General features: G+C 50.7%; 74 protein-coding genes (1 of these 74 cut by a window edge). 70 read left to right on the forward strand and 4 right to left on the reverse strand.

Annotation, left to right across the window (positions count from 1 at the left end):
- Window positions 1-436: 436 nt before the first annotated feature.
- The 4 genes from NFS18_RS08990 (at window position 437) to NFS18_RS09005 (ending at window position 3,575) form a co-directional block, all read left to right on the forward strand.
- Entirely contained in the window at window positions 437-1,075 is a 639-nt protein-coding gene (locus tag NFS18_RS08990) for a TetR/AcrR family transcriptional regulator (protein ID WP_251389724.1), read from the forward strand.
- Window positions 1,076-1,094: 19 nt separating this feature from the next.
- Window positions 1,095-2,228 carry a macrolide family glycosyltransferase gene (locus tag NFS18_RS08995; protein ID WP_251389725.1) on the forward strand — a complete coding sequence of 378 codons (1,134 nt, stop codon included), beginning with the start codon at window positions 1,095-1,097 and terminating at the stop codon, window positions 2,226-2,228.
- Between the two features lie 360 nt (window positions 2,229-2,588).
- Window positions 2,589-3,407, forward strand: a complete 819-nt coding sequence (locus NFS18_RS09000) for a helix-turn-helix domain-containing protein (protein ID WP_251389726.1) — start codon at window positions 2,589-2,591, stop codon at window positions 3,405-3,407.
- Window positions 3,408-3,425: 18 nt separating this feature from the next.
- Window positions 3,426-3,575, forward strand: coding sequence for a hypothetical protein (locus NFS18_RS09005; protein WP_251389727.1), 150 nt, complete (start codon window positions 3,426-3,428; stop codon window positions 3,573-3,575).
- A gap of 79 nt (window positions 3,576-3,654) precedes the next feature.
- On the opposite strand, the gene NFS18_RS09010 is transcribed toward NFS18_RS09005, so the two are convergent.
- Window positions 3,655-4,284: a CPBP family intramembrane glutamic endopeptidase gene (locus NFS18_RS09010; protein WP_251389728.1), complete on the reverse strand. Its 630-nt coding sequence runs from the start codon at window positions 4,282-4,284 to the stop codon at window positions 3,655-3,657.
- Between the two features lie 196 nt (window positions 4,285-4,480).
- Between NFS18_RS09010 and NFS18_RS09015 the strand changes: the two genes are divergently transcribed.
- From NFS18_RS09015 to NFS18_RS09045, 7 genes are read left to right on the forward strand one after another with little or no spacing between them, the layout of a single operon-like run.
- Window positions 4,481-5,341: an ABC transporter ATP-binding protein gene (locus NFS18_RS09015; protein WP_251389729.1), complete on the forward strand. Its 861-nt coding sequence runs from the start codon at window positions 4,481-4,483 to the stop codon at window positions 5,339-5,341.
- Entirely contained in the window at window positions 5,334-6,113 is a 780-nt protein-coding gene (locus tag NFS18_RS09020; protein WP_251389730.1) for an ABC transporter permease, read from the forward strand. Before NFS18_RS09015 ends, NFS18_RS09020 begins: the two co-directional genes overlap by 8 nt.
- 14 nt (window positions 6,114-6,127) lie before the next feature.
- Complete coding sequence (locus NFS18_RS09025; protein WP_251389731.1) at window positions 6,128-6,529, forward strand: hypothetical protein; 402 nt, start codon at window positions 6,128-6,130, stop codon at window positions 6,527-6,529.
- Window positions 6,530-6,539: 10 nt separating this feature from the next.
- Window positions 6,540-7,082 (forward strand): RNA polymerase sigma factor, encoded by a 543-nt coding sequence (locus NFS18_RS09030; protein WP_251389732.1) that lies wholly within the window; start codon window positions 6,540-6,542, stop codon window positions 7,080-7,082.
- A complete protein-coding gene (locus NFS18_RS09035) occupies window positions 7,082-7,351 on the forward strand; it encodes a hypothetical protein (RefSeq protein WP_251389733.1) in 270 nt (89 codons plus the stop codon). The genes NFS18_RS09030 and NFS18_RS09035 overlap by 1 nt, the downstream gene beginning before the upstream one ends.
- A gap of 4 nt (window positions 7,352-7,355) precedes the next feature.
- Window positions 7,356-7,919, forward strand: coding sequence for a YIP1 family protein (locus tag NFS18_RS09040; protein ID WP_251389734.1), 564 nt, complete (start codon window positions 7,356-7,358; stop codon window positions 7,917-7,919).
- A gap of 18 nt (window positions 7,920-7,937) precedes the next feature.
- Complete coding sequence (locus NFS18_RS09045; protein ID WP_251389735.1) at window positions 7,938-8,126, forward strand: cysteine-rich KTR domain-containing protein; 189 nt, start codon at window positions 7,938-7,940, stop codon at window positions 8,124-8,126.
- Between the two features lie 188 nt (window positions 8,127-8,314).
- On the opposite strand, the gene NFS18_RS09050 is transcribed toward NFS18_RS09045, so the two are convergent.
- Window positions 8,315-8,680 carry a helix-turn-helix transcriptional regulator gene (locus NFS18_RS09050; protein WP_251389736.1) on the reverse strand — a complete coding sequence of 122 codons (366 nt, stop codon included), beginning with the start codon at window positions 8,678-8,680 and terminating at the stop codon, window positions 8,315-8,317.
- Window positions 8,681-9,233: 553 nt separating this feature from the next.
- On the opposite strand from NFS18_RS09050, the gene NFS18_RS09055 reads away from it, so the two are divergent.
- From NFS18_RS09055 to NFS18_RS09160, 22 genes are all read left to right on the forward strand, one after another.
- Window positions 9,234-9,461 carry a sigma-70 RNA polymerase sigma factor region 4 domain-containing protein gene (locus NFS18_RS09055; RefSeq protein WP_251389737.1) on the forward strand — a complete coding sequence of 76 codons (228 nt, stop codon included), beginning with the start codon at window positions 9,234-9,236 and terminating at the stop codon, window positions 9,459-9,461.
- Entirely contained in the window at window positions 9,458-9,706 is a 249-nt protein-coding gene (locus NFS18_RS09060) for a helix-turn-helix domain-containing protein (RefSeq protein WP_251389738.1), read from the forward strand. Before NFS18_RS09055 ends, NFS18_RS09060 begins: the two co-directional genes overlap by 4 nt.
- On the forward strand, window positions 9,684-10,493 hold the full coding sequence (locus NFS18_RS09065) for a DUF3825 domain-containing protein (RefSeq protein WP_251389739.1): 810 nt from the start codon (window positions 9,684-9,686) through the stop codon (window positions 10,491-10,493). Before NFS18_RS09060 ends, NFS18_RS09065 begins: the two co-directional genes overlap by 23 nt.
- A gap of 562 nt (window positions 10,494-11,055) precedes the next feature.
- Complete coding sequence (locus tag NFS18_RS09070) at window positions 11,056-11,703, forward strand: sigma-70 family RNA polymerase sigma factor (RefSeq protein ID WP_251389740.1); 648 nt, start codon at window positions 11,056-11,058, stop codon at window positions 11,701-11,703.
- Window positions 11,704-11,816: 113 nt separating this feature from the next.
- Complete coding sequence (locus tag NFS18_RS09075; protein ID WP_251389741.1) at window positions 11,817-12,032, forward strand: hypothetical protein; 216 nt, start codon at window positions 11,817-11,819, stop codon at window positions 12,030-12,032.
- A complete protein-coding gene (locus NFS18_RS09080; RefSeq protein WP_251389742.1) occupies window positions 12,022-12,504 on the forward strand; it encodes a DUF7768 domain-containing protein in 483 nt (160 codons plus the stop codon). The genes NFS18_RS09075 and NFS18_RS09080 overlap by 11 nt, the downstream gene beginning before the upstream one ends.
- Window positions 12,497-13,042 (forward strand): hypothetical protein, encoded by a 546-nt coding sequence (locus NFS18_RS09085; protein WP_251389743.1) that lies wholly within the window; start codon window positions 12,497-12,499, stop codon window positions 13,040-13,042. The genes NFS18_RS09080 and NFS18_RS09085 overlap by 8 nt, the downstream gene beginning before the upstream one ends.
- Entirely contained in the window at window positions 13,023-13,481 is a 459-nt protein-coding gene (locus NFS18_RS09090; protein WP_251389744.1) for a hypothetical protein, read from the forward strand. Before NFS18_RS09085 ends, NFS18_RS09090 begins: the two co-directional genes overlap by 20 nt.
- A gap of 12 nt (window positions 13,482-13,493) precedes the next feature.
- On the forward strand, window positions 13,494-14,717 hold the full coding sequence (locus NFS18_RS09095; RefSeq protein ID WP_251389745.1) for a DUF2800 domain-containing protein: 1,224 nt from the start codon (window positions 13,494-13,496) through the stop codon (window positions 14,715-14,717).
- 36 nt (window positions 14,718-14,753) lie between these two features.
- Window positions 14,754-15,329, forward strand: coding sequence for a DUF2815 family protein (locus NFS18_RS09100; protein WP_251389746.1), 576 nt, complete (start codon window positions 14,754-14,756; stop codon window positions 15,327-15,329).
- Between the two features lie 65 nt (window positions 15,330-15,394).
- Window positions 15,395-17,404: a DNA polymerase gene (locus tag NFS18_RS09105; protein WP_251389747.1), complete on the forward strand. Its 2,010-nt coding sequence runs from the start codon at window positions 15,395-15,397 to the stop codon at window positions 17,402-17,404.
- A gap of 9 nt (window positions 17,405-17,413) precedes the next feature.
- Window positions 17,414-17,752, forward strand: a complete 339-nt coding sequence (locus NFS18_RS09110) for a hypothetical protein (protein ID WP_251389748.1) — start codon at window positions 17,414-17,416, stop codon at window positions 17,750-17,752.
- A gap of 19 nt (window positions 17,753-17,771) precedes the next feature.
- A complete protein-coding gene (locus NFS18_RS09115) occupies window positions 17,772-18,875 on the forward strand; it encodes a DUF932 domain-containing protein (RefSeq protein WP_251389749.1) in 1,104 nt (367 codons plus the stop codon).
- A complete protein-coding gene (locus NFS18_RS09120; RefSeq protein ID WP_251389750.1) occupies window positions 18,875-19,087 on the forward strand; it encodes a hypothetical protein in 213 nt (70 codons plus the stop codon). The genes NFS18_RS09115 and NFS18_RS09120 overlap by 1 nt, the downstream gene beginning before the upstream one ends.
- The gene (locus tag NFS18_RS09125) at window positions 19,074-19,445 is read left to right on the forward strand and encodes a VRR-NUC domain-containing protein (RefSeq protein ID WP_331477614.1); all 372 of its coding nucleotides are present in this window, start codon (window positions 19,074-19,076) and stop codon (window positions 19,443-19,445) included. The genes NFS18_RS09120 and NFS18_RS09125 overlap by 14 nt, the downstream gene beginning before the upstream one ends.
- Window positions 19,442-20,818: a DEAD/DEAH box helicase gene (locus tag NFS18_RS09130; protein WP_251389751.1), complete on the forward strand. Its 1,377-nt coding sequence runs from the start codon at window positions 19,442-19,444 to the stop codon at window positions 20,816-20,818. The genes NFS18_RS09125 and NFS18_RS09130 overlap by 4 nt, the downstream gene beginning before the upstream one ends.
- A gap of 47 nt (window positions 20,819-20,865) precedes the next feature.
- Window positions 20,866-21,426, forward strand: a complete 561-nt coding sequence (locus tag NFS18_RS09135; RefSeq protein ID WP_251389752.1) for a hypothetical protein — start codon at window positions 20,866-20,868, stop codon at window positions 21,424-21,426.
- A gap of 5 nt (window positions 21,427-21,431) precedes the next feature.
- Window positions 21,432-21,920: a hypothetical protein gene (locus NFS18_RS09140; RefSeq protein WP_251389753.1), complete on the forward strand. Its 489-nt coding sequence runs from the start codon at window positions 21,432-21,434 to the stop codon at window positions 21,918-21,920.
- A 278-nt stretch (window positions 21,921-22,198) separates the two neighbouring features.
- The gene (locus tag NFS18_RS09145) at window positions 22,199-22,669 is read left to right on the forward strand and encodes a type II toxin-antitoxin system PemK/MazF family toxin (RefSeq protein ID WP_251389754.1); all 471 of its coding nucleotides are present in this window, start codon (window positions 22,199-22,201) and stop codon (window positions 22,667-22,669) included.
- A 73-nt stretch (window positions 22,670-22,742) separates the two neighbouring features.
- Complete coding sequence (locus NFS18_RS09150; RefSeq protein WP_251389755.1) at window positions 22,743-25,184, forward strand: phage/plasmid primase, P4 family; 2,442 nt, start codon at window positions 22,743-22,745, stop codon at window positions 25,182-25,184.
- A 519-nt stretch (window positions 25,185-25,703) separates the two neighbouring features.
- Window positions 25,704-26,780, forward strand: a complete 1,077-nt coding sequence (metK, locus tag NFS18_RS09155) for a methionine adenosyltransferase (protein WP_251389756.1) — start codon at window positions 25,704-25,706, stop codon at window positions 26,778-26,780.
- Window positions 26,781-26,782: 2 nt separating this feature from the next.
- Complete coding sequence (locus NFS18_RS09160) at window positions 26,783-27,148, forward strand: HNH endonuclease (protein WP_251389757.1); 366 nt, start codon at window positions 26,783-26,785, stop codon at window positions 27,146-27,148.
- Here the strand turns inward: NFS18_RS09160 and NFS18_RS09165 are convergent.
- A complete protein-coding gene (locus tag NFS18_RS09165; RefSeq protein ID WP_251389758.1) occupies window positions 27,142-27,327 on the reverse strand; it encodes a SymE family type I addiction module toxin in 186 nt (61 codons plus the stop codon). The two genes, NFS18_RS09160 and NFS18_RS09165, sit on opposite strands and share 7 nt — an antisense overlap.
- 375 nt (window positions 27,328-27,702) lie before the next feature.
- Between NFS18_RS09165 and NFS18_RS09170 the strand changes: the two genes are divergently transcribed.
- The 36 genes from NFS18_RS09170 to NFS18_RS09345 all read left to right on the forward strand — a co-directional run bounded on the left by NFS18_RS09170 (window position 27,703) and on the right by NFS18_RS09345 (window position 50,480).
- The gene (locus tag NFS18_RS09170; protein WP_251389759.1) at window positions 27,703-28,164 is read left to right on the forward strand and encodes a hypothetical protein; all 462 of its coding nucleotides are present in this window, start codon (window positions 27,703-27,705) and stop codon (window positions 28,162-28,164) included.
- Window positions 28,154-28,381, forward strand: a complete 228-nt coding sequence (locus NFS18_RS09175; protein ID WP_251389760.1) for a hypothetical protein — start codon at window positions 28,154-28,156, stop codon at window positions 28,379-28,381. Before NFS18_RS09170 ends, NFS18_RS09175 begins: the two co-directional genes overlap by 11 nt.
- Before the next feature lie 18 nt (window positions 28,382-28,399).
- Window positions 28,400-29,713, forward strand: a complete 1,314-nt coding sequence (locus tag NFS18_RS09180; RefSeq protein ID WP_251389761.1) for a site-specific DNA-methyltransferase — start codon at window positions 28,400-28,402, stop codon at window positions 29,711-29,713.
- Window positions 29,710-31,929 carry a DNA cytosine methyltransferase gene (locus NFS18_RS09185; RefSeq protein WP_251389762.1) on the forward strand — a complete coding sequence of 740 codons (2,220 nt, stop codon included), beginning with the start codon at window positions 29,710-29,712 and terminating at the stop codon, window positions 31,927-31,929. Before NFS18_RS09180 ends, NFS18_RS09185 begins: the two co-directional genes overlap by 4 nt.
- Before the next feature lie 87 nt (window positions 31,930-32,016).
- On the forward strand, window positions 32,017-32,190 hold the full coding sequence (locus tag NFS18_RS09190) for a hypothetical protein (protein WP_251389763.1): 174 nt from the start codon (window positions 32,017-32,019) through the stop codon (window positions 32,188-32,190).
- 152 nt (window positions 32,191-32,342) lie between these two features.
- The gene (locus tag NFS18_RS09195; RefSeq protein WP_251389764.1) at window positions 32,343-33,410 is read left to right on the forward strand and encodes a hypothetical protein; all 1,068 of its coding nucleotides are present in this window, start codon (window positions 32,343-32,345) and stop codon (window positions 33,408-33,410) included.
- A 252-nt stretch (window positions 33,411-33,662) separates the two neighbouring features.
- Window positions 33,663-34,598, forward strand: coding sequence for an amidoligase family protein (locus NFS18_RS09200; RefSeq protein ID WP_251389765.1), 936 nt, complete (start codon window positions 33,663-33,665; stop codon window positions 34,596-34,598).
- Window positions 34,599-34,667: 69 nt separating this feature from the next.
- Window positions 34,668-34,922 carry a DpnD/PcfM family protein gene (locus NFS18_RS09205; protein WP_251389766.1) on the forward strand — a complete coding sequence of 85 codons (255 nt, stop codon included), beginning with the start codon at window positions 34,668-34,670 and terminating at the stop codon, window positions 34,920-34,922.
- A 2-nt stretch (window positions 34,923-34,924) separates the two neighbouring features.
- Window positions 34,925-35,473, forward strand: coding sequence for a gamma-glutamylcyclotransferase family protein (locus NFS18_RS09210; protein ID WP_251389809.1), 549 nt, complete (start codon window positions 34,925-34,927; stop codon window positions 35,471-35,473).
- A 124-nt stretch (window positions 35,474-35,597) separates the two neighbouring features.
- On the forward strand, window positions 35,598-36,089 hold the full coding sequence (locus NFS18_RS09215) for a gamma-glutamylcyclotransferase family protein (RefSeq protein WP_251389767.1): 492 nt from the start codon (window positions 35,598-35,600) through the stop codon (window positions 36,087-36,089).
- Window positions 36,067-36,546: a DUF4314 domain-containing protein gene (locus NFS18_RS19485; RefSeq protein ID WP_331477615.1), complete on the forward strand. Its 480-nt coding sequence runs from the start codon at window positions 36,067-36,069 to the stop codon at window positions 36,544-36,546. Before NFS18_RS09215 ends, NFS18_RS19485 begins: the two co-directional genes overlap by 23 nt.
- Before the next feature lie 2 nt (window positions 36,547-36,548).
- Window positions 36,549-36,788, forward strand: coding sequence for a hypothetical protein (locus NFS18_RS09225; RefSeq protein WP_251389768.1), 240 nt, complete (start codon window positions 36,549-36,551; stop codon window positions 36,786-36,788).
- Window positions 36,736-36,933: a hypothetical protein gene (locus NFS18_RS09230; RefSeq protein WP_251389769.1), complete on the forward strand. Its 198-nt coding sequence runs from the start codon at window positions 36,736-36,738 to the stop codon at window positions 36,931-36,933. The genes NFS18_RS09225 and NFS18_RS09230 overlap by 53 nt, the downstream gene beginning before the upstream one ends.
- Before the next feature lie 9 nt (window positions 36,934-36,942).
- Complete coding sequence (locus NFS18_RS09235; RefSeq protein WP_251389770.1) at window positions 36,943-37,158, forward strand: hypothetical protein; 216 nt, start codon at window positions 36,943-36,945, stop codon at window positions 37,156-37,158.
- Between the two features lie 181 nt (window positions 37,159-37,339).
- Entirely contained in the window at window positions 37,340-37,870 is a 531-nt protein-coding gene (locus NFS18_RS09240) for a hypothetical protein (RefSeq protein WP_251389771.1), read from the forward strand.
- 147 nt (window positions 37,871-38,017) lie between these two features.
- On the forward strand, window positions 38,018-38,473 hold the full coding sequence (locus NFS18_RS09245) for a DUF6900 domain-containing protein (protein WP_251389772.1): 456 nt from the start codon (window positions 38,018-38,020) through the stop codon (window positions 38,471-38,473).
- A gap of 199 nt (window positions 38,474-38,672) precedes the next feature.
- The gene (locus tag NFS18_RS09250) at window positions 38,673-39,137 is read left to right on the forward strand and encodes a DUF7698 family protein (protein WP_251389773.1); all 465 of its coding nucleotides are present in this window, start codon (window positions 38,673-38,675) and stop codon (window positions 39,135-39,137) included.
- A gap of 308 nt (window positions 39,138-39,445) precedes the next feature.
- Window positions 39,446-39,721: an Nmad4 family putative nucleotide modification protein gene (locus NFS18_RS09255; protein WP_251389774.1), complete on the forward strand. Its 276-nt coding sequence runs from the start codon at window positions 39,446-39,448 to the stop codon at window positions 39,719-39,721.
- Window positions 39,722-39,783: 62 nt separating this feature from the next.
- Window positions 39,784-40,017: a hypothetical protein gene (locus tag NFS18_RS09260; protein ID WP_251389775.1), complete on the forward strand. Its 234-nt coding sequence runs from the start codon at window positions 39,784-39,786 to the stop codon at window positions 40,015-40,017.
- Window positions 39,995-40,516 (forward strand): hypothetical protein, encoded by a 522-nt coding sequence (locus tag NFS18_RS09265; protein ID WP_251389776.1) that lies wholly within the window; start codon window positions 39,995-39,997, stop codon window positions 40,514-40,516. Before NFS18_RS09260 ends, NFS18_RS09265 begins: the two co-directional genes overlap by 23 nt.
- A gap of 13 nt (window positions 40,517-40,529) precedes the next feature.
- A complete protein-coding gene (locus NFS18_RS09270) occupies window positions 40,530-40,730 on the forward strand; it encodes a hypothetical protein (protein WP_251389777.1) in 201 nt (66 codons plus the stop codon).
- Window positions 40,731-40,776: 46 nt separating this feature from the next.
- A complete protein-coding gene (locus NFS18_RS09275; protein ID WP_251389778.1) occupies window positions 40,777-40,983 on the forward strand; it encodes a hypothetical protein in 207 nt (68 codons plus the stop codon).
- 195 nt (window positions 40,984-41,178) lie between these two features.
- A complete protein-coding gene (locus tag NFS18_RS09280; RefSeq protein ID WP_251389779.1) occupies window positions 41,179-41,550 on the forward strand; it encodes a hypothetical protein in 372 nt (123 codons plus the stop codon).
- Between the two features lie 136 nt (window positions 41,551-41,686).
- Window positions 41,687-42,163: a phage terminase small subunit P27 family gene (locus NFS18_RS09285; protein WP_251389780.1), complete on the forward strand. Its 477-nt coding sequence runs from the start codon at window positions 41,687-41,689 to the stop codon at window positions 42,161-42,163.
- Complete coding sequence (locus NFS18_RS09290) at window positions 42,163-43,794, forward strand: terminase large subunit (protein ID WP_251389781.1); 1,632 nt, start codon at window positions 42,163-42,165, stop codon at window positions 43,792-43,794. The genes NFS18_RS09285 and NFS18_RS09290 overlap by 1 nt, the downstream gene beginning before the upstream one ends.
- Window positions 43,795-43,883: 89 nt before the next feature.
- Window positions 43,884-44,252, forward strand: coding sequence for a hypothetical protein (locus NFS18_RS09295; protein ID WP_251389782.1), 369 nt, complete (start codon window positions 43,884-43,886; stop codon window positions 44,250-44,252).
- 101 nt (window positions 44,253-44,353) lie between these two features.
- Window positions 44,354-45,781 (forward strand): phage portal protein, encoded by a 1,428-nt coding sequence (locus tag NFS18_RS09300; RefSeq protein ID WP_251389783.1) that lies wholly within the window; start codon window positions 44,354-44,356, stop codon window positions 45,779-45,781.
- Window positions 45,778-46,617 (forward strand): head maturation protease, ClpP-related, encoded by an 840-nt coding sequence (locus tag NFS18_RS19720; protein ID WP_251389784.1) that lies wholly within the window; start codon window positions 45,778-45,780, stop codon window positions 46,615-46,617. Before NFS18_RS09300 ends, NFS18_RS19720 begins: the two co-directional genes overlap by 4 nt.
- Before the next feature lie 80 nt (window positions 46,618-46,697).
- Complete coding sequence (locus NFS18_RS09310) at window positions 46,698-47,915, forward strand: phage major capsid protein (protein ID WP_251389785.1); 1,218 nt, start codon at window positions 46,698-46,700, stop codon at window positions 47,913-47,915.
- Window positions 47,916-47,933: 18 nt separating this feature from the next.
- Window positions 47,934-48,272, forward strand: a complete 339-nt coding sequence (locus tag NFS18_RS09315) for a head-tail connector protein (RefSeq protein WP_251389786.1) — start codon at window positions 47,934-47,936, stop codon at window positions 48,270-48,272.
- A gap of 14 nt (window positions 48,273-48,286) precedes the next feature.
- Window positions 48,287-48,619 (forward strand): phage head closure protein, encoded by a 333-nt coding sequence (locus NFS18_RS09320; RefSeq protein WP_251389787.1) that lies wholly within the window; start codon window positions 48,287-48,289, stop codon window positions 48,617-48,619.
- 19 nt (window positions 48,620-48,638) lie between these two features.
- The gene (locus NFS18_RS09325; protein WP_251389788.1) at window positions 48,639-49,016 is read left to right on the forward strand and encodes an HK97 gp10 family phage protein; all 378 of its coding nucleotides are present in this window, start codon (window positions 48,639-48,641) and stop codon (window positions 49,014-49,016) included.
- Complete coding sequence (locus NFS18_RS09330; RefSeq protein ID WP_251389789.1) at window positions 49,016-49,333, forward strand: hypothetical protein; 318 nt, start codon at window positions 49,016-49,018, stop codon at window positions 49,331-49,333. Before NFS18_RS09325 ends, NFS18_RS09330 begins: the two co-directional genes overlap by 1 nt.
- Window positions 49,334-49,338: 5 nt before the next feature.
- The gene (locus tag NFS18_RS09335) at window positions 49,339-49,932 is read left to right on the forward strand and encodes a major tail protein (RefSeq protein ID WP_251389790.1); all 594 of its coding nucleotides are present in this window, start codon (window positions 49,339-49,341) and stop codon (window positions 49,930-49,932) included.
- Between the two features lie 3 nt (window positions 49,933-49,935).
- Complete coding sequence (locus NFS18_RS09340) at window positions 49,936-50,310, forward strand: hypothetical protein (RefSeq protein WP_251389791.1); 375 nt, start codon at window positions 49,936-49,938, stop codon at window positions 50,308-50,310.
- Complete coding sequence (locus NFS18_RS09345; protein ID WP_251389792.1) at window positions 50,307-50,480, forward strand: hypothetical protein; 174 nt, start codon at window positions 50,307-50,309, stop codon at window positions 50,478-50,480. Before NFS18_RS09340 ends, NFS18_RS09345 begins: the two co-directional genes overlap by 4 nt.
- A gap of 33 nt (window positions 50,481-50,513) precedes the next feature.
- Here the strand turns inward: NFS18_RS09345 and NFS18_RS09350 are convergent, their stop codons facing one another.
- On the reverse strand, window positions 50,514-51,449 hold the full coding sequence (locus NFS18_RS09350) for an Abi family protein (RefSeq protein WP_251389793.1): 936 nt from the start codon (window positions 51,447-51,449) through the stop codon (window positions 50,514-50,516).
- 262 nt (window positions 51,450-51,711) lie between these two features.
- Between NFS18_RS09350 and NFS18_RS09355 the strand changes: the two genes are divergently transcribed.
- On the forward strand, window positions 51,712-54,304 hold the 5' portion of the coding sequence (locus tag NFS18_RS09355) for a phage tail tape measure protein (protein ID WP_251389794.1). Its footprint extends 560 nt past the window's final position; 2,593 of the gene's 3,153 nt are visible here — the first part of the coding sequence; the start codon lies at window positions 51,712-51,714; its stop codon lies off the right edge, out of view.

Genomic DNA, 54,304 nt, shown 5'->3' on the forward strand with positions numbered 1-54,304 from the left:
TATCATCTGCTATTATTGGTTTAATAGCTTAATCCTATTGTGATATCATGCCACTACTAAGTTGTTAACATTGGTTTTACAATAGTACATACGAAGTGGCCTGGAAGGAGCCGATAAGGGTCAGGCTACGGAAGTGAATGTGGTGAGTTCTCTGAGAAAGAAGGTCGGGGATGAGAATATAGAGACTATGGTTGGCAGCTGGTATCGGTTTGTGGGGTGAGAATAGAGGCAGATGGCAAGCATCTGGGAACAGATGTGGCTATCAGTTATTTTTGTATATGATTAAATAAAATTTCTCAAAAACTTGGTATTGACATTAACAAAATTCATGCGATATCACGAGAAAACCTAAATATTGTTGTGGTTACTTGACAAGAGTAGGGTTTAATGCTATATTAAATAAAAACCGACTGACGGTTTATTTTTGGAGGCGAATATGAAGCAAGAAGAAAAGTCCTTAATTGCAAAAAACAAAATTATTAGAGCAGCTACGAAATTGTTTTCTGAAAAAGGTTATGACGAAACTACGATGCAGGATATTATGCAGCTAAGTGGATTATCAAAAGGGGCTATATACCATTACTTCAGGAGTAAGCAGGAAATCATGGAATTTCTTTCAAATTACGCAAAGGAAATGGTTTCAAATTATCTAAAGGAATTAGTAGATAATCAGGATTTAACCGCAAAACAGAAAATTGAGAAGGTAATAACTTACTTGTCTGTAAATGAAGCTTTACCGGAATTAACGAAAGGCAGATGGGCTGAGAAAATTCCCTTTGCTTTGCTGGATACATTAAGGAACACGTTAAATGTGTTGGCAGAATATATTGCGGCAATCTTGGAACAAGGAAATAAGAATAAGGAATTTAACTGTAAATATCCAAAGGAACTTGCAGGAGTGTTAGTTCTTTTAATTGATGTATGGCTTGATCCGGTAATAGTAAATTCTGATTATCAAGAAATGTGTAATAAAGTGGATTTTATTATGCTGTTATTAGAAAAATTTAATGCGCCAATTTTTAGTGAGGAAAAGTGTTCGGAAATCAAGGAGGTAATACGCCGTTATTATGTTTAAAAAGCGAAGAATATTGTTTGTGAATCTGCCGTTTTCAGGTCATACCAATCCTACATTAGAATTAGCAAAAACTTTTGTATCTTTGGGGCATGAAGTTACTTATGTACATTCTCCGGATTGGAAAAATAAAATAGAAAGAACAGGGGCAGTTTTTGTACCATATGACGGTTATCCTTCTACGTTGACAACTTCCCAAAAAGAAACGAAAAGTTGGGGCGCTGCTTATAAAACAGTACAAAGAATAGGCAAGGGCTTTGACTGCTTGATTTATGAAATGCTGTTTTTGCCAGGCAAGGTTGTAGCCGATCAGCTGGGGATTCCTGCTTTTCGATTATTTTCTACATTTACGCTTAACGAAAAAGTATTACATGATTTTGGAAAAACAGGCGGATGGTATATGACTTTTATATTCCGTTATCCGCTTCTATGCAAAATTGTGTCCCAGGTCTTAAAAAAGAAATTCAACTTGCGTTACGGCAATATAGCAAAAGAAATGACGGATAATGCGCCTAAATTGAATTTTACATATACAGTTAAAGAATTTCAGATTTATTCGGGTGATTTTGACAGTTCACGTTATAAATACGTTGGAGCATCCATTGGCGGTCGGGAAGAAAAGGAATTTGATTTTTCAAAAATAGAAAATCCGATTATATATATTTCGCTTGGAACCCTGCTCAATACTTCTGTAAAATTCTTTCGGAAGTGTCTTGACGCATTTAGAAATCAACCTGTTTCGGTAGTAATGTCTATTGGGAATGTTGTTAAGATGGAGCAGCTTGGGAAGATACCAGATAACTTTTTTGTTTATCCATTTGTGCCGCAACTAGAAATACTGAAAAAGGCATCGCTATTTATTACACATGGTGGCATGAACAGTGTAAATGAAGCACTGTATTATGGAACGCCGATGTTGGTCATTCCTGTTGGTAACGATCAGCCTACGGTTGCCCGACGGATTGAAACACTGCACTTAGGCAAATACATGAAACAAAAAGATATAGATGCTGATTCATTAAGATTATCAGCTATGGAGATTTTAAACAATAACAGCTACAAAGACACATTACGGGAGTTCCAGATCAAGTCACAATCAGCAGGTGGCAACATGGAAATTGCAAGACAGATTTTAGCGGAATTAGATAACGAATGACCTATAGAAAGAGAGGATATTTTTAAAATTTATGAGTGACCCTGTACCTATATCAGCTATGATTTTTATATTAAATTTTTTTCTACTTATTTTTTCGCAACGGAAACAGCGATTTGAAGAAGTTACTTCAAAAAGGATCGCAAATGATATCCCTATGGATATTGCTATGATTTCAGCTCCGGTATTAAACATTACTTTTCAGATACTTTAACCACAGAATTATACATATATACTGGCAGAAATCCCATGTTACCATTTGGTTTACATGGATTTTGAAGGGTGTTTCTTTCATTTGGCAGCAGGATATTTTATAATCGGCTCATCCTATAGGAAACAAATCAGAAAAGGTGGTTGATAATTATGGTAGAATTTGGTGAAAAACTAAAAAGGGCAAGAGAAGAAAAAGGGATGACACAGCAGACCCTGTCTGAGCATCTCTATGTCACCCGGCAGGCCGTGTCACGGTGGGAATGTGGTGCGAGGTATCCAGATCTCCTGACTGCTAAGAAATTATCAGAGGTATTGGAAGCATCTCTGGATGAGCTGCTGTCCGGCGAGGAAATGAAAAAATGTGTGGAGAAAAATCCTATCGTGGAATCGCCCGTTATAGGAAGGGTGCAGTCGGCACTGTATGCTTTTGCAGGAATGGCATATCTGCTTATGAGTGTAGTGGCAATCCGTTTTCTGGCACCGGAACTTACAGGGGCGAATCTACAGATGATGGGATACGGAGTTTCCTATTTATTGGGGTATCTGATGATTACGCTGCTGCTTTTTACCGGACTGACATTTTCCATCCGTGGAAAATTAACGCCTAAAAAGGCAGGAGTGATTGTAGCAGCTTATTTTGGAGCCGCACTGATCTCAAATATTTTTGTACTTATGCAGGCACCCGGTATATGGCCGACAGTGTTTCAAAGCATCCTTTACCTGATCTGCATTGTAATTGTGGCCGGATATTATTTCCGGGTGAGAAGGCTTTCTCCGATACCGGTGTATTGCGTGGCTGCGTATGGCTTTATAAGAAGTGGTATTATGTATTTTCAGATGATGCAGTTAGAAAATGACTTTGCATTTATCGTGAGAATTATATGGCTATTAGCAATTGCGGGGTACATGGGGTTAGTAGCATACCAGGCGTATGCGTTGGAGAAAAAATGGCGGCTGGCTGTGAAATAATCTGAGAGTTTTATCATAATGCTGGAATGGAGTAAGATAACGATAAGACATAGCTTTTTATCACCGTTAGGGCTGCTGATGGGGTCTGTGTGGATTCCGATTGCAGTAATGGCAGCATTCATGGTCATGTGCGGAGGAATAGCGATCCGGTTCTTTGAATGGGAATAGGATATCCTTTTACAAAATGTCCTCAGTTATGTGCACAGAAAAACCCCGCTTCCGCGAGGCTCTTCTGTGCTATAGCTGCTTAACCGCCGAACGTATTGAGAAAACTGTGTAGTAGCATAGAAGAATAGGCATTGTTTGTTTTGTATCTGACGGCCCCCAATAAAATGCCGTAAATGAAGCCCGTTATTACTTTCCAAAATATGATTTGCGGAATGGAGGCTGTATGGTTGAAATATGATACGCGCCAGAGAACCGTATCTACATATCCAATATGCCATAGGGCAAATAAGATTGTTGTGGAGAGATAGGCGAATTTCCTTCCGTGTTTTTCCAACGCCATCCATACGTACCCCCGGAAGATTAATTCCTCAAAAATCGGTGTTATTGCTGCGCCATAGATCAGGAAGAGAATGTCATATAAGGACGTGCTTTGCGTGATAAATGGCGTTGCGGCAAATATTACTATAACCAAAAAAGTGAATATCCAATAGGCCATACTGATCTTTGCTGGAAGTATCCTAAGATCTATTTGTCTCTGCTTACATATTAGTAATATGCAGACGCTGGCTGCTCCCATAAATAGAAGGCTGAATATGGTGTCTGAAATTAGTGTGCGGCTGAAAAATGTAAAAACTGCGGATTTTAGCAATATCCTTAAGAGCTGCAGCAGGGCCAAACCAGTAGAAAGTGAGAGTAGTTTCCTGGACATTTTATGCACCTTCCTTTCACGAAATAATTTTAGTTGAACTGCTTGTAACAGACAGTTTACTCGACTGTGGGATAATAGCAAGTCTATTTCCAGGAAAAAAACTTAAAAAATCTTGAAAAAAAAGCGAAGGATTTTTGGGATTTTTACGACTACCCTTATGAAGCACAAAAATGGTCAGAAAGGAGTGGTCATCGAAATGAGTCAATATGCACTTCAGGCACATTCATTGTCAAAATCCTTCGGTAAAACTGAAATTTTGCACGGCATTGATTTGGCTGTCGGACAGGGAGAGGTTTACGGTCTTATCGGAGAGAATGGCGCAGGCAAAACCACATTATTAAGGCTGCTTAGCGGTTTGATGAAACCCACGGAAGGAACAGTGATTCTTCAAACTAGTAAATCCTTCATTGGATATATGCCGCAGAGCTGCCGATTTGACGATAGTACCACTGTTATTGATACAATCCGCTTTTTTGCAAGATTGAGAAAGGCTGATGCAAAGGCGGGTGTATCGTTGGGTGAGAAACTGAAATTAACTATGGATAAAAAGGTCAGGCATCTGTCACCCGGTCAACAGAAAAAACTTCAAATGGTTATCGCCATGACTGGAGAACCGGACTTATACATTTTGGACGAGCCGACGGCAGGTTTGGACCCAAATGCGGCCTTTGAAATGAAAAGCATCATTAAAGGGATTCAGGATAAGGGAAAAAGCATTATTATTTCTTCTCATATTTTGGGAGATATGGATGAGATATGTACCAATATTGCGATTATGGAACATGGTCAGCTCACATACAATAATGAGATTGAGAGTTTTTATATTATCAGAACCTCTGCAATTCCAATGCCTGTTTTCCAGAAAGTTTCCAGTGATTTTCAGATTGCTCTGGATGAGACTGGTACTATAACCACTGCAAAAATCAAGAGGGAACAGGTCCCGCAGTTGATTTTAGCTTTGACGCTGCAGAAAATTGCCATATATGAAGTCATTGCTTCCAATGTGAAGAACATTGTGCAGGAGCAGCTTCACTTGGGGAGGTGCCAGGATGATTAGCCGTATTTTTACACTTTATGTCAGGGATTTGAAAAAAGCTATGAATTTACGCACATGGCTGATCTGGATAGCCCTGGCCGGAATGGGGGTTTTCTTTTTCTATGCAGCAGGGGGAAAAACAAAACTCATCGAGGACGGTCAGTTAGAATTTATGGCTTTATTCCTGCCCCATATGATTTTTGGATCATGGGCGGTATTATCAGCATATTTTGATTTGATTTCTTCGGATAGAGAGCATAATGTCCTGGATTGTATCATGTGTTCCGGTATTACCAAAGCCAGTATTTTTATATCTAAAGTACTGGTCACAATGGCAATGTCATTGGTTCTGGCGTTTGTATATCTGCTGCCTGTCACTTGTGTTATTATAGGGCTTAGTGGAGATGGCATGCACCTGCTCGTGCTGTTGAAGTATCTGCTCCCGTTGTGGGGATATATCATGGTATATGCAGCTATGGGGGTATTCATTTCCGTAATTGCACGTTCATCGAAAGCAGCACTTATTTGGAGCTTAGCAAGTGGCTTGGTCCTAATGCCCCGTTTCTTTGTTATGTTGGTGGAGGGTATCGGTAAGGCTTTGGGCTGGACAGCCGAAGTAATGGAGAATGTCAGCCTGATTGCCCCTGGTGTAATGATGCAGGCCTTGTCAGAGGTTTCCGACACATCGAAATTTTTACTGGCTGCAGTTGTCTTTGGGGCCAGTATCCTGGCCTTTTTTATAGCGGCATTCCTGATCTTTACGAAACAGGATGAGTATAATTACGGAGAATGAGGAGGGCGTATGTTATGAAAAAAATGATTACCTTTTTGGCGGCAGTCGTTATGGTGATGGCAGCATTAACAGGATGCGGTGGAAATGACGATACAGTTCAAACTTGCATTATATCAAACATGAGTTATACTACAGAGAACGATCTGGAGTCTGCAAGCCAGCCGGACATGCTGGCTGTAGATGAACCCATTTACACGAGTATTCATTTTATTGAAAGCCCGGAAGGAACAGAATATACCGTGAAGTGGTATCTTGACGGAACTGAGATCAAGTCTGAGACGAAAGCCACAGAAGGCGACCTCCAGGACATTGTTATTTATGAGCTGGAAGCAGGGCAGGTAAGCGGGGGAACTTTGAAGGTGGAGGTAATATATAAGGATACCACATTGCTGTCAAAGGAGATTGAAATCCAATGAGGAAAGATATATGAGTTTTTTCAAAGATGAACGGGAGCAAAAATTCATATTGGTGTACCAGGCGTATGTCGATGAAATATACCAGTATGCATATTTGCGAACCGGGATGAGCCATGCCACCGCAGAGGATATTACACAGGAAATCTTCATGGATGCGTATAAAGGATTCTTTGGCTTTAAGGGATTGTGCTCTGAACGGACATGGATTTTCAAAATAGCAAGGAATAAGCTGAATGATTTTTATCGGAAGCAGTACAGCCCTAAGTTTGAAATAATCGAAATGGATGATTATCTGGCAGAACACATGGATGATCCTGCTCAGGATGTTCAGGAGATTTTGGTAAAGTCTTTTGAACGTGAGAAAGTGCGGGATTGCTTGGAAGCATTATCAGAGCAATATCGAATAGTTTTGGTTCTGAAATACATCGATGAGAGAACTGTCAAGGATATTGCTGTAATTGTCGGAAAGTCTCCCAAAGCTGTCGAGAGCATTTTACAGAGGGCAAAGAAGGCTTTCATAAAGAATTATGCTAAGTATGAGGAGGGATTGTGATGACAAAAAATGACGAGTTATTTGAAAAAGCCTTCGATACGCTGAAACAGGAGGGACTGCCTACAGAGCAGCAGAAAGAGGTCATGCTGGATCGGATTTTGATGGAATGTAAGACGGAAAATACTTCTGTTGTCGAAAAGGTAAAGCAACTCATTATTTCCTACCCCTGGAGGTTTGCTTTTACAGCGTCTGCAATACAAGCCGTAGTTTTTACTTTGATTTTTGGAACCCGCTACACAAATCTGTTCCTAAATATCTTCGGAGGATAATGATATGAGACCATTCATAGAAGCGTTAAACCACCCTGCGGAGGCTTTCCAGAAGGGAGAGAACACAGTATCATGGGGATTGGTCATCAGCACGATCCTGATTAATTCGGTTTTTGAACCTGTACTTCGCCATTTTTTTGGCGTCAATGCACCGGACATTGATATACTGAATATGATGAAAATTACAGTGTTCGGAATCATATCTTATGTGGCCATAAGCATTGCATTTTGGATAGTATGTACAATCTTTGGCAGTAAGAAATCGTTGTCAACGCACATAAGAGCGTGGGGAATATCTTTTGCACCTACGGCAATCTGCTCTGTTGTGGTGGCAGTGACAGAGGTGTTCTTCTTTGTGTTCTGGAACAGCACCTTTTGGGGAATGCTTTTGAATATTGTATTTGTAGGAATTCTAATATGGAAAGCCATTCTGTATTTTGTCTATCTGAGGGAATTTGCCGGATTAAAGGGCTGGCGCTGCCTTGGAGCATGTGTTGTAATGGGGGGCATTATTCTGATGATGGCAGCACTTGATGGGTATATAGGCTTAAAGACTCCTATTATCTAAAACAGGGGAGGTGGATCTATGGAAGCGGCACAATGGATTTTTTGTCCTCATTGCGAGCATAAAACCCGCATCAAAATAAGAGAAGATACAGTGCTTGAAAACTTCCCGCTATTTTGCCCTAAGTGCAAAATGGAAACTTTAATTAATGTACGGCAAATGAATATGTATGTTATCAAAGAGCCAGACGCTAAGACGCAGAGCCGATAACCTATGGAGACCACACTCCCAGGTTGTCGGCTCTGTTCCGTTTCGACATGCTCTGCCATATTTTGTCGAAAACTTTTTAAAATTATAGACGGTTCATAACCCATTCATAGGTCGTTCATAACCCGGTAGTTTATAATGGCAGAAAAGAGAAAAACCAGCAGTAACAAGGCATTCTTGTCCTACTGGTTTCACTCCGGTTTTTCCGTTTTGGACATGTCATGCCCTGCAAGAAACTGCTCGGACATACAGTCCACGGTGTTCAGCATGAATTTTCGTTCCTGCGGGCGGCATGACCGGAATTTTCCGATGAGATGCTTTATATCCAGTTCTTCATCAGAAAGTTCCGGGTAGAACAGGGCATCACCTGAAATCCCTAACCGCCTCACGATAGGCCAGAGGATATCAAAGGATGGGTTCATGGTTCCGTTCTCGATTTTCTGGACGGTTTTAATTGCTACATGGCATTGGTCTGCCAGTTCCTGCTGGGTAAGACTGCATGCCTGCCGTGCAGTACGGATGCAGTTACCTAAATGTGTTGCTGTGTTTTTCGGCATAATCGTTCACCTCACCTATATTCTATCGTGCCGATTTGGGTTTTCATATTCCCTAATCGTACCGATAATGTATGCATGATTATACCTTTTTTGATAAAGAGAACAACAATCCAGTTGCTTTGTGGGATTGTGTAGAGGAATAAAAGCCATGCCGCCAGAGTAAGCGGATGGAGAGCCCTGTCGGGAAGCGGATAAAAAAAACGGCTTCTCGCAGCAGGGCTTATTCGTGTTTGCCATCTGTGACCAGCCGATAGGAGGAAGTCATGGGTGGCATTATTTTTGTGAAAGGGTTCTGTCCGGGTGAACCGTTAAAAAAATCCCGGCATGCGAAAGAGCATTTTATACCTATGGATATGCATTATCGGGCATATTAGATAGCTACAATAATACTTATAACGCATATTACTACCATATCTGGAACTATCACGTCAGGAAGCGGCAGGAGCTTTCTGGCGTTTTTCTGTGTCGTTTTCTGACGATTTTTCTCAGTTTTTATTGGAGCCGGGGACCTCCGCACCTGTTAGGTGCCTTCCCCCTGACGTTTGAAACAAAGGTGCAGGATGACATCTATCCGTCCGAGCATCTGGTTCTGCAGGGGAAATCCCATATTTGTGTGATTACCAGCGAATGGCTCTATAATGCCATGCTGAAATTGTCAGTAACACAGAGGGAGGTGATGATCCTGAATTTCTGGTATAGGTACACGGATATTGAGATTGCCGCGCAGTTTGCTGAAAGCATTTGCTGCCATACGAAACTATCACGAAAGGAAACGTTATGAAAGAAAATGAACTTACATACGAGCTGATCTGCGCTGCCGTAAAAGGCGACCGGGAGGCTCTCGATGAAATTCTGATTTACTATGATGATTACATTGACACATTAGCGACGGTGAAGGCTGAGGATGTACAGGGCAATGAGTGCCAGTATGTTGACGGCGACCTAAAGACACGGATTCAGATGAAACTGGTTGATGCGATACCGAAGTGGAGGGGATTAAGAAATGTTGACGACAGATTTATTTGATTTTGCCTATGTGCCGGACTGGTACGGGCAGTTGAAGGAATTAAAAGAAATGGCGCTGCCGGAGCCCTGGCAGTTCAAGAAGCCATCCAAAGAGACGAAGAACCGGGAAACCCCGATCCTGGAGCGGTACTTACATATTATTTTCCGTAAACAATGCATTGAGTTTAATTCAACAGAGGATGCCGGGAAAGCTGCACAGTTCTTCCAGGTGGAGAACGAGAGGGCATGTTTCCACACCGGGCTTTACAACAGCCGCTATAAGGGGATTTACGCTTTCTTTGACCGGAACCACAAGAAGGATTCCATGCTGGACTGGTATTTCCGGGGGTTTTGTGACGAACTGTCACCGTGGCTGAGATACATCCAGCCTCTTCCAAAGAAGCCTTCCTACTACATGGCGCAGAGGAGCGCAGGTTTTAATCCCGACTGGCCGATCCGGGTAAATGTGGAACACATACTGGGGGATGAAGAAAACCTGGAGAGGATTCCAGCAAGAATTCGCAAGGCAAAGAACCTGCCGCTATTGTTTGAAACAGCGGTAGAGCTTGGCAGGAGGCGGGCCGTGGTGGAACCGGGGCTCGTGGTGCCGCAGGGATACCAGGGGAAGATACAGTACCTTCTCCCGGTCTATCTGACGAACATGAAGAGGCCGGACCTTGCCATGACGCTGTCAGTCATGGACGGTTACTACATGGGACATACCTGCCTGACTCTGGAGATGGCCTATTTGAATGCCAGGGTGGTCGCAAGGCCGCTTGCCCCGTGGCTGACCGAGCTTGTGAAATAGGCGTGGAAGAGTAAAGAGATCACAAAAGAAAGAGTTGTAGAAAGAGAAAAACGCCCGACAAAGAAATGCACATGGACTGTGCTTTGTCGGGCGTTGCCACTCTATGGGTGCTGCCACAAAATTCAGGGATTTATTGCATTTCTCGTTCTGAAAGCAGTGGAATTTTTCAGTCAATATAATAATCCTGTCAAAAGACGGCGGGAAAGGAGGTGTTGCAGATCCGTGCGGTTCCGGCCATGCCACACGGAGTAAGGTGACGGCCAACATCCCTGTAAAGGGAAAACAGAAAATACATATATCAAATGCCTGGTTCGCGAGAAGGCAAAGGATATTTCATAAGGCGGTTTTTCTATATTCCGGTTTCCTGTCGGAATATATCGAAAAAAATCGCTGTGGGGTACCCTCTGGTCTTGCTGCGCTTTTTTCAGGCATACGGGCGGATTTGGGTGTATTTCACGCACTCAGGTCCGCCTTTTTCTATGTCCTTTGCCGCCTGCCGTGGGCATCGCAGTCTGTCTGCGAATGACCATGGTGTCCCGTGTCCGGGCGGAAAGGACACGACATGGAAAGAAAAAAAGAAAAGTCCGGGCTTACCTTCCGGCAGTTAAAAGAGATGGTTGGCAGCGGTATGGGGCATAGGCCCCCGACCGCAAGGCAGCTGAAGGATTCCGGGGAGGAGCCCGTGGCTGTCCGCGAGATCGGGCCGGATGGGAGCCTAAGCGTGTATCCAAACGGTTACGCTGTTTATTCCAATGGCAGCGGAACCACGGTGGTCAGTATTGGAGAATGCGGCGAATATACATACCGCTTCCATGACGGGGAGGATGGTCTGCCCACAGAAAGCCGGCTCCTTCTGGATGGGGATGACTGGAGTGTTGCTGTGGCACTCAAAGGCGAGGAGCAGATCGAGGCAAACCTTATGAACCGGAAAGGCGACCGGAAGGGCAGCCGGCAATATGAGGAGGACTGGGAGCATATCCGGGTGGAAGAGGAAATGCCGGATGTGCTGGAGGCGGTTATCCAAAAGGACATGCTGTCTGAACTGATGGACTGCCTGACTGACCGGCAGCGGGAGGTTATCACAGCATACTTTTTTGATGAGCTCACGCAGCAGCAGATTGCGGACAAGCTGGGAGTCGGTCGAAGAACAGTAACCACTATGATTGAGCGTTCTTTAGAAAAACTCAGAAAAAATATAAAAAATTTGTGAAGGGTGTCTCCTAAACCCTTTCTCCCACGACAACAGGTGGAGGGGTTCATAAAAAACTCTTTCCCGGAGGCATTGCCGCCGGAAACAGATTTGACTGGAAGGAGGATAAGTCAATGGATGCAGCAAAGAGATTCACGATGGACATCGGCACCAGGGACATGGGCAGGCCCATCTGTGACGTACACAAGCGGGGAATCCGCAGCCGGGTTCTGGATGCGCTCTTTGGCAGAAAGAACCGTGTGCTGATCATCATGCCCAGCGGGTGTGTGGACAGCGTTTCATTCCGCCCTGTGGAGGCACCTGCGGAGGAGGACGCGGATGGGAGTTAAGGTTACGGAAAGCACAGCAAAGACCATTTATGTCTGCTCCCCGTATAAGGCAGTTTCCCTTAAGGAAGCGGACCGGGAGTGGGAGAGGAAGGAGAATGTGAAGCGGACAAAGCTGGCCTGCCGGATTTTGGTGAAGTTGGGATACCTGCCCCTCGCACCCCATCTGTATTTCACCCGGTTCCTTGAGGATAGTGATGAGAAGGAACGGGAGGAAGGCATCACGCTTGGGATGCGGTGGCTGGAGATTTCAGATGAACTGTGGGTATTCGGAGAGCGGATTTCTGACGGCATGAGCCGGGAAATCAGCTATGCCAGGGAGCTTGGCATCCCGGTACGGTGCCTGCCGGAACCGGGCAGGCTAGTCGGGTGCATCGTGAATGCATGGAAACAGAGACAGGAAGGACACATGGAGGGCTGCCGGGAGCAGGGTGGCCGGGATCAGAAAGAAAGTGAGGACACGAAGAATGAGTAAAAAGGACAGGAAAAAAGAGGCAGTTATTTTGAGAGTAAGAAATCTGCACATCCATCTGGACGAACACATGGAGACTACAAACCACTTTGAAAAGGAAGATACACCGTGCTGCTGTGGATGCCAGGGCGGGAGCTGCGGCTGCTGCGAGGGGGATGTGGAGATTGATCTGGATGAGCTGGCTGCGGAGATCGCCGGGGAGACCGGGATTGAGGATGGCATTGTGAAAAAAGTGCTGGCAGCAGAGGAATGCATCCTGGAGAAGATGGGCGTTGTTGAGGTTGTGGAAGAAGAGACCACAGAAGAAGAGGATGACGCGCAGGAAGGCCATACAGCGGAGGATAGTCATTCAGAACAGGAGTCTCACAAGCCGGAAAGCAATGCGGCTGATTTTCTGGAGAACGAGTTCCCGGAAATGTTGGGACAGCTTTTAGGCGGGGCTATCCTCATGGGGATTATGGAGTCTGTGCTGCCGGAAGGAATGCGTCCGGGAAAGAAATCTGAGACAGGAGGGACAGGCCATGGCAAAGACCGCAGGTAAGGGTATCCAGACAGCCGTAGTAAATCCGGAAAAGATCGTGAAGGGCATGACGACCATCTTCCAGGGATTCTCCATCATGTTTGACGGCATGGCGGAGCAGATGCAGCAGATGGAAGGGCTGGCAGAGCAGATGGCGGCCGGACAGCAGGCTCCTGCAGTACCCGCAAAGAATGAACCAGACACACAGGAAGAGAAGGAGGCCGCAAAAGCCGGGGATTCCGGGGAGGACCTTCCGTTTGATACAGCGCCGGAAGATAAAAAAGCCGCAGCCACGATTACCACGGATGATCTTTTAAAGATTGCGGCACAGAAGATCACTGCCAACCGGAAGAACAGCCCGAAGATCAAGGCGCTGCTTACCTCGTATGGCTGCGGGGCGGTCAGTGAACTTCCGGAGGACAAGCGTGAGGCGTTCTTAAATGACCTCGCCCAGCTGTGATGGGGGATGCCTATGGGAGCACACGCATTATTATCCGCATCCAGTTCCAAGCGGTGGCTGAACTGCCCGCCGTCCGCACGTCTGGAGGAGAACTTCCCGAATGAGAGTTCCCCCTATGCAGAAGAAGGGACATGGGCGCATGAACTGTGTGAGTACAAGGTAAAAAAGTACCTCCACCGCCGGATGAAGCGCCCGCAGTCTGAGTATCTGACCGAGGAGATTGAAACTATCACGGACATTTATGCGGAGTTTGTGGTTTCCACCATAGAGGAACTGAAGGCACAGGGGCTTTCCGTGCTGGCACTGGTAGAAGAAAAGCTGGATTACAGCCATATTGTGCCGAGTGGTTTTGGCACCGGGGATATGGTGATCCTGGCTCCCGGACTGCTCCATGTATGTGATTTCAAGACGGGCTCCGGTGTGTTTGTAGATGCAGACCACAACACACAGATGATGCTGTATGCACTTGGCGCACTGCACGCCTATGATTATCTTTTTGATATCCATACTGTTTCCATGACCATCATCCAGCCGCGGCTTGAGAATATCAGTACGTTTACCTGTACGAAACAGGAACTTCTGGATTGGGCTGAGAGCATCCGGCCGGTGGCGAAGATGGCATTTGAGGGGAAAGGCGAACAGAAACCGGGTGACTGGTGTAAGTTCTGCCGAGCAAAGGCCATGTGCCGCGCAAGGGCAGAGGAAGCACTGGCGCTTGCACGGGAGGAATTCCTGGATCTGGACAACGGGGCACTGGCGGACGGGGTGGAGCTGACCGATGCCACAGCACCGTACAGCCCGGATACGGATGCACCGATCTTCAAATCCCCGGCCCTGATCTCCCAGCAGGAGATTGAAGCGATCCTTCCGACACTGAACCGCATTTCCGAGTGGATCTCCGCTGTGTTTGCTTATGCATCCAACGAGGCCATCAACCACGGTGTTGTCTGGGCTGGCTATAAAGTGGTGGAGGGCAGGAGCAAGCGGCAGTTCACAGACACGAAAAAGGTGGTGGACGCCGCGGCAAAAGAAGGCTTTACCGATGTGTACAAACAGGAGCTCATCACGCTCACGGAGTTTGAGAAGATGATGGGCAGGAAGCGGTTCGCACAGATACTCGGTGAATTCGTGGTCAAGCCGCCTGGCAAGCTGGCACTGGTGCCGGAATCAGACCCGCGCCCGGCAGTGGATTTAAACGGGACTGCCGGGGATGAATTTAAAGTACTGGATCAGTGATCCAGATAAAAAATGAAATATAGGAGGACAACGACTATGGCAACTAATACAAACCCTACGAAAGTGATCATTCCCTGCCGGATTTCCTTTGCAAACATCTGGGAACCGAAGGCAATCAATGGAGGCGATGAGAAATATTCCGTTTCCTGTGTCATTCCAAAGAGTGACAGGAAAACCCTGGCCCTTATCCAGAAAGCGGTGGAGGCAGCAAAAGAGGATGGCAAGACCCGCAAATGGAGCGGGAAGATCCCGCCGAACCTGAAACTGCCCCTGCGTGACGGGGACATTGACCGGCCGGATGACGAGACCTACCAGGACTGTATGTTCGTCAATGCGACCAGCAAAGACGCCCCCGGCATTGTTGACCGCAGGGTACAGCCGGTAACGGACCCGATGATGGTTTATTCCGGATGCTACTGCAATGTCAGTGTTAATTTCTATCCGTTCAATGCCAACGGTAACCGCGGCGTGGCGGCAGGGCTTTCCAACATCCAGTTCGTGAAGGACGGCGAGCGTCTGTCCGGCAGGGCATCTGCGGAAAGTGAGTTTGATGCGCTGGAAACAGAAGAGGAAGATGTACTGGGTGAAGACATGCCGGATTTCCTGAAATAAGGGAAACACAGCAATAAAATGATGGGAGCCGGGAAGGAGGATGGTGCCTCCTCCCGGAGCTCCCAATGAACGGGGTGATGGACGTGAATGAAATTGATACCAGGAGCAGGGCACCCGACATTCCAAGGGTGCTCTCCATTGACCTGGAAACCTACAGCAGCACAGACCTTTCCAAATGCGGCGTGTACCGGTATGTGGAAGCGGATGATTTTGAGATCCTGTTGCTGGCTTATGCCTTTGATGAAGAGAAAGTACGGATCATAGACATGGCCTGCGGAGAAGAGGTGCCGCGGGAGATATGGGAGGCGATTGACGATCCGGGCATTATCAAGGCGGCGTGGAACGCACAGTTTGAGCGTACCTGCATCGGTCACTATCTGGGGCGGGTACTCTCTCCGGACAGCTGGCAGTGTTCCATGATACACGCGGCATCGCTTTCCCTTCCGCTTGCACTGAGGAACGCGGCACTGGTGCTAAAGACCGGGGAGCAGAAAGACCGGGCGGGGGAAAATTTAATCAAATACTTTTCCGTTCCGTGCAAGCCAACGAAATCAAATGGCGGGCGCACACGGAACCTCCCGGAACATGACCCGGAGGGGTGGCAGAGGTTTAAAAGTTACTGCCTGCAGGATGTCCGGACGGAACGGGATATCCGTCTCCGGCTGTCGGCATTCCCGATGCCGGATGCGGAGTGGGGCTACTACCATATGGACCAGCGCATCAACGACCGGGGAGTCGGGATTGACACGGTGCTGGTGCAGCAGGCGATAGCCTGTGACCTGATGCTGTCTGATGAAATGACAAAGAGAGCCTATGAACTGACCGGGCTGGAGAACCCAAACAGCGTCAGCCAGCTGAAGCAGTGGCTGGACGGGAAAGGCATTCCCATGGAGAGCCTTGGAAAGAAAGAGGTGGCCGCCATGATCAGGGAACTGGATAAGAACGGGTGCGACCAGGAAGCGCTGGATATGCTGAAGCTCCGGCTGCAGATGGCGAAAAGTTCTGTGAAGAAATACCAGGCAGCGGAACGGTATGTCAACCAGGACGGCAGGGCAAGGGGACTGTTCCAGTTCTACGGTGCCAACCGCACGGGGCGGTTTTCTGGCAGGGGGATTCAATTGCAGAATCTTCCCCAGAACCACATCTCCACACTGGATGAAGCGAGGAAACTAGTGAAGCTGGGATGTTTTGAAGCGGTGGAGATGCTCTATGGCAATACGCCGGATGTGCTGTCCCAGCTGATCCGCACCATGCTGGTTCCAAAGGAAGGCTGTGAGTTTATTGTTGCGGACTTTTCTGCGATTGAGGCGAGGGTGCTTGCATGGGAAGCGGGGGAGCAGTGGAGGCTGGATGCGTTTGAAAAGGGGGCAGATATTTACTGTGCATCGGCATCGCAGATGTTTGGCGTACCAGTCGTAAAGCATGGCGTAAACGGGGAACTCCGGCAGAAAGGGAAGGTGGCTGAACTCGCGTGTGGCTATGGCGGCTCCGTGGGCGCACTGATTTCCATGGGCGCATTGGAGATGGGGCTGAAAGAATCAGAGCTGCCGGATCTGATCCAGAACTGGCGGGAGGCAAACCCGAAGATTGTGCAGTACTGGTGGGATGTGGAGAAGGCGGCGGTGGAGACAGTCAAAACACATGAGGAACACCAGATTAAGAGAATCCGTTTCCAGTATTATTCCGGCACTCTCTGGATGGTGCTGCCATCAGGCAGGAAACTGGCATATCTCCAGCCAAAGCTGCAGCCGAACCGGTTCGGCCGGATGAGCCTGACTTTCTGCGGGACAGGGGCAAATAACAAGTGGCAGAGGCAGGAGACGTACTCTGGAAAGATCGTGGAAAATGCGACACAGGCAATCGCCAGGGATATCCTGACGGAAGCGATGTGGCGGCTTGAGAAAGCCGGGTTTGAGATCGTGGGCCATGTGCATGACGAAGTCATTATTGAAGCGCCTATCGGAAAATACACACCGGAAGATATCTGTAAGGTCATGGCGGCAAATCCCCGCTGGTGCATGGACTTACCGTTGGCGGCAGCCGGCTATCGTGGCGGTTACTATTTTAAGGATTGAGGTGGCGGCATGGCTCATGTGATGGAAATGAAAGACGGAAAAACAGCCGCGGTATTTGGATTTAGGGATGTGCTGGAGATAATTGAAGAATATGCCGGACCGGAACCAGGGCGTTTCATTGCGGAGCATGTATCTGAGATCGAACAGGACAGGGCGGACTTTGCGGAACAGGAAAAATACTACGAGGGCAGGATTGAGAAACTGGAAGACCACCAGAGGGGGCTTCTGAATGATGTGGAAGAAGAACTGGAAGCTGTGGAGCAGCTTTTGGATGCACCGCGTTTAAACCGCGCAAAGCTGTATGCTGCTGTGAGAAACATCCAGAAGATGGTCCAGGCAGAACTTTAGGTGTACGGGCATATACCAGATGGCATCGGAGGATGCGGAAAGCGAGGATTTTGATATGAAAACAGGCAGAAGTTTAAAAGAGGTCATGGCGGAACTGGACCGCCAGAGCAGGGCAAAGAGAGATTATATCGGGCCGGCGGAGGCGTTCCATCTCAGGGACGACGGCCAGACGTTTGAAATCAACCATGTGGTTTCCGGGCAGCAGGAAGTCTTTGCTACCAGCCAGCTTTTTCACAGGCAGGTGGCAGCGGCACTTGGAATCCCGGCAAAGTATTATGACATGATGTCGGCGCAGAAACCGGAGCTGCTGGCAGAGAATGTGAATGCATGGTTTGCGGACAGGACGAACAGCTACATGATCCGTTCCATGGATTACGGCAAGGGCTCGGTGGCAAGGGCGCTCCTTTCCGAACGGTACCGCCGCATTGACAACATGGAGGTTGCCACGTCTGTCCTCCCGCTGTTTGCCGGACAGGAGCAGTACGAGGTAGTTTCCTGCGAGGTGACGGAGAACCGGTTGTATTTAAAGATCGTCAACCACCGTCTGGAGATGGCGGTTGTTCCGGGGGATTACGTGCAGGCCGGCGTGGTGATCTCAAACTCGGAGGTCGGGCTGGGTTCCGTTTCTGTTCAGCCTCTGGTCTACCGTCTTGTGTGTACGAATGGAATGGTAGTCAATGACATGGGCGAACGGAAGAACCATGTAGGAAGGACTGCCAGGGCATTGGAGGACAGCTTCTACATTTATTCGGATGAGACCATCGAAGCGGAGGACAAGGCGTTTCTTTTGAAACTCCGGGATGTGACGGCTGCGGCGATCGAGGAGAGCCGTTTTGCACAGGTGGTCGGCAGATTAAAAGAAGCGGCCGGTGTGCCGATCACGGGAAAGGTGCCGGAGGTGGTGGAACTTACCGGCCGCAGCTATGGACTGAACCAGGACGAGCAGGATAACATCCTGCAGTATCTCATTTCCGGCGGTGATCTTTCACAGTACGGGTTATCCAATGCCATCACACGGGCGAGCCAGGAGGTGGAGTCTTATGACCGGGCGACCGCCCTGGAGGGCATCGGCTGGCAGGTGGCAACAATGGCGCCGCAGCAGTGGAAGGAGATGAACGGGTAATGGCTGAGAGAGATTTTGGATTCCGCTGGGTGACACGCTCCTCTGATACAACTGCCGCCCATCCATCCAGGAATTCCCACTCTGACCCGACCGCAGACGCGGCTATTGGCAATCTCATGCGGGAGGAGAAGAAGAAAAAGCACCCGTCCAGGCGGCAGAAGCGTGGCAGCCGGCGGGGACCGGAAGGAGGCGCCTGCAGTGAGGGAAAGTGAAGTAGAAAAAGCATTTGTGGATGCGGTCAGGGAGGCTGGCGGTAAAGCAGTGAAGTTTACTTCCCAGACGATGAACGGGGTGCCGGACAGACTGGTTCTGCTGCCGGGAGGCAGGTGTGCCTTCGCAGAGCTGAAAGCCCCCGGAAAGCAGATGCGGAAGCTGCAGAGGAAACGGAGGGAGCAGTTACTGGCCCTTGGATTTCCGGTGTTCTGCGTGGACCGGCCGGAACAGATACAGTCAGTTATGGAATCACTCCGGAAATGGAAACCGGGGGAACCGGTACCAACGGGAATAGGGGCAGAGATACCGGAACGGAAGAATATGGTGCTGCCGGGGGAAGGAGGTGGTGCCCGGTGAAGTTCGTACCGCATGATTATCAGGCTTATTGTATCCAATATGTGAAAACACATCCGATTGCGGCGCTGTTCCTGACGATGGGACTAGGCAAGACGGCGATCACTCTGACGGCTGTCAATGACCTGATGCTGGATACTTTTGACGTGAGCAAGGTGCTGGTAGTGGCCCCGCTCCGGGTAGCACGGAACACATGGCCGGCAGAAGTTGAGAAATGGGAGCATTTGAAATTTCTTTCCATCTCCGTCATCGTGGGCGACCAGAAAACACGGATCGGGGCACTGAACCACCCGTCCCTGGTGTATGTCATCAACCGGGAGACTATTAAGTGGCTGGTAGAGTATTACGAGAAGAATGGCCTGCGGTGGGATTTTGACATGGTGGTGATCGATGAGCTGTCCTCCTTCAAGAACCACCAGAGCCAGAGGTTCCGTTTCTTACGCAAGATCCGTCCGTTTGTGAAGCGGTTTGTCGGGCTGACCGGTACGCCGACTTCCAATGGCCTTATGGACTTATGGGCGGAGATTGGAATCCTGGACGGAGGGGAGCGCCTGGGGCGTTTCATTGGCAGATACAGGGAGGCATACTTCAAGCCAGGCAGCATGAACCCGCAGACGGGAGTCGTGTTCCAGTATGTTCCCAGGGATGGAGCAGAGGAACAGATATACGAAAGGATTTCAGATATCGCCATTTCCATGAAAGCTCTGGATTATCTCAATATGCCGGAGTGTGTGATGGCTTCCCACGAGGTGGAAATGAGCACGCAGGAAAAGAAGCTCTACGATATGCTGGCAAAAGACCTGCTGATCCCGCTGGAGGACGGGGATATTGACGCTGCCAACGCTGCAGCCCTTTCCGGAAAACTCCTGCAGATGGCAAATGGTGCTGTGTACGATGAGAATGGAACGGCCCGCAGGATTCACGACTACAAGCTGGAAGCATTGGAAGACCTGATCGAGGCGGCCAACGGGCAGAGTGTTCTGGTGGCGTACTGGTTCAAGCATGATAAGAAACGTATTGAGGAGCATCTTTCCAGGCTGGGCTATCAGACGAGGGATATCAAGTCCAGCGGTGATATCAAGGACTGGAATGCAGGGAAGATCCCGGTTGCGCTGATCCACCCGGCATCTGCCGGGCACGGGCTGAACATCCAGGAGGGCGGACACATCCTGGTCTGGTTTGGCCTGACCTGGAGCCTGGAACTTTACCAGCAGACCAATGCGCGCCTTTGGCGGCAGGGACAGACGGATGTGGTGACGGTACATCATATCATTACGAAAGGCACTGTGGATGAAGATGTGATGGCTGCACTGGAAGAAAAAGATGTGACGCAGGAAAAACTGATTGCTGCGGTCAAGGCAAGGCTTGGACGGTAAGAGCACAGATTTAAAAATACACGGTTCGGACGGAAGGAGGACGATTCATGGGACGACCGAAGAAAGAAAAATATGAAATAGAGGGGCGGTTCCTGGCGGAAGCCCTCCTTCTGGCCGGATCATACTCCGCAGCCGTAAAGGAAAAGAAACAGCTTCAGGATCTGATGACGGGAACATTTGAATATACAGAGGATATGGCGATACAGGATTTAACCGGCGGCGGGCAGCAGGAAGGGGAACGGGTGCAGACCAGCAATATTTCCAATATCCCGGAAAGGGTGGCAATCCTGCTGGCAGACGGGTATGTGGAGAAACAGAAATACCGGATGCAGAGGGAAGCGCAGAGCCGGATGAATGAGTACCGGAAACTCTGCGAACAGGTTGAGATCGTGGAAACCGCTGTGAATGAACGGATGGACGACAGGACAAGGGCTGTGTTTGTACAGATATATAAAGAACAACGGAAAAAGGGGCAAGTGGTTGATGAATGCTGCCATCGGCTATACAGGTCGCAGGTAGAACGGGCATTGTCAGATGCTATCGACAGCATTGCAGAGGAACTGGCATATCGTGAGTTTATTGATTCGTGTGAGAGGGAAGAGGGGTGAGAAAGATGGGACGGCCGAAGAAAAGAGTATATACAGCGAGTGAAAGTTATTTGGCATTCACCGAGAAATTGATTCGGAGCTATCCGGCTATCAAAGAATATTGTATTCGCTATGAGCAATCCCATAAAGGGCTGCTAGAAAAACTGAATCTGCAGGAAGTTTATTCACCAGAGGATTATGGATATGATGAACCGTTTCTTCAGTACAAAGCAGCAGAAGGAAGGGAAAAAGAAGCGTTGGAAGAGTATCTGGACGCTAAGAAAAAGGTGTTCTTTCTAGAACATCACATTGGCAATATGGAAGATATCCAGATGAAGGAGGTAGCGAGAACTTTATTTTTGGAACAGGAACAGCAGAAAAATGCAGAAGTTTCAGTAGGAGGCCATATTATTTCTTCCCGGACTATTGGCAGGGAAAAGCAGAGAGCGATTGCTTATATTGCGTGGTGCATCGAGGAGTATTCTGCATGGGAGGCCAATGAGCTGTTTGGATAAGATCATAGAATGCGGGAGCCCGGATGTCAAGCTGTTTGATGTCTGGGCTGATTTTGTGTAATAAAATGCTTTTTTAATAGTTGGTGTGGCAGACAATATATTTGGCATTTTTTTCTGCGTAAATGGCGTTCAAACCGGGTGTTTTTGTTACGTTTTCTCTGGTATTATTTATAATGCCGGGAGGTGGAGGAAAGAGATATCCTCCAAACATAAAGCTGGAGCAGGAGCAGTCCTGTTTCCGGCTTTTTCTTTTGCGTACACCACGGGAGGTGAGAGGATTGGGCAGGAAAAACAGGAGGAAGGAATCAGCGTATTCACGGAAGATGAGACTGAATCCGGAGAAGCTGATCTCCAAACCGCAAGCAGACACCGTACATAGCGGCAAGGCTCCGGTTCGGGGTGACATTTGGTTTGCGGAGCTTGGAAAGCATCCGGGGACGAGCGTCCAGGAAGGATGCCGTCCGGTGTTCATCATGAGCAATAATACGGCAAACGGGCATTCCGGGACAGTGACTGTCGTGCCGATGACTTCCAAGAAGAAAAAAACATATCTTCCGACTCATGTTTTGATGGAAGTGTCGGACTGCCCAAACCTGGAACCTTCCATGGTGCTGGCAGAGCAGGTGACCACCATCGGCAAGTGCGCCCTCAAGAGTTTCGTGGGGCGTGTCGGGGAGGAAAGGATACATGAGATTGAGAGGGCTGTGGAAGTGCATCTCGGCCTGGATGGGAAGATCCGGGATAAGTAAGCGGCCGGATACCTTTTTCTGTTCAGATTTTACATTCAATAAGATTTCTAACCAGGATTGGAGATGATAAATTGTGGGAACTACCAATAACGGCCATGCGCCGGTGAATTTTGTAAACATTCCGGCGGATCTGAAAGCATCCTGCCGTTTTTGTGTATGGAAGATGGAGAAGGGGAAAGGCAAGTCGGCAAGGCTTACGAAGGTACCCTATGACCCGGCGACCGGGAAGAAGGCGCAGAGTAATAACGCCGCGACTTTCTCGGACTTCAATACCGTTATTAAAACCTACGCGATGGGCGGATATGATGGTATCGGTATCCGGGTAGATAACGGTATTGGGGCATTTGACATCGACCACTGTATCCGTGAGGACGGGAGCCTGAACGATGTGGCTGCTTCCGTGCTTGGAATCTTCAAAGATGCTTATGTTGAACGGTCCCCGTCCGGCACTGGCCTACGCGGGTTCTTCCGTGTGGAAGCGGATTTTAATTTTGACAAGACTGTTTATTATATCAACAACCGTACCCTGGGCCTGGAGGTTTACCTCGCCGGGGCGACAAACCGTTTCGTGACGGTCACAGGGAATAAGTACCGGGAAGGCACAGTCCCAACGGATATGCCGGCGCTTCAGACTTTGCTGGATACGCTGATGAAGCGAAAGAGCCAGGTGGTGAACACACATATTGAGCCGTGCTCCTACCTGTCCGATGAGGAAGTATTGGAGCATGCAGGGAAGTCTGCCAATGGTGAACGCTTCATGAATTACTACGAAGGCAACTGGCAGAAATATTTCGATAACCAGTCCGATGCGGACATGGGGTTCCTTTCCATGCTGGCGTTCTGGTGCGGCTGTGATGAGGAGCAGATCGACCGCATCTTCCGTACTTCCGGGATGATGCGTCCGAAGTGGGACCGGCAGCAGGCAGGCACTACCTACGGGGCGATCTCCATAAGGAATGCGGTGTCTACCTGCCGTGCGATCTATCTTCCGGTCGATCCGCAGGATATCACGGATGCAGGGGATGAGTTCAGGAACCTTGACGGGGAAGAAGTGGATTACAATCCGGACCTTTCCCAGATCAAGACCACTCTGGATGAGATGCAGCCGCAGTCCAATCCGCGTTATGGCAGGGATGAGATCGGGGTTGGAAATATGTTTGCGGACTACTTCAAAGGCGTCGCCCGGTACAACCGTGACCGCGGCATCTGGTATGTGTATGACGGGGCGGTATGGAGGGCAGATACCGGAGGGCTGAAAGTCGCAGAGCTGGCAAAACTCTTAGCTGACCGCCTTTTAACTTATGCCATCAAAATCAAGGAGGAAGATACGAGGAAGCGTTTCATCGACCGCATCCGCAAGCTGCAGCAGAGGAAACACAGGGATACCATGCTAAAGGATGCGAAGTCCGTGTACCCGCTGGCAATGTCCTTTTTTGACCGGGATATTTATCTGTTCAACCTTGCCAATGGGACGCTGAACCTGAAAACACGGGAATTCCGGGAACACCGGGCAGAGGATTTCCTGACGAAGATTTCCCCTGTCATTTATAACCCGGATGCGGAATGCCCAAGGTGGACGCAGTTCATGGAAGAGGTTATGCAGGGGGATGAAGAACGTATCCGGTATATCCGGAAGGCGCTGGGCTATGCGTTATCCGGAGATACCAGAATGGAGTGCCTGTTCATCCTTTACGGTGCAACCTCCCGTAACGGCAAGGGTACGATGATGGAGACCTTCCTGCGGGTCATGGGTGACTACGGCCGCAACGCTGATCCCGCCCTCCTTGCCATGAAGTTCAACGCACAGAGCAATGGACCGACAGAGGAAGTGGCGCGTCTTGCAGGTTCCCGGTTTGTGAATATCTCGGAGCCGGAAAAGAAGCTTACAATGGATGCCGCCTTTACCAAGCGTATGACGGGTAACGATTCCATCACGGCCCGGTTCCTGCATGAGAACAGTTTCGAGTTCCGTCCGAATTTTAAGATATTTATCAACACGAACCATCTGCCGAATATCACAGATTTGACGCTGTTTGATTCCGGCCGTATCAAGATCATCCCGTTCAACCGCCATTTTGAAGAGGAAGAACAGGATAAGGGATTGAAGTCTTTCTTTGCGGAAGAAGATAATATGTCTGGCATCTTCAGCTGGCTTTTAGAAGGTTACCGGCTCTTTGAAAAAGAGGGGCTTACCATGCCAAAGTCTGTGCTGGAGGCGACGGATGCTTACCACAAGGAATCCGACAGGATTAGTATGTTCTCATCGGAGTGTCTGGTTACAGAATATGGGAATAAGCTGACAAGTAAAGCGGTTTATACGAGGTATGTGGACTGGTGCAGGGATAGTGGGTACAAACCGGAGAATATGAAAAATTTCCGTAAGGGTATGGAAGTGCATTACACATACAACAACAGCGGAAGGCCGACAGGCGGTGGAAACCCAACGACCGTTGTTGAGGATGTGAAATTTGCTACCGGTGAAGAACCGGAATTTGAAGTGATCCCGGATGCTTAAAGGAGCCCATCATTTCCACAATATACTGTTATCCAGGTATGCAGGAAAAACACTAAAATCCTCTTTTGGTAGGGGCAGCGGCTTTTTCATCTCCTACAACCTCCTACAATTTTGGGGATGCGGAATTGAGAAAAACCTTTATTTTATGCTACTTTTTAGCTTTCCAAGATGGGATGTAGGAAATGTAGGAGGAAAATAGGTTATTGTTTTTTATTGTTTCTTTTATAGGGGATTTATATTTTATCTCCTACATCCCCTACAAAAGAATAAAAACAGAAAAAGAAAATCAGGAAAATGGCTTGTTTCCAAGGAAAACCGGGATTTGAAGATTGTAGGAGGTACGGATTTTGGGGTGCGTTCATCTCCTACAATCTCCTACATTGCGATTTAATGTGGCGAATAACAGATCATATCAGGCATCCTTTGCGGCGGCTTGCTTTGTGGGAATCCTTACAAGGTGAGCAGGGGCAAAGGGTGCCTGCTTTGATACATAGACAAAACGAGAGGAGAAGTAAAACTATGAGCAGAATTTTAACATGTGAACAGGTGTCAGACGGGCATCCCGATAAAATTTGTGACCAGGTTGCGGATGCCATTGTGACGGACTGCCTGGTACATGACAAGGACAGCAGGGTGGCGATTGAATGCCTGTTAAAAGACAGCCGCCTCATTATCGCCGGGGAGCTGACCAGCAAGAACCAGCCAGACTACCGGAAACTGGTGGATGATGTTTTGGAGCGTATCGGAAAGGGAAAGACGGAATACGGCAGGATGGAAATCATCAGCCCTTTGGATGTCGCCCTCATGGTAAAGGAACAGTCCCCGGACATCGCCCTTGGTGTGGATAAGGGCGGAGCCGGAGACCAGGGCATTATGTTCGGATACGCAACCAACGAAACACCGGAGCTTCTCCCGGTCCCGTTTGCGGTGGCGACCAAGTTCCTGCGGCTTTTGAAGAACCATCCGTCAAAGATGTTTCGTGCGGATGCCAAAGCACAGGTCAGCTTTGACTATGACAGCGGACGGATCACCGCTTTCCTCTGCTCCGTGCAGCACAGCCCGGATGTGGAGGTCGGTGATTTCCGGCACATCATCGAGGGGATGATGGTGCTGGCTGCCTGTGAGTACGGGCTGAATGGTGATTTCGTGAAACTGGTCAATCCGACCGGGCGGTTTGTGGTTGGCGGTTCCTTTGCTGACTGCGGCGTGACCGGACGCAAGCTGGCATGTGATACCTACGGTGGCATTGGCAGGATCGGCGGCGGTGCGTTATCCGGGAAAGACCCCAGCAAGGTTGACTGTTCGGCTGCATACATGGCGAGAAAGATCGCCCGTGACATTGTGCAGGCTGGATATGCGGAGCAGTGTGAAATCCAGATTGCCTATGCCATCGGGATGGAACATCCGGTGTCGGTAAATGTGGACTGCTTCGGCACAGAGTTCCAGCCATTGGATTTCATCCAGGCTTATGTGGAGGACAGCTACGATCTGACACCGAGGGGAATCATTAGCCGCTTGCATCTGCTGGATGTGGATTATAACTTGGTATCCACTTACGGACACTTCGGGAAGCCCGGACTTCCGTGGGAGGAATAGGGATGCCGTACAAACCAAAGGTACCCTGCAAACACCCTGGCTGTGCGGAGCTGGTGGAACCAGGGACAAAGTATTGTGAAAAACACAAAGCACTACACCCGGAGGAGGTGCGGTCAGCTGCAAAGCGTGGGTACGGAAGGAAGTGGCAGAAAGCCAGCCGGGAATACCTGCAGGCGCATCCGCTGTGTGTGCTGTGCATGAAGAAACAGCCGCCGCGGTATGTGAAGGCGACAGGGGTTGACCACATCACCCCACACCGCGGCGACCAAAGGCTGTTCTGGAACCGGAGCAACTGGAGGAGTTTATGTAAGCAGTGCCATGATAAAAAGACACGGGCGGAAGATAACAATCCGACCTACACCTATTGAGCAGTGTCTTTCTCGATCACCAGCCGTCCTTCCTCACATTGGATGGACACGAAGCTGCCGGCTGTGAAACCGAGCTGCTCCAGCCACTTCCCTTCCAGACGGATCTGTGGGAAAGGGGTGCTGCCATGATAAGTGAGATAGACTTTCCTTCGGCGGTTCCTTTTCTGTTTCTCGTTCAAAGGTTCATGCCTCCTTTCTTTGCTGTGTGGTCATGTTACCTCTGAAAGAAAATATATCCAGTTAATCCGATGCCATAATCTGCACAGATTTTTGTGGTTTTCCTTGTGTACATTATGGCGGGAAGACCCCGCCGGGGGCCGGGTTCACTTCTCTGTGGTGAAGTGACACGGAGACCGCCGCCCCCTCAAACGTAAAAAACCGCGAATTTGATAGGCCGGGGGTCTGGCAGTTACGGCGCAAAATGAAACTTATGGACCAGGAGGCGCGGCAGCACTGCCAGACCCCGGCTTTTCAATATCCGAAATGAACCAGAACACATGAAATCCCTTGATAAAACGGGAACTTTCGTGTGTTTTTGTTTGTTCCGGAGAAATATGAAAATCTGGAATAGAGCAACGATTACCCATGTGCCAACCATACTGTTATGCAGAAAAATCACCTCATCATTTTTTATATGTTTTTTGGAATTTTTCCGCAAAATGGGCGGGGTTACGGTGCAATATGAAACCCGGCAGATAGGAGGGGCGGCGGTGGAAGCAAATACAGAGATGCTGGAAGATATGGCGAAGCGGTTCTGCCCTAACTGCGGTGCGGCAGTCGTACAAAATGGCAAAGGCCGTCCAAGGATATTCTGTTCGGAGCCCTGCAGGTATGCCTGGAAGAACAGGCATCCGCGCCCGGAGAATTGGAAATCCACCCGGACTGCCATCTGCCCGGAATGCGGGAAACCGTTTCTGGCAAGCCGGGAGTATGGGAGGGTGAGGAAATACTGCAGCCATGCCTGTGCCAACAGGGGGCGGGCAAAACGGAAGGAGCGTGAGGAAAATGAAGGATAAAGTAAAAACCATTGGTGTGTATTCCGTCTGCAATACGATGGGTATCTGCGTACATGAGATAGACCACTGTGAGGACAGGGTGCTTGCATCCGCTTATGGAGAAAATCCGCAGTGGTGTCCCATGAATGAACAGACGCCGGAGGGCGGGGAAGAGGCAGAGCCGGGGTTCTCATTCGGTTCTTTTTTCGTGCCGTTCTCAGAGGTTATGCGCGTCTGAGTAAAGGAGGACGCATGGATGCAGAAAACTGCACAACTGAAAGTGCTGCCGGTGGGCGTACTTAGGCCGGCCGCATACAATCCCCGGAAGAAATTAAAGCCGGGGGATAAGGAGTACGAGAAAATTAAAAATTCCATCACAGAGTTTGGTTTCGCAGACCCGCTTGTGGTCAATGCCGATATGACGATCATCGGCGGCCACCAGAGGCTGACTGTGGCAATGGACCTGGGTTATACAGAAGTGCCATGCGCGGTGGTCGATATTGACAAAGTCCGAGAGAAGGCATTGAACATTGCCCTCAATAAGATCACGGGTGCGTGGGATGATTCCCTGCTGGCTGACCTGTTGAAGGACATCGAGAACAGCGACTTTGACTTAGGCAAAACTGGCTTTGACCCGCCAGAAATTGACGAACTTTTCAATAAAGTCCATGACAAAGAAGTCAAAGAAGATGATTTCGATGTGGAGAGCGAATTGAAACGGCCGGCTTTTTCAAAGAGGGGGGACATCTGGCATCTTGGCAAGCATGCGGTCATTTGCGGTGATTCCACTCTGCCGGAAACCTATACCTGGCTGATGGGGGAAGTCAAAGCAAATCTTGTGTGTACGGACCCGCCATATATGGTGGCGTTGCAAAGTACATCCGGCACCATTACAAACGATGATCTGAATGACCATGATGCTGCGGAATTTCTGATGAAAGCCTTTTCCTGCTTCCACGAAGCGATGGCAAATGACGCATCCATCTATGTGTTTTACGCTACGGCAAAAGCCCGGATTTTCCATGATGCGTTTGAGGATGCAGGTTTCAAAGTCGGAGCAGGGCTGGTTTGGAAGAAGGACCGTCTGGTACTGACAAGGACGGACTGGAAATACATCCACGAACCGATCATCTTTGGATGGCGTAAAGACGGCCGGCATCGCTGGTATGGCGACCAGAAACAGGTAACTGTTTTTGATTTCCCAAGGCTGAAAAGTTCTAAGGAGGAAGGCTGTGGGCATCCGTCCAGCAAGCCGGTCCCGCTGATTGCTTACCTGATTAAGCAGTGTACAATGACCAACGGCGTTGTGCTGGATGGGTTCCTCGGCTCGGCATCTACCTTGATTGCCTGTGAGGAACTGGAACGTATCTGCTATGGCGTGGAGCTGGAGGAAAAATTTGTGGATGTGGCGGTCAAACGCTATATCAAGTATAAAGAAGGCCGGTATGATGATGTGTACGTTATCCGTGACGGGCAGAAGCTGTCACTGGATGAGGTGGTGCAGTTGGATGCAGATGATCTCCCGTCAGGGGAGCAGGCCGCCACGGAGTCTGGAGGTGTGCTGGAATGACGGGAGATAAGACACTGACCCTCGGCAGCCTGTTTGACGGTTCCGGGGGTTTTCCTCTGGCCGGCATCCTTGCCGGGGTGACGCCTTTGTGGGCATCTGAAATTGAGCCATTCGCTGTGCGGGTGACCACAGCGAGGCTTCCGCAGATGCAGCATTACGGGGATGTTTCAGGCATCAGCGGGGCAGAACTCCCGCCTGTGGATATCATTACCTTCGGCTCACCATGCCAGGATATGTCCATTGCCGGGAAACGGAGTGGCCTGGACGGTTCACGGTCCAGCCTGTTTTATGAGGCAGTCAGAATCGTGAAAGAAATGAGGGAGAAGACCAATGGAGAGAAACCAAGATTTATCTGCTGGGAGAATGTCCCCGGCGCCTTCTCCAGCAACAAAGGAGAAGATTTCAGGGCGGTCCTTGAAGCCGTCATCGGCATTAAAGAACCGGCCGCCCAGGTGCCTGCGCCTGGTAAAAAAGGCTGGCCCTACGCCGACTACTATGTGGGAGACGGATGGTCAGCCGCATACAGGGTTCTTGATGCGCAGTGGTGGGGAGTTCCCCAGAGAAGAAAACGTATCTTCCTTGTCGCAGATTTTGCAGGTGAAAGTGCCCCGGAGATATTATTTGAGTCCGAAGGCGTGTCGGGGTATTCTGCGGAGGGCTTCCGTGCGTGGCAAAGAGCTGCCGGAGATTTTGCGGCTGGCGCTGGAACGGCAGGCGGCGGAGGAGCCGGAAGGATCGTCTTAAACGACCAGGGCGGCAGCCGCATGGATGTGACAGAAGAGGTTGCCTGTACCCTGCGGGCAGAAGCGCACCATCCCCCGTGTGTGATGGAGGCAGCCGGGTTCTGCACGGAACATTCCGCACAGTCACGGGGCATCGGTTATGAAGAGGAGACATCCCCGACCTTGCGGGCCGGGGTGGTCCCGGCAGCTGTGGCACTGGAAAACCACCCGGCAGACAGCCGTGTGGATATTTCCGAAGATGGCAGGGTGCAGACGCTGACCGGCCGGATGGGGACTGGAGGCGGAAATGTGCCTCTGGTCATGACGGAACCGGAAGAATTACCGGAGATGTATGAAAACCATTCCCAGGATACCAGATATACGGGACCGCTGGACACAGCGCCCACGGTCAATGCCACTTACGGCATGGGCGGCAATAACCAGCCTTTTGTGGTGGAAAAGCCAAAGACACTGAAAATACGCAGCGGATGTATCGGTGGCGGAAAGGGGCCGCTGGTGCAGGAAGATTTATCAGCGACACTCGGATGCAACAATGACCAGACAGTATTTGTACCATTCTGCAAAGGGACGCGCCCGCATTCAGCCGGAGAAGGGCAGGTCTGGAAAGAGGGGGATGTGGCAAATACGCTGAACACATTTGATACCGGGGAATCCCGGTGCAGTGAACTGGTGGTGGGCGCATTTGGTATCTGTTCTAAGGACAGTAACGCCATGAAGTCTGACAATCCGAAATCCGGATTTTATGAAGCGCAGACCTCCCGGACGCTGGATGCCAATGGCGGAAATCCGGGCTGCAACCAGGGCGGGATTGCCATCGTCGCTTTCGCACAGAACCAGAGGGATGAAGTGCGTGACCTTGGAGATGCTACCGGCGCGCTTGCGGCGGAGCCGGGAATGAAACAGCAGACCTATGTCCTGCAGGGCAGCATGATCGGCAGGGAGGATAAGAATGGGCCGCAGGGCAGCGGCGTGGGCGAAGAGGTTTCGTTTTCACTGACTGCCGCAGACCGGCATGCGGTAGCCTGCCCGATCTACAGCATCAGTAAAAATTCGCATTTCACCAGGGCAGAGAAAGAACTGGCAAATACACTGGTGGCAACAGATTATAAAGACCCGCCGGTCGTAAATGACAAGCCCGAACCGGAGCCGTACTATATTGTACGCCGCCTGACTCCGACCGAGTGCGCAAGGCTCCAGGGCTTCCCGGACTGGTGGTGCGGCGGTTTGGGGATAGAGAATCCGACCACAGAAGAAATAGAGTTCTGGGTGGAAGTGTGGGAAACACACCGGAAGGTCATGGGGACATCCAAAAAGCCGAAGACTGAGAAACAGATCCGGAAATGGCTGGCAGATCCATATTCTGATTCCGCGGAATATAAACTCTGGGGAAACGGCATCGCACTGCCGTGCGCTTATTTTGTACTGTCCGGTATCGTGTGGGCGGCGCAGAAAGACAGGGATAGTGATTCATGAAATATGGCAGGAGCCGCCTCTGCCGCCGATGGGAGACCATAAGCGGCATGGTCGGCTTCTGCCATAGTACATAGGAGGGGGAGTTTTATGGGATGGCTGATTACAGTGGCTGCTGTTGTTTTTATTGCGGCTGCATTTCTGGTCACCCTCTCCATCTGTTCGATGGCTGTGGATGAGGATGATGACAAGGAACAGATAGAATGGATACGGGAGACCATGGAGAAAAGCAGAAAACGGAAAGATGGCAACGACTTACACTAATGCACAATTCCTGCACGGGTATTTGTGCATTAGGTCAATTCCATACATTTGCGGCGGTATCCGTTGACTTATCCCGGCTTTAGAGTGATTAATACCATACGCCAAAGAACACCGGCAAAGAGCCGGGAGAACAAAGAAAGGAGCGGCAGGACATGATGAGATTTGAAAAGAACATAGAGGAGAGAAAGGTACTGGTCAAGAGATTAGGAGAGCTTACAGGGATTGCCCCTCACTACACAAAAGTTCCAAGATGCGCATACGAGATCGGCGCTTACACGGTGGAACGGGATGGCAGCCTTACGGTGGAAGAGGATGCGGCAGAATCCGGAATCCTCACCACACTGAGAGAGGAAGGGCTGATTAGGGCTGATGAGGGAATCATCGGAACTGCACCGGAAGAGAATGCGGAGGAAGCACAGCAGGAACAGACAGAGGAATCTCCGGATACAAGAGATGAGGCTGATGCAATCCCGGACAGTGGATACGGGGCAGAGCCCCAGGAGGGAGCAGCCGCCCAGGAAGGGGAGGAATCCTTGGATATGGTGATCAGCCTGCCGATGGGGGCGCATACGGGAGTTTCCCTGAGAAACCTTGTGAACATGGTTTACAGCAGAGGACCGCTTCTTAGCAGAGCTACCGGAGGGAACTTCCATGTGGCAAAGGAACTGGCAGAGGCCCTGCAGGATGATTCCTGCACCACCGCAGTCCAGAGTTTTTTGAAAACACTGACAGATTATACGGAAGCACACGGCGGCATGGAGGGACTTAAGATTACAGAGGAGCAGATTTCCTTCACAGGCTTTCCGGTACCGGCTGATAAAGCACACGCTGATGCATTTTGCCAGCTGGCGGCCATGATGAATGGCATGGCGCTTTCCCAGAAACGGATTCAGGCAAAAGAGGTCAATACCGATAATGAAAAATACGCATTCCGCATCTGGCTCCTCCGGCTGGGGATGAACGGGGATGACTACAAATCCACCAGAAAGGTGCTGATGGAGAACCTTGGCGGACACGCCGCATTCCGGACCCCGGAGGAGGCAAAAAAGGCAAAAGCGAAAAATAAAGCAAAGCGTGAGGCACAGAAAAAAGAACTGGCGGAGCTGGAAGCGGATACCCGCCTGAATGCGGAACTAAACGGTTTGGATGAAGCACAGACCGCAGAGGCGGTGGCGGACGCCGCCTACATTGCCGCAGTCAACGCCGCATTTGGAGAATAAGTCTTTGTGCCCGGCTGGTAACCGGGGGCGGGACATAATCAGGCACCCCCTCCATTGTAAGGGATATTACCTCTGATAATGTACATTATCAAGAGATTTCTCCACCATAATATACACATTCTTTGCCCCAGATCTTTGGTACATTTATGCCCGTTATCAACTTGCTATTATCTGCATTCAGAGTGATATATAGACACAACAAAAGAGCAGAAAACACCGCAGACAAGCGGATTTGCAAAGGAGATAACAGGCATGAACGAAAAGACAAGGGCACAGATTGAAGCGATGAAAAACCAGACCGTTGGAGTAGAGGTCGAGATGAACAACATCACCAGAGAAAAAGCTGCAAAGAAAGCGGCAGAGTTTTTTGGAACCGGACGGTATGAAAACACCGCAGGCCGGAACGGATATTACACCTGGTCGGCATGGGACGCACAGGGAAGGGAATGGAAGTTCCAGAGGGATGTCAGCATTGAGGGGCCGGACAGCCAAAAATGCGAGATGGTCACACCGGTCCTTACCTACGGCGACATTGAAACCCTGCAGAGGCTTGTCAGAGTTCTCCGGAGAGCAGGGGGAAGAAGTTCGGCAAGCCGGGGATGCGGAGTCCATATTCACATCGGCGGGCAGGGACACACACCGCAGACCATCCGGAACCTGGTCAACATCATGGCAGCCCATGAGGAACAGCTGACACAGGCAGTCAGGATCGACCGCTGGAGGCAGAGCCGTTACTGCCGCACGGTAGACCCGGATTTCCTGGAGAGGCTGAACCGGCAGAAACCGAAGAGCATGGAGGCGCTCAGCCGGTGCTGGTACAACGGGGAACGGGATACTTCCCATTACTCAGGAACACGGTACCGGATGCTGAACCTCCACAGCTTTTTCAACCGCTACCACACCATCGAATTCCGGCTTTTCCAGTTTGATGAGCCAGGCGAAGGAAAGCAGGGGGGATTGCATGCGGGGCAGTTAAAATCCATGATCCAGCTTTGCCTTGCGATGAGCGAGCTTGCGAAAGAACTGCGGTACGCAAGCCCTAAGAAACAGCAGGATGAGAATGTGGCTTACGCACTGCGGTGCTGGATGCTCCGGCTGGGATTCATCGGGGATGAGTTCAAAACCGCAAGGGATTATTTCCTGCGGAACGCAGAAGGGAACTGTGCATGGAGACACGGAAGGCCATAAAGCCTTCCATCCGCAGACACTTCCGGGCGGGGAACCGCCCTTGGGGTGGTAGAAGGAGGCGAAAATATTATGAAGATTGAAAACGGAAGGAAACCATTAGACAGAGCCCCAAGCGGCAGGGCATTTAAAGTGACGGTGTCGGAGCTTTACCAGAGGGAGATCACCGTGTACGAATCGGAGATGAAGGAAGCGACAAAGGAGGAAGCCGTCCGGATGGTAGAGAACTGGTGGCAGGACAGCCAGATCGACTTAAACGAGGCTGATTTTCAGGGCGTGGAGTATTCCGTGACCGAAATAAAAGAAAATCCGGAAGGCGGTGAGTGACAATGGCCGGAGTGTTTTCCCTTGACCTGGGCAGGGCGGCTGCGAGGAAGGCGGACAGATTCTACCTGGCGTATGGCTCCAACCTTTCCTTGGAACGGATGAAAAGCCGCTGCCCGGATGCCGTGGCATTTGGCACTGCCGTTATCCCAGGGTACCGGCTGCTGTTCAAAAAGAGCAGGACAGGCAGCTACGCAACCATTGAGCAGGATGCCAACTGCTGTGTCCCGGCACTGGTCTATAAGATCTCGGAGCTGGATGAAGCCCTGCTCGACCGTTATGAAGGGTATCCCAGGTATTATTACAAACGGAAGTTCCGGCTTTCCGTTACGAGGCTGGATTCCGGGAGACGGATGAAGGAAAAGAAAATGTGCATGGCCTATGTGATGCGCGAGGAGCGCACCCTCGGAGAGCCGGGTCTGGAGTATTTCCGGCTTTTGGATGACGGGTACAGCACATGGGGTTTTGATACGGATATCCTGGATAAAGGATTGGCGGACAGTATCGGGAACGAAGCGGCGGAAAAGTACATAGGGCTTTACCTGAATGGGTAAAGTACACAATCCACAGCCGGTACATTTGGCAGTTTTATGGGCGGGAAACCGCTTGCTATTACCGGCAGAAAGAGTGATTAATACTATACCGCCTGGGAACGGCGGGAGAAAGGAGCGGAAGCAAATGAAGGATAAGAGATACTACATAGCATACGGCAGCAACTTGTCGGTGGAGCAGATGGCCCACCGCTGCCCGGATGCAAAAATCATCGGAACTGCGGTGGTCGATGATTACGCATTGCTTTTTAAGGGCTGTGCCACCATTGAACCGAGGAAAGGCAGACAGGTGCCGGTGCTGGTCTGGGAGATTTCCCCCAGCGATGAAAAAAGGCTTGACCGTTATGAAGGGTATCCCAGCTTATATTACAAAAAGGATATGGAGCTGACGGTCCGCATGGCCGGGACGGATGCCAGCCGGGAACTGACCGCGATGGTCTACATCATGGATGAACGCTGCCGATTTGGGACCCCTACGGTTTATTATTATCAGGTGCTGGAGGAAGGCTATAAGGCATTCCATTTCCCGGAGCATATTCTTGCGGAGGCACTGGAGGACAGTATCGGAAAAAGGGAAGCAGGGATCTTCCTTAACTATGCGGGAAGGATGGCAGAATGAAGGAGGAGCAGGCATGGTATTTCCAGAGAGCAAGATCGTAGAAAAGATCAGGCGTGAATATCCGGCCGGATGCGAGATGGTGCTTGACCGGATGGACGACTGCCAGGCCCCGCCCGTGGGGACACACGGGATTGTGAAAGCGGTGGATGACACAGGCAGCATCGAAGTCGCATGGCGCACGGGCGGCGGCCTGCGCGTGGTGTATGGGGAAGATGCCTGCCACCGTATTGATACGGATGAGATTGTGAAGGAATTCCTGACGCAGTATGGGAAAGAGCAGCCTGAAGGAAGCTGCCCCCGCTGCGGCAGGCCCATGCCTCATTTGAGCCGCCATGCAGTCAGCAGGCGGGCCGCTATCATTGTGTGTGACCCTTGCGGCACTGAGGAGGCGCTGGAAGATGCCGGGATGACGGGGAAGAAACCGCTGTTTACATGGACGGCATGGAAGGGGAGATGAAAATGGCGCACAGAAAGATGCCTGCTTACGGAGAGCGTGAGCACGGCGGCAGATACATACTGGACGATTACTGCTGGTCCAGGAACCACTGCAGGGCAGCCACTATCCGCCGCTGGAAACGGAACCTGAAAAAGAAAGCCAGGGCAAAAACGCGGATGCAGCTTGCCAGATGGGAGGAGGACAGTGGAAATGGAAAACAGCGTATGGAAAACAGGGGATACATGTTTTGTAATCACGAATAAGAAGAAGCGGCGGACGGCTGAATATAAGGTGCTGTCTTTTGACGGGAGATATTATTTTCTGGAAAGCCGGACGGGAAGCCGTATCAATGCTTCCTCTTCCCGGATGTTCCGTTCAAAGGAAGCTGCCGCGGCTTCACTTGGATAGGAGGCAGCCATGATGCAGGAACCGATGCCGGGAACGGCACGGATAAAAAGGAACAGCTGGTGCAGGGGCAGCGGTGCGTACAGTATGAGGGGAGAACTGAAACACGGGATTTCGCTCCGCAGGAAAATCCTGAACCGGAAAGTGCGGCACCAAAGACGGGATGTCTGGAAAGGGTGTTCCTATAAGCGTATATGCCGGACATCCAGTATGGTGGATTTCAGCTAAAGAGAAAACGGGGGCCGGTATAATCCGGCTTCCGCCTCCAGTTTACCGTATGCCCGCTCTGAATAATGTACACAATCATCCGGGCAAAAGACTGGTACATATATGGGGCTGGAACTGCTTGCTTTTCTTTAACAGTGACGGTAATATGTCATCACAAAAAGCAAAGGAGGGCGCAAAATATATGGAATGGAAGATTGACGGTACAGCCAGAAAGAAGGCACTGAAATTTAAGGAGGATTATGAACGGCTCTTTCAGGAAATGACAGGTTCGATGGAAAGCCTGGCAGGAGAAGTCGTTGGCGGTCTGAAACAGGAAAATTTATGGGATGACCAGGAGGCGGTACTCAATGTGATCAGCGTACTGCCGGGATGCTGGTTCCGGTCCCGGCTTTACTCCCGTTACTATGAGATCGCGGATAAACCGCATAAGGTGGTCACAAATCCGGAATGCAAAGTGTGGAAAGCAGACCGGGAAATATTACGGAAGGCCCAGGACTTTGCAGAGGATTATGAAGAAAAAGAGAAGCGGTTGCTGCAGATGGAGGAAGATGCGGAAAAAGAACTCACTGATTATCTTAAAAGAACCGGCTTATGGGAGGACTGGGAAGCTGTACACGAAATGAGATGCTGCCTTCCAATATGCCTTGTGCGGGAGAAACTGGATGGCCGGTATTATGAACTCCGGAATAAAAAGCAAAGCCCTGATAGATAAGAGACAGGTTTCCATCCAGAGATCATGCACAGTTTCTGCCGGAGATCTTTGTGTACATTATGGTACGGAATTGACTTGATAATATGTGCTTTTAGAGCGAATATGTCACTACCGAAAGGGAAAACAAAGAAAACGGAGGAAACACACATGAAGAAGTTAAGCAAAAAGGAACTTGAAAGCCTGGTGGAGATCGCCAAGAAACACATTTACCCGGTGGAAGCCAGAGGGGATTTGGAAACACGCGACAATGACAGCGAGGATTTCCTGGATGTTTCCGTCTGGAGCATCAAAGCAGCGTTGGCGGCAGCCTACGAACTTGGGAAGGAAAACGCAGGCAGACGGGGCAGCGAAAGAAAAATCAGCTTACAGACATCCAGCGGGCAGGAGGAGGCACTGAGCAACCTCTGGTACGGCGGCAGATGCGACATTGCATCTTTCAGGGACGCGGTCGAGGACAGCCGGACAGGAGCCGAGATGGCTAGGAACCTTGGCAGGCTGGACCTTTTGAGGAAGTTCCGGCTCGACCGGGAGACGGATACCAGGATCAGATTGAAGTCAACCGATACCCTGGGCAACGTGAGCTACCTGATCATTACAAAATAAGGAGCAGAAAACAGGCAGAGGCAAGGGGCTGGAAGAACCGGCCTTTTGCTTGTGCCTGTTTTGATGCCATAAAATACACAGTTTCCGGGCTGGATCTTTGTGTACATTATGGTGTCGATATGAGTTGCTATTACCGGCACCTGACGGTAATATGTGTCACAACAAAGGGGGACACCCAAAAACAAGGAGGGCACAGGCCATGAAGAAAAACAATTTCGCAGAGGAATACGCACGGGAGGCAGCACTCAAGGCACAGTACCATGAGGCGGAAAAGGCAGGCAGCGCGGAAGGGCAGGAAACTGCACGGAACGCCTACCATGAGCTGGAGGGGCAGATCGATGCAAAGGGAAGTTCCTACGCAAGAATCTACCAGCTTTACAGCGAGGCACGGGAGCGGGGCAACGAGTACATTGATTTAAACGATACCATTTGGGATAAGCAGGTAAAGCCGCTGATCGACAGCCTACGGGAATACGGCATTGAAAAATTTACATTTTCCTCCACCTGGTCTTCCGCAGTGGAAACCGCATGGCTTTTCACACAGAACGGCTGCAGGCTGGAAGGGCTGGTGGAGATTAACAGCAGCCACCGGGCATTCATGAGTGAGGAATACGAGAAAGCCCACGGATACCTTTTTTCCACCGGGGATGCGGAAGAAAAATAAAGAAAAGCATAACCGGCCGGGAGAGGGGCGGTAAGCCCCTCAAAAGCCGTCCGCCGGGGGTCTGTCCGGCCTTCCGGGAAAAAGGCGGACACGGCCGGCTGTGGCGGCACGTGGGAAGATAAAAACGTACCCAAAGGCCGGGTTGTTATTTCGTAATAGAGCAGTAACGCCGTGATTAGAATAATAATACACAATTTCCCTGTTTCATCTTTGTGCAGCATATTCCCGTAATTAACTTGCTATATGTGCGAAACAGAGCGAATATGTCACTACCGGAAGGGAAAACAAAGAAAACGGAGGAACACAGCATGAAAGCATATTACAATTTTGAAGAGATCACCAGCATGGAGAACCTGCAGTTGAAAGTCAGTTCATACGGGGCAGTCCTGAAATACGGAGACAAGGTACTGGTAACGGACATCGCATGGAGGGGATTTGTGGCAGCGGTTTATGAATTTGTGGAAACCCCGGAAGAGGACGGGCTGGATGCCGTGGAGTGCCGGTTAAGCCTTCTGGAAATGTCGGATGAGGTTTTCGAGGACGGCGGCCACGCCATTGCATGGTGCATGGAAAAAGCGAAATAAAGGAGAGGAAGGATTATGGCGGGATGCAGAATTTGTAAACGCGATATGCTGACGGCGCGGGGATGCGCCGTCGGGACGTACACATTCATGGGAAGGTGTATCCAAGGATCAAAGCAGGGGATGGCCGGGATTTTAACCCATACATGGAAGAGGGGGAACGTTGCGGTGACTGCGGTGCAATGAAAGGGTTTTTCCACCATTTTGGCTGCGATACAGAACGCTGCCCAGTCTGTGGGATGCAGATGATAAGCTGTGATTGTGAAGATGTTTTTTATGAGGGGATTGCAGAAGAATGATTCAGGCGGCGGCCCGGAGATCCTGAAAACGGAAACTCCGGGCCGCCATAATATACACAGATTCTTACCCGTATCTTTGGTACATTTATGGCTTGGAATTGACTTGATAATATGTGCTTTTAGAGCGAATATGTCACTACCGAAAGGGAAAACAAAGAAAACGGAGGAAGCACACATGAAAAACATTTACAGACTGAGAAATGAGTTCAGCCTTAAAAACTACAATACAGAGATCACGAGGGCAGATTTTGAAGCCCATTTTACCAAAACGAAGGGGCGGATTGATTTCACCTTCAACGGATGGGACGGGAAGAGCTACGATGGTGAAAGCCGCAGGGCGCACGTTTACCGCACCGACATTCCTGGTTATGAGGACGCACGGTTTATCAAAGTCGGAAAGGGGCTGCATTACATCGACGAGGAGAGCAGCGTGTTGGAAAAGGCGACCGGAGCCTTCCACAAGGAAGCGGAGTGGCTGGTGGATGTTGGGAGAGCGTAAAGGGGGCGTTGGCATGGAACTGAAATTATACAGGGTGACTTATAAAATATGGAATTCGACCTTTTCTGGCCTGATCCCCAGGGAAGCACTTTCCATCGGGATTCATGAAGCGGATGCCATCCAGAGATTGAGGGCTGAGGCAGAAAGGGATGCGAGGGAGTTTGAGGCAACGATAATTACGGAAGTACAGGGACACCGGATTATTGTTGAATAAAACAGCACCTGGAACGGGCTGTTTCGATTAAGGGAGGCGGGAATAAATGATCAACATTGCTGAGAAAATGGAGCGTGAGAGCCGGCTGCAATCCAACCTTTCCAGATGGATGATACAGCACGGGACGGTTCTTTCTGACCGGAGCCGCAGTAACGAATATGTGGGTGTGCGGATTGTGGAGGTCCGATGGAGAAACGAAAACTGGCGGATTACAGAGGTAGACGGGATGACCTGCCGTATTGAGCGGATATAAGGATTTAGAAAACAGGCAGAGGAAAGCGGCCGGGGCTGCCGGCCTTTTTCCTCTGTCCGCTTTCCTATAATATACACAGCATTTCCTTAAAATATTTGTGTACATTATGGCTCCGGTAGTAGTTGCTATTCTTTGCACATGACGGTAATATGTCACTACCGAAAGGGAAAACAAAGAAAAACGGAGGAAACAGACATGACAAGATTTCAAAGGGAACTGAACGGGGAGCTTGGAGCATACTGGAAGAAGGAAGCGGAAAAGGAACTGGAACGGGTGAAAACAGACCTGCAGGACGGCAAGATTACCATTGACGAGAACGGGGTTGCCCGCAACTGCATCGGCAGGGTGCTGATGAGCGACATGCTGGAAAAGCTGGCAATGGTCACTGACAGAGTCAGCGTGGAGGCAACCACAGCGGCCAGGGACAAAGAGGTTTCTGAATCCCTTGCAGAATACCGGAAAAATGCAAGGCCGGTTTCCGAAGAGGAGCGCATGGAGATGCAGGCTGCTTTTGGAAAGGGAACCACGGTGGTCAACATCCTGACCGGTGAAAAGACGGAACTTTAAAGAACAGCCGCTGCAGGCATAACCCCGGAAGGGGCTGTGCCTTGTTATCCCCGTTTTTATATAGATTGATTTTATGTAAGGGCTTCTTTGGAGGTCCTTTTTGTTTGCCCATTTTTGCGGAAAGGAGGGATGCCGGATGGCGACAAGGGGAAGAAAACCGACTCCGACAGCAGTGAAAGAGCTGGAAGGGAATCCGGGCAAGCGCCCATTAAATGATAAAGAACCGAAACCTGTCAAAAAGGCACCGTCCTGCCCGAAGTGGCTGGAGCCGGAGGCAAAGAAGGAGTGGCGGCGTCTGGCAAAGCAGATGGAGCAGATCGGCATCCTGACGGAAGTGGATATGGCGGCCTTTGCCGGATACTGTCAGGCATACGCCAGATGGAAAGAGGCGGAAGAGTTCATCACACAGCACGGTTCTATTGTAAAGACCCCGTCCGGGTACTGGCAGCAGGTACCGCAGGTAAGTATTGCCCAGACTTATCTGAAAATCATGAACCGCTTTGCCGAGCAGTTTGGCCTGACCCCTTCCTCCCGGAGCCGGATCATTGCGGATACGGACAGCCGGGGCGGTGCTGTGGATGAGATGGAGGAACTGCTGGGAGGTGGTAGCTGATGGCAGAGACAAGGCCGAAGGATTACCCAAAACTTAAAAACTATCAGCCTACAAGGTTTATGCTGCCGACCTCTCATTATGAGAAAGCGAAAGCAGACCGGGCAGTGAGGTTTATAGAGAATTTAAGACACACCAAAGGAAAATGGGCGGGGAAACGCTTCTGGCTGCTGCCCTGGCAGGAGCAGATCATCCGTGACATTTTTGGTGTGGTGAAGGAGGATGGGAACCGGCAATTTCTGACGGCTTTTGTTGAAATTGGAAAAAAGAATGGAAAGAGCGAGCTTGCGGCGGCAGTTGCCCTTTATCTTTTGTATGCGGATAATGAGCCGTCTGCGGAAGTGTATGGGGCGGCGGCAGACCGGCAGCAGGCATCCATTGTCTTTGACGTGGCAAACCAGATGGTGCGGATGACACCGGCGCTGATGAAACGGAGCAAGATCATGGGGGCCACCAAGCGGATCGTGAATTACTCCAATGCCGGGTTTTATCAGGTGCTTTCCGCTGAAGTCGGTACCAAGCATGGATTGAACGTATCCGGGCTGGTGCTGGACGAGGTCCATGCCCAGCCAAACCGGAGATTATATGATGTCCTGACCAAAGGTTCCGGTGACGCCAGGGAACAGCCATTGTTCTTTTTGATCACCACGGCAGGGACAGAGAAAGAGTCGATCTGTTATGAACTGCATACCAAGGCGGTGGATATCCTTGCCGGCAGGAAAGTCGATCCTACTTTTTATCCTGTGGTGTTTGGGCTGACGGATGAGGATGACTGGCATAATGAGAAAAACTGGTATAAAGCGAACCCGTCCCTTGGGCAGACGATCCAGATTGAACGTGTCAGGGATGCATACCGGGAGGCGCTGCAGAACCCGGCAGAGGAAAATGTGTTCAAACAGCTGCGTCTGAATATGTGGGTATCCAGTCTGACACGTTTCATCCCGGAACAGATTTATGACCTGGGGAATATCCCAATCGATATGGAATCGCTGAAAGGCCGTGACTGCTACGGCGGGCTGGACTTATCCAGCACTGGTGACATCACGGCCTTTGTGCTGATGTTCCCGCCACGGAATGAAGAAGAGAAATATATCCTGCTCCCGTTTTTCTGGATACCGGAAGAAACCATACCTCTCCGTGTACGGCGGGGCAGTGTTCCCTATGATGTCTGGCAGAAGCAGGGCTATCTTCTGGCAACGGAAGGCAATGTCATTCATTACGGATTTATTGAGAAATTCATCGAGAAGCTGGGAGAAACCTACCACATTTTAGAGATCGCCTTTGACCGGTGGGGAGCGGTGCAGATGGTGCAGAACCTTGAGGGGATGGGATTTACAGTCGTCCCATTCGGTCAGGGGTTTAAAGACATGTCCCCTCCGACCAAGGAATTTTATAAGCTGCTGATGGAAGGGAAGATCATCCATGGCGGCAATCCCGTCCTGCGGTGGATGGCCGGCAATGTAGTGGTGGAAACTGACCCGGCGGAAAATATCAAACCAACAAAGGCAAAATCGCCGGAGAAAATAGATGGCATTGTCGCATCCATTATGGCACTTGACCGCTGTATCCGTAATGCCGGAGCGCAGCAGGGCAGTATTTATGATGATCCTGACCGCGGGCTGCTTGTATTTTAGGCGGATGCCATGTGCTGAAAATAGGAACTTGACTTTCCGCCCATTTAGAGTGATAGATAGGCTACCCTAAAAAGAAAGGAGCCATTCTGATGGAAAATAACAGGGTAAAGGTTATCATGGAAACGATGTGGAGCACAGAGTGGCAGGGGGCGGAAGGAAGCACAGGGCTTCTGCAAAGCGCCGTCTTAAGCCTCTGCGCCGAAGGAAAGGTCACGAAGGAGGAGGCAGTCTACGCGAGGGATACGCTGAATGCACAGCTGCAGCAGATGGGGAAAAGGCCGCAGAAGGATGTGTTTGTGGCAGTGACGCCGGAACTTGCGGATGATGCCGTCCTGTGGCTTAAGAACTGTGCAGCGGAGGCGGAAGAACCGTTTGCCACGGTGATCCGGCAGGCAGCAGAATACCTGCATGATTTCTGGTCGGAAGTAACTGGTACGCTGCCTGCGGAAGCGGAATAAAAGCGATCAGAATGAAACAGCTTAATACCAAATAATGCAGGAACACTCTGGCCCTTATGGGCTGGGGTGTTTCTGCGTTTTCAGTATTGGAGGGGAAACCAATGGGATTTTTAGAATGGATGGGTTTTTCAAAACCCAGGGATGCACCAGAGGAACACAGGCCGGAGGAGGGCAGGACAGAGGAAAAACTGCCGGAGGTGACAGACAGTGTCCGGGATTCCGGACAGATGTTTTCCTTTGGGACGGCGAGCAGCGGGGAGCGTGTGGATGAGCAGTCTGCCATGCAGATCTCCACGGTGTATGCCTGTGTCCGCCTGCTTGCGGAAACAGTGGCTGCGCTGCCGCTCCACCTATACCGGTACACGGATGGCGGGAAAGGGAAAGAAAGCGCCAGTGACCATCCGCTTTACCGGATCTTGTACCGGCAGCCCAACGATGAGATGAGCAGTTTTATCTGGCGGGAAACGATGATGACGCATCTGCTTTTGTGGGGCAACGCCTACTCCCAGATCATCCGGGATGGAAGGAACCAGGTCCTTGGCCTGTATCCGCTGCTCCCGGAAAATGTGGAGGTGGACCGTGACGGGCAGGGAGAGCTTTACTATACCTACCATGCTTACACGGATGAAGTGCCGGGGGAGCAGAACCAGGATATCTATTTCCGGAAGGATGAAATCCTGCATATCCCAGGGCTTGGGTTTAACGGCCTTGTGGGATTTTCCCCGATTGCCATGATGAAGAACAGCCTCGGCACGACTCTGGCCGTGGAGAAGTACGGCGCCTCTTTCTTTAAGAACGGGGCGCAGCCAAGCGGCGTGCTGGAGCATCCGGGTGTCTTAAAAGACCCGCAGAAGATCAGGGATAACTGGACGGCAGTGTATGGCGGTGCCAATAACGCCCATAAGGTCGCCGTGTTGGAAGAGGGGATGTCGTACAAAGCGATCTCCCTGCCGCCGGAGGACAGCCAGTTCCTTTCCACCCGGCAGTTTGGCGTGGAGGAGATCTGCCGTATCTTCCGGGTGCCGCCCCACATGGTGCAGAGCCTGGAACATGCCACGTTTTCCAACATCGAACACCAGTCGATCGATTTTGTGGTACACACGCTGACACCGTGGCTGGTGCGGTTCGAGCAGGCGATCATCAAAGACCTGCTGCTTACGGAGGAGCAGGATGTGCTGTTCCCAAAATTCAACGTGGACGGGCTGCTCCGGGGCGATTACCAGAGCCGGATGAGTGGGTACGCCACGGGTATCAGCAATGGTTTCTTAAGTCCTAACGACATCCATCGCCTGGAGAACATGGACCTGATCCCGGCGGAGGAAGGCGGGGACGATTACTACCTGAACGGCGGGTATGTAAAACTTAAGGATGCCGGAAAATTCGCCCAGGTGAAGCAGGCGGCTGTGGGGCAGAACCAGCCGGGGGAAGAAAGACGGGAGCCGTCCGAAGAGGAGGAGACACCTGACAGTGAGAACAGGCGGAGTGAGAGTACGCCGCAAAAACCGAAAGAAAGGAAACGGAAACGATGAAGAAATTCTGGAACTGGATTCATAATGAAGCCGGGGAACGGGTGCTCCGTCTGGAAGGCCCGATTGATGAGGAGTCCTTCTGGGGGGATGAGGCAACGCCGAAGGCATTCCGTGAAGAGCTGGAAGCAGGCAGCGGGGATATTACCGTCTGGATCAATTCACCAGGCGGAAATGTGTTCGCTGCAGCAGAGATTTACACGATGCTCCGGGATTACAAGGGGGCAGTCACCGTCAAGATTGATGCGGTTGCAGCTTCCGCTGCCTCCGTGGTAGCGATGGCTGGAAGCAGAGTCCTGATGTCCCCGGTGGCAATGCTGATGGTGCATGACCCGTCAACCATTGCCTTTGGGAATACCAAGGACATGGAAAAAGCAATCCATACTCTTAACGAGGTAAAGGAAAGCATCATCAATGCCTACGCTGCCAAGAGCGGGCTGTCCCACAGCCGCATTTCCAATCTCATGTCCAATGAAACGTGGATGAATGCGAAGAAAGCGGTGGAGCTTGGGTTTGCAGACGAAATCCTCTTTGATGACGCAGAGCCGGAAAAAGAGGAAGAGGGGGAAGAGGAAGAGACAGAGGAGGAAGAGGAGCAGCCGGGTATCCATCTGGAGGCACAGCTTTATTCCACCAGACAGATGGGGCTTACGATCCTGAACCGCCTTGGCGTAGGCAATGGGAAACCTCCTGGGAAGCCGCCTTTGGATACACACACGGAGCCCCCCGGACCGGGAGAAGATAAACCGCCGCATCCGGTCATCAGCATGGACGGCACAACGGAAGATGGCAGTGTGCCATATCTGATCTTAGAAAAACAGCTGGAGTGCTTGAAGTAAGGCAAAAGCCTGAAACAAACAGTTCCGGCTATTTTTATGCCCTAAAACCAGCAAACACATTTTTTATGGAGGAAATGACGATGAGTAAGATTCTTGAACTGAGAAGCAAACGCAACACCCTCTGGGAGCAGACGAAGGCATTCCTGGAGCAGCACCGCGGGGAGAACGGCCTTGTAGCTGCCGACGCGGTGGAGCAGTACAACAAAATGGCCCAGGAGGTCAAAGACCTGGGTGCAGAGATCGAGCGCCTGGAGCAGCAGGCAGAGATTGACGCCAGACTGTCGACCCCGACTTCCAATCCGGTACACGGCAATCCGAAGAACGGAAACCCGAAGGATAAGGGCACCAGCCCGACCGGGACTGAGGAATACCGGAATGCGTTCTGGGATATGATCCGCAGCCGCGGCAACTATGGCGAGGTGAGGAACGCCCTGTCTGTCGGTGTGGACACGGAGGGCGGATACACTGTACCGGATGAGTTTGAAAAGAAGCTGGTGGAGGCGCTGGAGGAGAACAACATCTTCCGCGGCATGGCAACGGTCATCCGTACCAGCTCCGGCACCCGCAAGATCCCGGTGGCGGAGGATACCGGGGAGGCAAGCTGGATCGATGAGGGGGAGGAAATCCCGGAGAGCGATACCACGTTTGGGCAGACCATGCTGTCGGCATACAAGCTGGGTACCATGATCAAGGTTTCCAATGAACTCCTGAACGATTCCGCTTTTGACCTGGCGACTTATATCGCCCGCCGTTTTGGCGTGCGTATGGGTAACGCGGAGGAGAAGGCGTTCCTTACCGGGGACGGCGTGGGCAAGCCGCTGGGTATCCTGGACGATGCCGGGGCAAAGGTGGGTGTGACTACGGCAGCCCAGACGAAGCTGACCTTTGATGAAATCTTTTATCTGTACTACGCACTGAAAGCGCCGTACCGCAAGAAAGCGGAGTTTCTGTGCAATGAGGCGGTGGTGCTGCAGCTGATGACCTTAAAGGACAACAATGGAAACTATATCTGGAAACCGGGCCTTGAGATCGGGAAGCCGGATACCCTGTTAAACCGTCCGCTTAAGACCTCTGCCTTCATGCCGGCCGTGGCAGCAGGGAACAAGGTGCTGGCTTTTGGCGACTACAGCTATTACTGGATCGCAGACCGCCAGAACCGTACCTTCCGCAGGCTGAATGAGCTGTATGCCCGCACCGACCAGGTAGGTTTCCTCACTACGCAGCGTGTGGACGGAAAGCTGATCCTGCCGGAAGCGGTGCAGGTGCTCCAGATGAAGGCCAGCACAGCCGGCGCATAAGGAAAGGGGGATACGGCCATGGCACTGGTTTCGCTTGGGGAAGCCAAGGCATATCTGCGGGTGGATTCTTCGGATGAGGATGCCATGGTCGGCATCCTCTTAGCTTCTGCCGGAAAGCTGTGTGCGGATGTGGCGCGGCTCTCGGATGGGCAGTGGGCGGCAGTAAACAGCACGGGAAATGAAAATGGCACGGCAGGGTATACAGCGGAGGAACTTTCCCGGATACGGGAAGTGATGAAGGCGGCGGTGCTGTATGCCCTTGCCTATCTGTATGAACACCGGGAGGAAGCGGACCATCACGGGCTCACCCTGACACTGCGGTCCCTCCTGTTTTCCATCCGGGAAGGGGTGCTTTAAAGGGAGGGGCGGATGTGGAGATTTCAAAATTAAATGAGCGCATTGTGATTGAAAAGAATGCGGTAACTGTGGATGCCATCGGCAACCACAGGAACACCTGGACGGACTATTTTTCCTGTTATGCTTATGCCTCCACCTATCAGGCAGAGGAGAAAGAAGAGGCAGCCGCAACGGAGGAGCGTTCCATCACCTTTACGGTGCGCTGGTGCAGTGAGACGTCTGTGGTCACTTCCACAGGCTTCCGTGTGAGGTTCCGGGGCGAGGCTTACGACATTGAAGCGGTGGACCTGATGAATTACCAGAAGAAGGAGGTCCGGTTCAAATGCAGGAGGGAAGCAAGACCATGAGAAAGGGAGGTAACGGCCTATGGCAAAAAGGATACCGGCAGACCAGCTTTCCAGTGAGATCCTATCCGCGCTGGAAGAGTATAAGAAGGTGACGGACGAAGTGGTGAAAACAGCGGTGAATTCCGTATCAAAAGAGACAAAGGCGATGGCGCAGGCCGGCTCCCCGGTCAGGTCCGGCGGCTACCAGAAGGGCTGGGCGGTCAAAAAGACCTCGGAGAAAACCGGGCAGGTCAGCGTTACCGTATATAACCGTACCAAGCCGGGGCTGACACACCTTCTGGAGAAAGGCCACGCCAGGAGGGGCGGGGGACGTGTGGCAGGAAAGCCGCATATCGCCCCGGCGGAAGCGTATGCGGTGAATGAACTGGAAGCGGCGATCAAAAGGGGGTTATCGTGATGGATTATGAAACGATTGCAGCTATGTTAGAGGGCACGGGGCTACCCTTCGCTTATCACCACTTTGCGGAAGGGGAGTCGCCACAGCCTCCTTTTCTCTGCTACCTGACACCCGGCAGCAGCAACTTTGCGGCAGACGGAAAGGTTTACTTCAAAGTAAAGCAGCTGGACGTGGAACTCTATACGGACAGGAAGGCACCGGAACTGGAAGAACGGCTGGAGGCGGCTTTTGACGCTTACGGCCTGTTCTATGAAAAATCGGAAACCTACATTGAGTCCGAGAAACTGTACGAAGTGATTTATGAAATGGAGGTATGAAAGCGATGGGGAACAAAGTCAAATATAATCTGAAAAATGTCCATGCCGCACGGCTTACGGAAACGGTGGCAGACGGAGAAACCACCTTTACCTACGCTGCACCAAAGGCAATCCCTGGTGCGGTCAGTATCAGCCTGGATGCGGAGGGGGAATCCAGCCCGTTCTATGCGGACGGAATCGTGTATTTCCGTTCTGTGACCAACAACGGATACAGCGGGGATTTGGAGATTGCACTGATCCCGGAGTGGTTCCGCACAGAAATCCTGCAGGAGGAACTGGATGGCAAGGGCGTCCTGGTGGAAAACAGCGGCGTCGGGGAGAGCGTGAAGTTCGCCCTGCTCTTTGAGTTTGACGGGGATGTAAACGCCATCCGCCATGTGCTGTATAACTGCAGCGCATCCCGCCCGTCCATTGAGTCTGAAACGAAAGAGGACACCATTGAACCGGGGACAGAAACGCTGTCCATTACGGCAGACCCGCGTTCTGACGGGCTGGTAAAGGCCAGGACAGGCGATACCACGGACAAGGAGGCATATACAAACTGGTATAAATCGGTGTATCTGCCAACGGAAAAAGAGGCAGGGCAGGAAGGAGCGTAAAAGATGCTGAAACGGGAAATTGAAATTTGTGGGAAGAAGGTGGCCTTCCGGTCATCGGCCACCATCCCCCGCCTGTACCGGGCGAAGTTTAAACGTGATATTTTCAAAGACCTTACCAAGCTGGAGAAATCCTACAAAGGAAAGACCGAGGAAGGGGAGGAGTTCCAGATCGAGGACCTGGAGATCTTCGAGAACGTGGCTTATATCATGGCCTACCATGCGGACAACTCCATCCCACCGACCATTGAGGAGTGGCTGGACCAGTTTGATATGTTCTCCATCTATGAGGTGCTGCCGCAGATCCTGGAACTGTGGGGCCAGAATATGATGGTGGAGGTACAGGCAAAAAAAGAGTTGGCAGGAGTACAAGGGAAATGACCACGCCCCTGTTCCTCCTGCGGAGTGTAGAACTTGGCATTTCGATTTCTGACCTCGACCTGCTCACGGTCGGGCTCGTCATTGATATGTGGACAGAAAAAGCCAATGACGGTGCAAAGTATGAAAAGGTGGCCCGTGAGGCTGTGCAGGCGGATTTTGATGCCTTCTGATACAAATAATCCCACAGGGGGATTCCTGTGGGATTATATACGGTATCTCGTTATGTCTTTCCAGTTGGAAGGGAAGCCCATCATGGAAAGAAGCGAATTTTCACTGATCTGGCTGCTGCTTTTGGTGTATTTACGCAGGATGTGGATCATCGCGCGTTTGAATTCCAGGAAATCCTGCTTCGGAAGAAGGTAACGGAAGGCAACCACTAACCCAAACAGGTCACGTTTGCCGAGCAGGTACTGATTTCCTTTTTTGGCGATTCCAAGTTTTTCATGCAGTACGGTATCTGGAAAATCAATCTGTATCCGGAAAGAATACAGCCGTTCATTATGGGCGCAGACGTTGCGGAACAGTGTAAGGATTTTCAGGTACCTCTCCAGATCCTTTTCATTCACGCCTGGAAATTCCTTGCTGATATCACTCTGCATCTGGAATGGAAGCAATGTGTAAAATTTTGATATTTGTCCGTATGTAAGGGCATTGACCAGAACCCAGAGAGGGACATTGTGATACACGTTCCTTTGATGTACCAAATATTTATGTTCTTTGTTGCGGGTGGCATGGTATGTCAGCAGTTGTATCAGGTAAGCAATATCGGAAGCGTTCTTCCGGCTGTTGTTGTAGTTATTTGGATTCAGGTATGCGCTTTGCTGTTCTCCGTGTTTACTGCAGAAAGAATAGGAAACCAGCTGGCGGATTTTACATTCTATCTGGCATAGATACCGAAACACAAGTTCCCGCAGGGAAAGGTCAAACTGATATAGGGCGAGCACATCTTCAAAAGAAGCATTGTTTTGGTAGATCCGGGTCATTGGATTGATGAAAGGTGTTTTATAGCCGCCGATCAGGGAAAAATAACCGATGTTTTTGAGAACCGTTTTTGCGTATTCTGTATCGGCAATCTGCAATTGCTTTTCATCCACCAGTTTGTCGATCTGCTCATCGTATGTTAGAAATGGCTTTGCCACAGTTGCTTCCTCCTTCCCGGCAAAATAAAAAAGGAGGGCCCTCAGGTCCTCCCCCGGTCTCAGTCCTCGCGAGTATCTGAAACCTGATCACTGGAATAAAGTCTACCATACGGACGGCTGAAAGTCAACAGCTTTTTCACAGTCCGGCAGACTTCATTCCATAATGCAGTATATGTAAAAAACAAAAAAATATCCACAGATAGTTTAAAGGCTCGGAGAAATCCGGGCTTTTCTTTTGCACATTTTTGGGAGGTGAGGAACAGTGGCAAGCAGGATCAAGGGCATCACGATTGAGATTGGCGGCGATACTACAGGCTTAGACAAGGCCCTGAAAAGCGTCAATTCATCGATCGCCCACACCCAGAGTGCCTTAAAGGATGTCAATAAGCTGCTGAAGCTGGACCCCTCCAACACGGAGCTTCTCACACAGAAGCAGAGGCTGTTAAAGGACGCAGTCGCTTCCACAAAGGAAAAGCTGGAAGCATTAAAGCAGGCTCAGGTGCAGGCAAAGGAGCAGTTGGAGAACGGGACGCTTGGGCAGGACAAATACGATGCCCTCCAGCGTGAGATCGTTGAAACCGAACAGGAACTGCGTCGGCTCCAGGAGCAGGCGGCAACTACAAACACAGCCCTTGCCAAGATTGACGAGATTGGCGGCAAGCTGGAAAATGTGGGCAATTCCATCTCTGGTGTCGGTAAGAAGATGATGCCCATTTCCACAGCAGTCGGCGGTTTAGGTATAGCCGCGGTCAAGACGGCTGCGGACTTTGATTCTGCCATGAGCCAGGTGGCGGCAGTCTCCGGTGCGACCGGGGATGACTTGCAGGCTCTTAGGGATAAGGCCCGTGAGATGGGCGAGAAAACGAAGTTCTCCGCATCCGAGGCGGCCCAGGCCATGAACTACATGGCAATGGCAGGCTGGAAGTCAAAGGATATGATCTCCGGTATTGACGGTGTCATGAACCTTGCGGCGGCTTCCGGCGAAGACCTGGCGACCACATCGGATATCGTGACGGATGCCCTCACTGCCTTTGGGCTGACGGCTGCGGACTCCGGGCATTTTGCGGATATCCTTGCGGCGGCAAGCTCGAATGCGAATACAAACGTATCCATGATGGGTGAAACCTTCAAATACTGTGCGCCGATTGCGGGCGCACTTGGTTTTTCCGCAGAGGATACGGCGGAAGCTATCGGACTGATGGCAAATGCCGGTATCAAATCCTCCCAGGCAGGCACGGCGCTGCGTACCATCATGAACAACCTTGCCGGGGATGTGAAGATCAGCGGCCAGGCCATCGGGGATGTGACTATTGCCACGACAAATGCAGATGGCAGCATGAGGAGCTTATCTGACATCCTCGCAGACTGCCGGACGGCGTTTGGTCATTTAACAGAGTCGGAAAAAGCGCAGGCGGCTGAGTCCCTCGTGGGCAAGAACGCAATGAGCGGATTCCTTGCACTTATGAATGCGGCTCCTGCTGACATAGAAAAGTTAAGCGGTGCCATTGATAACTGTGACGGAACTGCGGAGAAAATGGCGGCGACCATGCAGGATAACCTGATGGGACAGCTTACCATCTTAAAGAGCCAGTTGGAGGAGCTTGCCATTTCCTTTGGCGAGATGCTGATGCCTGCCATCCGCAGCATTGTGACGAAAATCCAGGAGTTCGTGGATAAGCTAAACGGCATGGATGAGGGCACCCGTGAGATGGTCTTAAAGATCGGCCTTCTGGTGGCTGCCATCGGTCCTTTCCTTGTGATCCTCGGCACTACCATATCGAAGATCGGCACGGCCATGAAAGGGTTTGTGCAGTTGGCGAATGGCTTTAGTAAGCTGAAGGTGGCGGTACAGGGCGGCACCGGCCTCTTTGGAAAGCTGGGTGCGGCTATCGGTGGCATCTCGGCTCCTGTTGTGGCAGTGGTGGCAGTTATCGGTACACTGGTGGCTGCCTTCCTGCATTTATGGAACACCAATGAAGGGTTCCGGGAAGCCATCATCGGCACATGGAACACCATCAAGGAGACGGTCAGCACCTTCTGCCAGGGAATCGTTGACCGGCTGAATGCGCTGGGATTCAGCTTCAAGGACATCACGGAAGTGCTCTCAGCGGTATGGAACGGCTTCTGTTCCCTGCTTGCCCCGGTCTTTGAGGGAGCGTTCCAGGCGATTGCCACAGTCCTCTCTACGGTACTGAATGTCATCACCGGCATCCTGGATGTGTTTATCGGCCTGTTTACCGGGAACTGGTCGCAGATGTGGAACGGTGTCAAGACGATCTTTTCCAGTGTGTGGGAAGGGATCAAGGGTGTTCTGTCGGCCGCGGTTACCATCATTCAGGGCGTTGTGGATGTGTTCTTCGGCTGGTTTGGCACGAGCTGGAGCGGGGTCTGGACGAATATCAAGACCTTCTTTGAGGGCATCTGGAATGGCATTGTGGCCTTCTTCTCCGGTATTTGGGAGACCATCACAAACGTGGTGCAGACGGGGATCATGCTGATCGGTTCCATTTTGAGTGCCGCTTTTGACATTATCACGCTGCCATTCCGGTTTATCTGGGAGAACTGCAAGGAAATCATTACAAATGTGTGGAATGCCATCAAGAATACGGTGTCTACGGTTATCAACGCCGTGGCAGGAGTCATTTCCACGGTGATGGGTACCATCAAAAATGTGATCTCCACAGTCTGGACGGCGATCAGCACAAAGATTTCTACGGTGCTGAACACGATTAAAACGGTGGTTTCTACAGTATTCAATGCGATCAAGTCCGTGGCATCCACGGCCTGGAATGGCATCAAATCCGCCATTTCTACAGTGGTGGATGGGATTAAGAGCAAGGTATCCTCCGTATTTA

Origin of the sequence: Mediterraneibacter agrestimuris (genome assembly GCF_943193195.1) — a bacterium.
In the GTDB taxonomy this organism is placed as follows: Bacteria; Bacillota; Clostridia; order Lachnospirales; family Lachnospiraceae; genus Schaedlerella; species Schaedlerella agrestimuris.

Coding starts and splice junctions, on each gene's coding strand:
- NFS18_RS08990 (WP_251389724.1), top strand. CDS start 437: ATGAAGCAAGAAGAAAAGTCCTTAATTGCAAAAAACAAAATTATTAGA.
- NFS18_RS09000 (WP_251389726.1), top strand. CDS start 2,589: ATGGTAGAATTTGGTGAAAAACTAAAAAGGGCAAGAGAAGAAAAAGGG.
- NFS18_RS09005 (WP_251389727.1), top strand. CDS start 3,426: ATGCTGGAATGGAGTAAGATAACGATAAGACATAGCTTTTTATCACCG.
- NFS18_RS09010 (WP_251389728.1), bottom strand. CDS start 4,284: ATGTCCAGGAAACTACTCTCACTTTCTACTGGTTTGGCCCTGCTGCAG.
- NFS18_RS09015 (WP_251389729.1), top strand. CDS start 4,481: ATGAGTCAATATGCACTTCAGGCACATTCATTGTCAAAATCCTTCGGT.
- NFS18_RS09020 (WP_251389730.1), top strand. CDS start 5,334: ATGATTAGCCGTATTTTTACACTTTATGTCAGGGATTTGAAAAAAGCT.
- NFS18_RS09025 (WP_251389731.1), top strand. CDS start 6,128: ATGAAAAAAATGATTACCTTTTTGGCGGCAGTCGTTATGGTGATGGCA.
- NFS18_RS09030 (WP_251389732.1), top strand. CDS start 6,540: ATGAGTTTTTTCAAAGATGAACGGGAGCAAAAATTCATATTGGTGTAC.
- NFS18_RS09035 (WP_251389733.1), top strand. CDS start 7,082: ATGACAAAAAATGACGAGTTATTTGAAAAAGCCTTCGATACGCTGAAA.
- NFS18_RS09040 (WP_251389734.1), top strand. CDS start 7,356: ATGAGACCATTCATAGAAGCGTTAAACCACCCTGCGGAGGCTTTCCAG.
- NFS18_RS09045 (WP_251389735.1), top strand. CDS start 7,938: ATGGAAGCGGCACAATGGATTTTTTGTCCTCATTGCGAGCATAAAACC.
- NFS18_RS09050 (WP_251389736.1), bottom strand. CDS start 8,680: ATGCCGAAAAACACAGCAACACATTTAGGTAACTGCATCCGTACTGCA.
- NFS18_RS09060 (WP_251389738.1), top strand. CDS start 9,458: ATGAAAGAAAATGAACTTACATACGAGCTGATCTGCGCTGCCGTAAAA.
- NFS18_RS09065 (WP_251389739.1), top strand. CDS start 9,684: ATGTTGACGACAGATTTATTTGATTTTGCCTATGTGCCGGACTGGTAC.
- NFS18_RS09070 (WP_251389740.1), top strand. CDS start 11,056: ATGGAAAGAAAAAAAGAAAAGTCCGGGCTTACCTTCCGGCAGTTAAAA.
- NFS18_RS09075 (WP_251389741.1), top strand. CDS start 11,817: ATGGATGCAGCAAAGAGATTCACGATGGACATCGGCACCAGGGACATG.
- NFS18_RS09080 (WP_251389742.1), top strand. CDS start 12,022: ATGGGAGTTAAGGTTACGGAAAGCACAGCAAAGACCATTTATGTCTGC.
- NFS18_RS09085 (WP_251389743.1), top strand. CDS start 12,497: ATGAGTAAAAAGGACAGGAAAAAAGAGGCAGTTATTTTGAGAGTAAGA.
- NFS18_RS09090 (WP_251389744.1), top strand. CDS start 13,023: ATGGCAAAGACCGCAGGTAAGGGTATCCAGACAGCCGTAGTAAATCCG.
- NFS18_RS09095 (WP_251389745.1), top strand. CDS start 13,494: ATGGGAGCACACGCATTATTATCCGCATCCAGTTCCAAGCGGTGGCTG.
- NFS18_RS09100 (WP_251389746.1), top strand. CDS start 14,754: ATGGCAACTAATACAAACCCTACGAAAGTGATCATTCCCTGCCGGATT.
- NFS18_RS09105 (WP_251389747.1), top strand. CDS start 15,395: ATGAACGGGGTGATGGACGTGAATGAAATTGATACCAGGAGCAGGGCA.
- NFS18_RS09110 (WP_251389748.1), top strand. CDS start 17,414: ATGGCTCATGTGATGGAAATGAAAGACGGAAAAACAGCCGCGGTATTT.
- NFS18_RS09115 (WP_251389749.1), top strand. CDS start 17,772: ATGGCATCGGAGGATGCGGAAAGCGAGGATTTTGATATGAAAACAGGC.
- NFS18_RS09120 (WP_251389750.1), top strand. CDS start 18,875: ATGGCTGAGAGAGATTTTGGATTCCGCTGGGTGACACGCTCCTCTGAT.
- NFS18_RS09135 (WP_251389752.1), top strand. CDS start 20,866: ATGGGACGACCGAAGAAAGAAAAATATGAAATAGAGGGGCGGTTCCTG.
- NFS18_RS09140 (WP_251389753.1), top strand. CDS start 21,432: ATGGGACGGCCGAAGAAAAGAGTATATACAGCGAGTGAAAGTTATTTG.
- metK (WP_251389756.1), top strand. CDS start 25,704: ATGAGCAGAATTTTAACATGTGAACAGGTGTCAGACGGGCATCCCGAT.
- NFS18_RS09160 (WP_251389757.1), top strand. CDS start 26,783: ATGCCGTACAAACCAAAGGTACCCTGCAAACACCCTGGCTGTGCGGAG.
- NFS18_RS09170 (WP_251389759.1), top strand. CDS start 27,703: ATGAAAATCTGGAATAGAGCAACGATTACCCATGTGCCAACCATACTG.
- NFS18_RS09175 (WP_251389760.1), top strand. CDS start 28,154: ATGAAGGATAAAGTAAAAACCATTGGTGTGTATTCCGTCTGCAATACG.
- NFS18_RS09180 (WP_251389761.1), top strand. CDS start 28,400: ATGCAGAAAACTGCACAACTGAAAGTGCTGCCGGTGGGCGTACTTAGG.
- NFS18_RS09185 (WP_251389762.1), top strand. CDS start 29,710: ATGACGGGAGATAAGACACTGACCCTCGGCAGCCTGTTTGACGGTTCC.
- NFS18_RS09190 (WP_251389763.1), top strand. CDS start 32,017: ATGGGATGGCTGATTACAGTGGCTGCTGTTGTTTTTATTGCGGCTGCA.
- NFS18_RS09195 (WP_251389764.1), top strand. CDS start 32,343: ATGATGAGATTTGAAAAGAACATAGAGGAGAGAAAGGTACTGGTCAAG.
- NFS18_RS09200 (WP_251389765.1), top strand. CDS start 33,663: ATGAACGAAAAGACAAGGGCACAGATTGAAGCGATGAAAAACCAGACC.
- NFS18_RS09205 (WP_251389766.1), top strand. CDS start 34,668: ATGAAGATTGAAAACGGAAGGAAACCATTAGACAGAGCCCCAAGCGGC.
- NFS18_RS09210 (WP_251389809.1), top strand. CDS start 34,925: ATGGCCGGAGTGTTTTCCCTTGACCTGGGCAGGGCGGCTGCGAGGAAG.
- NFS18_RS09215 (WP_251389767.1), top strand. CDS start 35,598: ATGAAGGATAAGAGATACTACATAGCATACGGCAGCAACTTGTCGGTG.
- NFS18_RS19485 (WP_331477615.1), top strand. CDS start 36,067: ATGCGGGAAGGATGGCAGAATGAAGGAGGAGCAGGCATGGTATTTCCA.
- NFS18_RS09225 (WP_251389768.1), top strand. CDS start 36,549: ATGGCGCACAGAAAGATGCCTGCTTACGGAGAGCGTGAGCACGGCGGC.
- NFS18_RS09230 (WP_251389769.1), top strand. CDS start 36,736: ATGGAAAACAGCGTATGGAAAACAGGGGATACATGTTTTGTAATCACG.
- NFS18_RS09235 (WP_251389770.1), top strand. CDS start 36,943: ATGATGCAGGAACCGATGCCGGGAACGGCACGGATAAAAAGGAACAGC.
- NFS18_RS09240 (WP_251389771.1), top strand. CDS start 37,340: ATGGAATGGAAGATTGACGGTACAGCCAGAAAGAAGGCACTGAAATTT.
- NFS18_RS09245 (WP_251389772.1), top strand. CDS start 38,018: ATGAAGAAGTTAAGCAAAAAGGAACTTGAAAGCCTGGTGGAGATCGCC.
- NFS18_RS09250 (WP_251389773.1), top strand. CDS start 38,673: ATGAAGAAAAACAATTTCGCAGAGGAATACGCACGGGAGGCAGCACTC.
- NFS18_RS09255 (WP_251389774.1), top strand. CDS start 39,446: ATGAAAGCATATTACAATTTTGAAGAGATCACCAGCATGGAGAACCTG.
- NFS18_RS09260 (WP_251389775.1), top strand. CDS start 39,784: ATGCGCCGTCGGGACGTACACATTCATGGGAAGGTGTATCCAAGGATC.
- NFS18_RS09265 (WP_251389776.1), top strand. CDS start 39,995: ATGAGGGGATTGCAGAAGAATGATTCAGGCGGCGGCCCGGAGATCCTG.
- NFS18_RS09270 (WP_251389777.1), top strand. CDS start 40,530: ATGGAACTGAAATTATACAGGGTGACTTATAAAATATGGAATTCGACC.
- NFS18_RS09275 (WP_251389778.1), top strand. CDS start 40,777: ATGATCAACATTGCTGAGAAAATGGAGCGTGAGAGCCGGCTGCAATCC.
- NFS18_RS09280 (WP_251389779.1), top strand. CDS start 41,179: ATGACAAGATTTCAAAGGGAACTGAACGGGGAGCTTGGAGCATACTGG.
- NFS18_RS09285 (WP_251389780.1), top strand. CDS start 41,687: ATGGCGACAAGGGGAAGAAAACCGACTCCGACAGCAGTGAAAGAGCTG.
- NFS18_RS09290 (WP_251389781.1), top strand. CDS start 42,163: ATGGCAGAGACAAGGCCGAAGGATTACCCAAAACTTAAAAACTATCAG.
- NFS18_RS09295 (WP_251389782.1), top strand. CDS start 43,884: ATGGAAAATAACAGGGTAAAGGTTATCATGGAAACGATGTGGAGCACA.
- NFS18_RS09300 (WP_251389783.1), top strand. CDS start 44,354: ATGGGATTTTTAGAATGGATGGGTTTTTCAAAACCCAGGGATGCACCA.
- NFS18_RS19720 (WP_251389784.1), top strand. CDS start 45,778: ATGAAGAAATTCTGGAACTGGATTCATAATGAAGCCGGGGAACGGGTG.
- NFS18_RS09310 (WP_251389785.1), top strand. CDS start 46,698: ATGAGTAAGATTCTTGAACTGAGAAGCAAACGCAACACCCTCTGGGAG.
- NFS18_RS09315 (WP_251389786.1), top strand. CDS start 47,934: ATGGCACTGGTTTCGCTTGGGGAAGCCAAGGCATATCTGCGGGTGGAT.
- NFS18_RS09325 (WP_251389788.1), top strand. CDS start 48,639: ATGGCAAAAAGGATACCGGCAGACCAGCTTTCCAGTGAGATCCTATCC.
- NFS18_RS09330 (WP_251389789.1), top strand. CDS start 49,016: ATGGATTATGAAACGATTGCAGCTATGTTAGAGGGCACGGGGCTACCC.
- NFS18_RS09335 (WP_251389790.1), top strand. CDS start 49,339: ATGGGGAACAAAGTCAAATATAATCTGAAAAATGTCCATGCCGCACGG.
- NFS18_RS09340 (WP_251389791.1), top strand. CDS start 49,936: ATGCTGAAACGGGAAATTGAAATTTGTGGGAAGAAGGTGGCCTTCCGG.
- NFS18_RS09345 (WP_251389792.1), top strand. CDS start 50,307: ATGACCACGCCCCTGTTCCTCCTGCGGAGTGTAGAACTTGGCATTTCG.